This is a genomic window from Micavibrio sp. TMED2 (genome assembly GCA_002168225.1).
GTDB lineage: Bacteria > Pseudomonadota > Alphaproteobacteria > TMED2 > TMED2 > TMED2.
The window spans coordinates 341980-398036 of sequence record NHBH01000001.1 but is presented as its reverse complement, the minus strand read 5'-3'; the positions used below and the strand labels follow the sequence as shown (position 1 = coordinate 398036).

Here is a 56057-nt window from a genome sequence, read left to right as displayed (position 1 = left end):
CGCCCTGCGCCTTGAGCGCAAACTCGGCGGGGCTGTGCTCAATCCCTTCGGCGCCTGGCTGCTCGGTCGCGGTCTGCGCACACTGGCCGTCCGGGTCGAGCGCAGCTGCCAATCGGCGCAAGCGGTTGCCGAGGCGCTGGAACAGCATCCCAAGGTGCACCGGGTAAACTATCCGGGCCTGACCAGCCATCCCGATCATGACCTTGCCCAACGCCAGATGCCCGGCGGCTTTGGCGCGCTCATGTCATTTCATGTCACCGGCAGTTCTGAAGCTGCCCTGAGCGTGATTGAGAAGCTGAAGGTGATTATCGCCGCCACCTCGCTCGGCGGACCGGAGACGCTGATCGAGCATCGTCATACGATCGAGGGGCCGGATTATGGCGCAGCGGATGACCTGCTGCGGCTGTCAATCGGGCTGGAACATGCGGATCACCTGATCGGCGATCTGGTGCAGGCACTGGACAGCCTCTAAACCAGAAGCCTGCGTTAAGGGTCAGATCTTCTCTTCGGTCAAGGCCTTGCTGGCCCGGGCCTTGGAGCGCTTCTCCAGCACATGCTCGCGATGGGCGATATAGACACCCGACCCGGCAATGATCGCACCGCCAATATAGGTATAGATGCTCGGCCATTCACCGAAGATCACCAGACCGATCACCGCCGCCATGATCAGCTCGGCATAGCGATAGGGCGCCAGTTGCGACGCCTCACCGAAACGATAGCTCTGGGTCTGGCTGTAATGACCGAGCGTACCGAACAATACGGCAATGGCCAGCATACCGGCGATTTCAAGGGTCATGCCCTGCCAATGGGGCTGGGCAGCGATGAAGCCGAATGGTGTCACGACCAGCGACATCCAGCAGATGATGCGCCCGGGGCTGTCGGTCTGGCTTGCCTTACGCAGGATCAGGCTCGACACCGCGATCAGCACCGCGGCGATCATGGCGGCGGCGGCGTAATAGGTCACCTCACCCGCACCGGGGCGCACGATCACCAGCATGCCGCAGAACCCGATCAGGGTGGCAATCCAGCGACGCATGCGAATGTCTTCACCAAGAAACAGCCCGGCACCGACCGTGATCCAGATCGGCATGGTGAACATGATCGCAGTCGCCTCGGCCAGCGGCATGCCGCTGAAAGCGGTAAAGACGCAAGCCATGGTGATGAACTCAACAACACCGCGCAGGATGATCGGTTTCGGGCGCTGCAGGGTCAGGGCATGGCGGCCATGGCGGGCGATCAGGAAGGGCAGGATCAGGCAAACCGCAAACAGGTTGCGCCAGAACACCACCTCGAACGGGTGCATATACTGGGTGACTTCCTTGATCATCGCATTGATGCCCTGGAAGCCGATCATGGCAAGACCGAGCCACAGCAGCGCCTTGGCCAGCGATGGTTCAACCACCGGCATGCCGCTTCTGTTCAGAACCGGCTTTACCGCTTCGTCGGCACCGCCATTTGTACCGCCGGGCGCACCGCCAGTCGCACTGGCGTCACTGTCAGTCATGGGATCAGTCCGCGAGGTAACGGATCAAGGGACCGGATGCATGCGGGCATCCGGCGGGAAAGCACCGACCTAGTTGGCGGCCTGCTGATTGACGCGCAGCTGACGGGCGCGGGTCAGGATCGTGTCCTCAAGCTGTGCTGCCGTACCGTCGGAAACCTCAGCGCTGGCCCAGCCGTCACCGGCACGCACTTCCCGGAACACCGCAACCCGGAGGCCATCGGCGCGGAGTTGGCGATCAAGGATGTAGATATTCAGCTTGAATCGCTCATCGGGGCTTTCGCTCGGGGAATACCAGTCGGTGATGATCACCCCGCCAAACGGGTCGGCAGAGGTGACCGGCATGAAGGAAACCGTATCCAGCGAGGCGCGCCACAGGAAGGCGTTGACGCCAATTCCGGCACCGCCACCGACACCACCGCCCTCGCCGCCATTATTGCCACCGAAAAGCGACAGGCCATCGGAGCCAAGCAGGCTGCCCTCGGGACCCTGGAAGCTCGGGCTGTTATAGGGTGACTGTCCCGGATACTCGGTTGAACCGTCACCGGCGAGATTTGATGAACAGGCCGCCAGCACCGGCAGCAACAGAAGCACGGCAAAGGTGCGGGCAATTGCCTTCAGATCAGGTGCATGCGAATGTCTGTGGGCGGTGTTCAACGTCAGGGCCATGGGTCAATTCCGGTGCCGGTTGGTTATTGCTGTGGCTTATATAATAGGTTCCGGCGATAAAGCCAAAGTCGCATTGCATATAATATGCTGTTTCCTGATAAAGATGTGTCCGCACCCCTGCTGACGACGCCGATTTGAAAGTTTTTAAAGTGTCCCTCCCGACACGGGCTGTAACCGGGTGTGATCCATTTGCATCGTTTTGAGCACACAAACTGACACTTGGTTAATTTCGCCTTATTCTATTGATAAATATGTGTTTTTAGAGTTTGTTGCATAACCGCTACAACGGAACCTGTGACACTGTTGCCACACGGCATGGCCGTCCACGACAAACTGGTTTCGGGTGTGTTGACCCTAACATGGCAAAAGCTTAGTTGATGCTTGGCATTGCAACGATGGGTCGACACGTTCTCGCCCAGATCAAGTATCTGCCAGCGGGTATCTCCGGAAACGGGGGTAACCCATCGTCCAAGACTAATACGGTGTAACAGCCGTGAATTTTTTAAACGTCCTTTATGAGGGGTAAGTCCATGAAAAAGGCACTTCTGCTCGGCACCTCCGCGATCGTCGCGGCTGGCATGTTCGCAGCTCCTGCCCACGCTGCTGATCCAATCGAAATCAGCGTTGGCGGTTTTATGAACCAGTGGTTCGGTTACCAAGACAATGACGACGCATCAGGCGTTGACACTCAGACCTTTGAGCAATGGTCAAACTCTGAGATCATCTTCAATGGTAAAACCACCCTCGACAACGGTCTGCAAGTTGGCGTTCAGGTTCAGCTCGAAGCTAACACTTTTGGCGACCAGATCGATGAGAGCTTTGCTTTCGTTGAAGGTTCTTTCGGCCGTTTCGTTATCGGTTCTGAAAACGACGCTGCTTACCTGATGCACTATGCTGCTCCAAACGTTGGTCTGCCGATCAACTCTGGTTCACAATACCATCACATTTCCAACCCAACCGGCGGCGGCATGTTCCGCACCGTTTTCGGTTCTACCTTCATCACCCCAGCTGGTGACGACGACGGTCAGAAAATCACCTACTTTACGCCACGCTTCTCTGGCTTCCAGTTCGGTGTTTCTTACCTGCCCGACATCGACACAACCGGTGGTGACCGTAACTCTCTGACCACCGAGCAAGCCGATTATACTGATGGCTTCTCTGTTGGCCTGAACTACGTCAACAGCTTCAGCGGCTTCGATCTTGCTGCTGCTGGTGGTTACTACTATGCATCTGCTCCAGACGCAGCTGCTCCAACCGGCGGTTCCATTGACGACTTCCAAGCCTTCAGCCTCGGCCTGAATGTTGGCTTCGGCGGCTTCACCCTCGGCGGTTCTTATGCTGATATCACCGAAGGTGCTATCGCTGGTACCCGCACCACCGAAGGTATGGGCTATGATGTTGGTCTGTCTTACGAGACCGGCGCTCTTGGCTTCTCTGTGACCTACTACCACGGCGAAACCGACGGCGATGTCTTTATCGCTGGTGATGACGAGCACGATAGCTATGCTGGTTCTGTCAGCTACGCAATTGGACCAGGCGTCAGCGTTCTCGGTACCCTTGGCTACACCGAATTTGACGGTGAAGCTGGTAACGACAACGACGGTTTCTACCTGACCACCGGTCTGGCTCTGTCCTTCTAATCCTGGAAGACAGCGACAAATCGTCGATCTTATAAGTGAGGGTGGCTCGGTCTCGAGCCACCCTTTCTTTATGTCCGCATTCCGGTATCTGGCTGGGTAAGTGCCGGCAGCAGCTTATCTCCAGATAATCGCCGATGAGCGCTTTCCCATCGCCTGCCGGATCGCTATACCTAGCCGCAGATTACACCCAACACTGATCGGTTTTACCCCATGGGCATTCTCTGGCTCGCCTCCTACCCGAAATCCGGCAATACCTGGACCAGAGCGTTTCTCGCCAATCTGTTCCTGAACCCGCCTGAGCCGGTAGACATCAACAAGCTGAGCAATTTAGCCTTTGCCGAATACCGGCTCGAGTTCTACGAGCAGATCGCCCGCAAGCCACGCACCGAGATCAGTGATGAAGAACTGAATCAGCTGCGTCCGAAAGTGCAGCAGCTGATCGCCGCCTCATCGCCCAATACCGTATTTGTCAAAACCCATTCCGCCATGGGCTTTACCAATGAGGTGCCGACCATTGAGCCACGGGTAACCGAGGGCGGCATCTATATTGTCCGCAACCCGCTCGATGTCTGTGTTTCCTACGCTCACCATGTTGGCATCGACTATGATCAGGCGATCGAAGCGATGCGCGCACCGATGAACCAGTTGAGCACGACCGAAACCCTCGCCTTCAACGTTCTGGGCAGCTGGTCCGATCATGTCACCTCATGGGCCGATGCCGAGGGCCTGAACCGTCTCGTCCTGCGCTATGAAGACATGCACCGGCAGCCGGAAAAAGCCTTCGGCAAGCTGGTGAAATTCCTCGGCCTGCCGAAGAATGAGGAACGTCTGCGCCGAGCGATCAGCTTCTCCTCCTTCAAGGAGCTGTCGAAGCAGGAAACCAAGACCGGCTTCATTGAAAAGTCGAAAAAGGCCGATAAGTTCTTCCGTAAAGGCAAGACCGGCGGCTGGCGCGATGAATTAAGTGACGCACAGGCGGAACAGATCATCAATGATCACCGCGCGGTCATGGAACGGTATGACTACCTGACTGCCGATGGTGCGCCACGCTTCTGATACTACCAAGCAAGCCCTCTCAACCGGAGCCTCGTGAGACACCTTATGGATGCGACCATGACAGCCGACGCCGATATTGAGCAACAGGTCAGCGAGAATTTCAGTGCTGCCCGCACAGCGATTTTTGACGCCGCCAGAGATGCCAAACGCAGCCCGGATGATGTGACACTGGTTGCGGTCTCGAAGGTTCAGCCGGATGCCCGTATCGATGCGGCACTCAAGACCGGGCAACGGGTTTTCGGTGAAAACCGGGTTCAGGAGGCAATGGAACGCTGGAGCGAACGGCGTGGCCAGCACAAGGACCTGACCCTGCATCTGATCGGCCCGCTGCAAACCAACAAGGTCAAGGAAGCGGTTGCCCTGTTCGATGTGATCGAAAGCGTGGACCGGGAGAAACTGGCCCGCAAGCTGGCCGATGAAATGGCCGCACAGGACCGGCACCTGCCCTGCTATATTCAGGTCAATACCGGCGCCGAGGAACAGAAGGCAGGTGTTCTGCCGGGCGCGGATCTGGAAGCGCTCTACAAAACCTGTACCGAGACCCTCGGCCTGAATATCGTCGGCTTGATGTGCATTCCGCCGGTTGATGAGCCACCAGCACTGCATTTTGCCCTGCTCGCCGATTGGGCGAAAAAGCTGGGTCTGTCGGGCCTCAGCATGGGCATGAGCGCGGATTACGAACTCGCCATCCGCATGGGGGCCACCAATATTCGGGTCGGCAGCGCCCTGTTTGGCGAACGCCGAAAATAATCAGCGGTCCGGATCAGGTTTGCGGCTGTTCCGCCAATTTGACCGTAATGGCGGTGGTTTCATCGCATTCCGCCAGAACCTGATACAACACCTCAAGGGTGGTACCAATGCAGCCTGCAGTTGGAGACCAGCTCTCCGGTGCGCCCTCGCCACGTTTCAGATGCCAGAATATGGCACTGCCCATCCCGGCGACCGGCGGGTCATCATTATGGCCGAGCACCACCACCAGATCATAAACATGATCCTGTCGCGCCATTTCCTCATGGCTGGCGGCAAAGGGCAGGCGCACCAGACGGTTGTAATCCGGGTGATCCGCCTCATCGCACCAGCCCATATCCGCCTCGATAGCACTCAGCGGTACATGGGTTTTCGGCTTAACGATCCGGTCGGCACGATAGAACACATGGCGCAGGGGCCAGCGACCAAGCGGTGTTGCGCCATCGCCCTCACGCTTGTCCGCGGCAGGCAGAACACCGCCTCGCCCGATAGAGCAGGGCACGGAGATCGGACCCGCGGCCAGTCTGGCCTCGAACCGCCCATGGGTGGCATCGGACTGCGAAACGGTAACGGTAATCTCGATCACAATGAAAAGGCGATCCTGTCAGAGAGCCGGTATTCAGATGCCCGGACGATACAGGCTGTTGCTGGCCTGATATTTCTCAAGCGCCTGACGCATTTTATCGGCCAGATTATTCGCTGATATATTACGGCCAAACGGGTCGGTAATATTGACGCTGGCCGGGGCGGCGGGTTTTGGCGTGTTGACCGTCGTGGCAACGGCAGGTGCGGCGTTAGCGGCAACATCACCCTCACCGGCGCTGGCCTGCTGCAACTTCGCCTCTTCTGCCTTAGCTGCAGCCAGTCGGGCGGCGGCTTGCGCTACCTCGGCAGCCTTGATTTCAGCCTTGTGGCTACTGGCACCGGCATGGAGCGGCATGGTGCGGTTGTAGCGACGGACGTCATCCATATCGAGCGGGATCGCATTGGCATCGGCGGCGGCGATGGTCCGTGGCTGGCGGCGGCTTGGCCGGTCCTCGCTGTCGAGGCTCGCCAACTGCAGTGCCGGGCTGTCACCCTCAGCCTCTTCACTTTCCTCTGCCACATCTTCAGCAATCGGCGTATCCGCCATCTGGATCGTGCCCGCCGGTGCGCGTGGCGCGGTCATGGGTGCTACCCCAGGGACAGCTGGCGTAGCAGCGGCACCGGATGCCAACATCAGGAAGGAATCCATGGATTTTTCACTGGCATAGGCATCGGCCGCGGCGACCAGCACCTGCTGCGCCATGGCATCACCACTGTCACCGAGGGTATTGTCCAAGGCATGATGCACATGGCCATCGGCGGTCTCAGCAGTTCTATCGGCACTGGCCAGCATGACCGAACCGGCAGTTTCCTGCGGCGATCCTTCCTGTGGGAGCCCTTCCTGCGGGGGCAACGTCTCGACCTCAACAGCCGTATCGCCATCCAGCGCCGCCAGCATGGTGCTGGCCATATCACTGCCGCCGGTTTGCTCGAACATCGCATTAAAGGCACCGCCAACCATGGCAAATGGCCCGCCGAACAGCATGCCGCCAGCCATCTGTGTACTCGGCTTGATGGTATCGCCGGTCAGCTCGCGATAGACGGTATTGACGAACGGGATATGCTGGAGCGGATTGACCACATCCAGAAAATCCCAGAATGACATGTCGTCATCGGACGCTTGCTGCTCTGCCGGTTGCATATTCCCGGCGGCCTGCCTGACATCTGGATTGCGTCGGGCAGCCCATACCTCGCCATATCCGGTCTCGAAATTCATCCCCAGCCCTCAAAAGCTCGCAACGCGCGTCATGGCCGCTTGCCGGAACGCGCAGTTTTCCTCTGCGAATCGAGAAGCATATTTCATGCCAGAAATCGGGGGTTTTCCGACTCTTTACGTCGAATCAGTCGGTTAGGTGCCCGCCTCTTTGCTGCTTGGCGGTGATATAGGCGTGGTTGAGCGGGTTACTGTCGAAATGATGGCCAATCCGCTCCACCACATCGATCCCGGCGCTGCGCAGCTGGGCAATCTTGTCCGGGTTGTTGGTGAGCAGGCGGATCTTGCCGTGCCCCATATCGCGAAGGATGGTCGCCACGAGGTCATAGGCGCGCTCATCGGCGGCAAAGCCGAGCGCCAGATTGGCATCGATCGTATCCAGCCCGGTATCCTGCAGGCGATAGGCGCGCATCTTGTTGGCAAGACCGATATCCCGGCCTTCCTGTGCAGTATAGATCAACAGCCCACCGGCATTTTCCGCCATATGGGCAATGGCGCCACGCAGCTGATCACCACAGTCACAGCGCAGTGAACCGAGCAGGTCACCGGTAAAGCACTCGGCATGAACCCGCACCAGCGGTATCTCCGTCGCCGGTTGCTTGCCGGTCACTTCAATCGCCACATGGTCGCGACCATCACCAATGGTGCGATAAACGCTGATCCGGCAGTTTTCCGCCAGCTTCAGGGGCACATCGGCACTCGCCGTCTGGCGCACCACCACCGGCTGGTTCGCCAGTGCGTCGCCGCTGATGGCCTCCGTGGTCAGGACCGCCATGGCCTCAAGCTCGGCAATCCGCTCGACCGGCACCTGCCAGACCAGTGCTGCCGGGATCAGGAACCCCCGTTTGAGCAGGGTAATGACCGTATCGAGCACGGCCGGGGCCGACAGGCCGATATGGTGCCCGAAGGGACGCGGCTTCTGGGTCAGACCGGCCAGCGTCTGCAGTGCCTCGATAATCGCCTGTATGCCAGTACCGTTCTCGGCAATCGGCAGCAGGATCGATCCCGACTGCCGGATTTCCGGTGATGGCATGGCACCGGTTGCCAGCAATGCCGCCCGTTCACCGCTGATCAGCAAGGCACGGGGCACGGCAGCACCGAGCAGCGCTGACCATTCGGCAAGCGAAGCCTCGCTGGCGGTTTCCAAGGGCAATGCCAACCAGGCATCATCCGCCGCCGGATCGCCCTTGATGAGGATTGGATCACCCCGGCGCAAATCACCGATCAACCGCGCCTGTATCCGCGCACGCACCATTGGTGAGGCTGGGTTTTCAACGGTTCTTCCGTCAGTACGGGTATTCGGGTTTTCCATTGATAACGTGCTTATAACGAAAAAATGAGCGCAGTTGACGTGATCTTGAACCGCACTATTGGCTACCAATTAGCAGAAGCATTTTGCAGTCAGTATCTTGATACTTATAAAAGATGTGGTGCGGAATTCGAAAAAGAACCCCTGCAATCCGAATTGTCCTATCCTAGGCACCGGGATCGCAGAAGCAACAAGGTATTAGGGACCCATGGCCGGTAATCTGAAAATCCTGATGGTCGACGATGATGACGAGCTGCGCGAATCCCTGAGCGAACAGCTCGAGCTGCATGAGGAATTCGACATCGTGCAGGCTGCCACCGCCAAAGCGGGCCTCGAAGCGGCCAAGGCCCAGCGCTTTGACCTGCTGCTGCTCGATGTTGGGCTGCCGGATATGGATGGCCGGGATCTCTGCCGCCTGATGCGCCGGGAGGATGTACGAGCACCGATCATCATGCTGACCGCACAGGACAGCGATGCCGATACCATTCTGGGTCTTGAGGCCGGGGCCAATGACTATGTCACCAAGCCGTTCCGCCTCAATGTCCTGCTCGCCCGCATGCGCGCCCAGCTGCGTCAGTTCGCCAATACCGAGGATGCGGTTTTCTCCATCGGGCCATATTCGTTCCAGCCAGCGAACAAGATCATGCTGCATGGTGAGAATGACCAGAAAATCCGCCTGACCGAAAAAGAAACCGCGATCCTGAAATACCTGCTCCGGGCACAGGACAAGGTGGTGGGTCGCGATACCCTGCTGGGCGAGGTCTGGGGCTATAACGCCAATGTGACGACCCATACGCTGGAAACCCATGTCTATCGCCTGCGTCAGAAGATCGAGGCCGATCCATCCAATGCCGCGCTGCTGGTCACCGAACCCGGTGGCTATCGCCTGGTACCCGATTGATTTCCCCGTAAAGCATCCGCAGGACCGCAAGGCGTTGCATCAGGGTCGCATCTGAAAGCCCCTGTTATTGATAGCTGGTACCCAAACGCTCGACTTTACAACCGAGGCACGGCACAGTACGGGGTAAATACCAACAGGTGGAAATGACCCGAAAGGGCCAGTATGGCTGATCTGACAGTACGGTTTTGGGGCGTGCGTGGCACGATACCGTGTCCGGGACCGGAAACACTACGTTATGGCGGTAACACCACCTGTATCGAAGTCACTTGCGGCGAGCATAATATCATCTTCGACGCCGGTTCGGGCATTCGCCGCCTCGGTCGGTTGAACGATGGTAATGGCCGTCACGACTACGATATTTACCTGACCCATACCCATCTGGATCACATCATCGGCCTGCCGTTTTTCGGCCCGGCCTATAATCCCGAAAACCGCATGCGGGTCAGCGCCGGGCATCTGGCCAGCGATAATGATCTGCGCAAGGTCATCTCCAACATGATGACCGACCCGCTGCTGCCGATCAGCGTTGATACCTTTCAGGCGGATACCGAATTCAACCGGTTCACCCAGGGCGATGTCCTGACTCCATATCAGGGGATCAAGCTGCATACGGCACCGCTCAACCACCCCAATGGCTGCACCGGCTATCGTCTGGAATACAAGGACAAGTCCGTCGCCATCATCACCGATACCGAGCACTTCCCCGACCGTCTGGACGAAAATGTCCTGAAGCTGTCGCAGGATGCCGATATCATGATCTATGACGCCACCTATACCGATGAGGAATACCCGGCCAAGAAGGGCTGGGGCCATTCCACATGGCAGGAGGCATGCAAGGTCGGTGAGGCCGCCAATGTGGGCAAGGTGGTGATCTTCCACCATGATCCCGAGCGCACCGACGAACAGATGGACGAGATTGCCTCGGCTGCCGAAGCCACCCGCCCCGGCACTATCGCCGCGCGCGAAGGCATGGTCCTGTATCTCTGATATTATTCAGGCGTTCTGATCAATCAGCGCTTGCCGGGCACCGTCACCCGGTGACCAATCCGTCGCGCCAGCCAGCGCCCCAGCATATCTGCCCCCAGCAACACCACCAGCGCCAGTGCTACCGACAGCCCGGCAAGCTGTGCCGCCAGCGCCTCCCCGCCCGGTGACTGCAGGGCGGTGAAGATAGCGAGCGGCAGGGTCCGTGTCTCCCCCGGTATGTTGGAGACAAAGGTGATAATCGCCCCGAACTCGCCGAGTGCTGCGGCAAAGGCGGTCATCGCCCCGGCGACGATGCCGGGCAGCGACAGGGGCAGGATGATCCGAAGCAGCCGGTGCCATGATCCGGCGCCCAAACTGGCGGCGGCGGCCAGCAAGCGCGGGTCAATCGCCTCGATACTCAACCGGATTGCACGCACCTGAAACGGCAGACTGACCACACCGGCGGCCAGCGCCGCCCCGGTCCATGAGAAGACAAAGCGGATGCCGAACACCGCCTCGAGCCAATGGCCGAGCGGTGCCTGATGCCCAAGCGTGACCAGCAGGAGATAGCCGATCACCACCGGCGGCAGGATCAGTGGCAGGTGCACCAGAATATCAAGCAGGGCACGACCGGTCAGCGGCAGTCGCGGATGGGTCAGTGCGAGCGCCAGCATGAAGGCCAGCGGCAGGCTCCAGACCACTGCGACACCGGCGATACGAAAACTGAGCCAGAGCGCTTCACCGGCGGCGGCATCGAGCATCATGGCGGTGCATCCGTTCTGAACCCGTGATCGGCGAAGATACGCATGGCCGATGGCGTCTGCAGGAAGTCAAAGAACGCCTGCGCCAATTCATTCTGCTGCCCATCCTGCCGGTCGATCAGTCCAAGACTGTAGCGGATCGGTGGATGGCTGCTGTCGGGGAAATAGGCCACAACCCTGACCCGGTCGCTGAGCAGCGCATCAGAGCCATAGGCAATGCCAAGCGGCGCAACACCGGTGCCGACCAGGGCAATGGTCGCCAGCGTATCGGCGGTCGGTGCCAGCCTTGGCCGCAACGCATCCCATTGGCCGAGGCTTTCCAGCGCCGCACGGGCATAGCGCCCGACCGGCACATGCTCGGGATCGCCAACCGCCAGTCGCTCACCTTCAGGCAGCTTATCTATAAGGCGCTCATCGGCGCGCAACTCATGGGGCATGACGGTAATGACAACATCACCGCCGGTGGCAATCAGCACCAGACGGTTGCCGAGCCAGTCCGAGCGCCAGCCGGGCACCAGCATCCCCTGTCCGGCCAGATACTCGGCCCAGAGCAAATTGGCGCTGGCGTATATGTCAGCCGGTGCCCCGGCCTCGATCTGGCGCGCCAGTGTCGAGGAAGCGGCGACCGACAGCCGGATATCACTGTCCGGCTGCTGCGTCTCAAATTCACTGATCGCCGCCATCATCGCGCCCTTGAGGCTGGCAGCGGCAAAGACCGTGATCTGCTGCCGGCCTGCCGCCGCTACTGGCATCGATAAAGCCAGACACAGCAGCACAGCCACGGGCATACCGTTCAGGATGCAATACCGCCAGCGCTGGAGGAGGGTGTGCAACATAATATGATAGTGTCAGCCATTATGCGGTCTGGTACATACACTTACCGCGCGCGATAAGATCATATCCCGCCATTCATGACAAACAGGCGACCAGCATGCTCACAATCTTTTCACCGGACCACCGCTTTCAGGATGGCCGCTCGGAATTGAATGACGGCATGATCATGAAACCGTTCGAGAAGCCGGAACGCGCCGAGATGATTATAAGCCGGGTACGTGACGTCAACCTCGGCGAGGTTCGGACGCCTGATGATGCCGGAATCGACCCGATCGCCCGGATACATGACAAACGCCTGATCAAATTTCTCGAGGAAGCCTGGGAGCTCTGGGCCGCCGAGGGCCGCGACAATGACGCGCTGCCGCTCTGCTGGCCGGTGCGGGGCATGGGCAACCGCGAACCGGAAACCATCGATGGCCGCCTGTCCTATTTCTCCTTCGATGCCGGGACACCGATTACGCCGGGCACATGGCGCGCGATTACCTCCAGTGCCAATACCGCGGTCAGCGGGGCCGGTGCCCTCGTGACCGGCGAGCAGGCGGTGTTCTCGCTCTGCCGACCGCCGGGCCATCATGCCCATGCCGATTTCTATGGCGGCTATTGCTTCTTCAACAACGCAGCGATTGCCGCGCAATACCTGCTCGACAAGGGCTGTGCGCGGATTTCGATCATTGACGTTGACTACCACCACGGCAATGGCACCCAGTCGATCTTCTATGGCCGCTCGGACGTGCAGTTCCTGTCGATCCATGCCGACCCGCGCTTCGAGTTTCCGTTCTTCCTCGGCCATGCCGATGAGATTGGCGAGGGTGCCGGTTATGGCCACAACCACAACTATCCGCTGCCATGGGGCAGTGACTGGGATCGCTGGTCCGAGGCATTCGAGAATGCCTGCCGCCGGATCGAGGATTTCGCCCCGGATGCGATCATCGTCTCGCTCGGTGTTGATACCTACAAGGAAGACCCGATTTCGCAATTCACGCTGGATACCGATGCGTTTCCACGGATCGGCGAGCGACTGGCCGCACTCAACCGTCCGACCCAGTTCGTGATGGAAGGCGGCTATGCCATTGAAGCAATCGCGGTCAATGCGGTCGGTGTGCTGACCGGTTTCGAGAGCGCATCACGGCTCTAGTCGACACCGTTATAGAGCTTCTCGGGCGTGCTCTGCATCACCTCATCGCGCCAGACCTGCTGGGCGGTATTGTTCAGCCCGTGGGTGCCCACCGGCAGATGATGCACGATCAGTTCCGACCCATGGGCGTTATAGGCCAGCCGGGCGCGTGCCAAGAGCGGCGCATTGTCGATGAGCGGGCTTTCCGCCGGTGTCGAAGGGCGGTCACTGATCTGGATAATTTCGGATATGCCAGCCCATTGACTATCGGTCAGCATGAGCGGCCCCACATGATCGGCGGTGGTATAGAGCATCGCCGGACCTTCGGCCCCCAGATGCCATGGCTTGTCGATCCCGGCGGCCATGCGTGCCGCCGATGCCTTATGCAGTGCGGCCACTTCCATGCTCAACCCGCGAACCGGCACCACAACCGGCTCAAACCATGTGCTACCGGCTTGTGACGGATCGGGCATCAGGCACCCGGCAAAGGCCCCGACATGGCCAGCGGTTTGCCGCACCAGTTCCGGCAGATCGGCAAAAACCATCGAGCGCTGGACGATCATCGGTGGCCGTAGCTGACCGAGCAGATCATCCTGATACGGCTTGTCATTGAACCCGGCGACCCGGAACGTATCCTCATAGGTAGCAGCAAACACAACCTCGATCCGCGCATCCTGTGGCCAGCCCTCTGCCTTCAACCGGTGCAGAAACGCGATCTGCTTGGAACGGCAGGCAGGGCAGCTCTCGGCTGAGGAAACCTGCAGCAACTGCAGGTCGTCATCGGGATTGTCCTTCAGGATAGTGAGAGCTTTTTCGAGCGTTGCCTCGGTCAGCGTCTCGGCCTCGGCATGGGCACTGGCGATCCCCTTGGACAGGACCGCATTGCCCATTGGGCCGGACAGGCTGATCAGATCGCCGGTGCTACGATTGTGAATGAACAGCTCTGCGGCAAAGGGGCCGCCGGTGCCCGCACGGACATTCGCGGTGGCGAAACCATCCAGCCGCGCCAGATGGGCGGCTGCAGTATCATCATCAATACTGAGCGTTGCCGTTGCCGTGGCCAGACGTTCCGGCAGGTCGGCAGACCCGTCGGATACCATCAATAATCGCCGTTCATACCGGGTTTGGATTCAGGTGCATCAGCCGGACGCTTGGCGGCTGGCAGGTCCATATTGGCCACCAGATCGGTGCGCAGGCTGGAAGCACCGAAACGGAAATTGTCACGATCGGCAGACCAGCCCTCACCCATGATGCTGTCGGCCAGCGCCATGAACTGCGCGGCCTGCTCATTGGTTTTGACGCCCTTGGAGATTTTCAGGCCGATATTCATGCCGGTATCCTTGATCGCTGCCAGCATGGCCGCTGCGTGCTCAAGGGTCACATCGCCGTCATTCTTGCCGGTTGAGGTCTTGAGCATATCGGCACCGGCGGTAATCGCGGCGATGGATGCCTCATAGATTTTGGTCGTGTCCTGCAGCTGGTTGGTCTCGAGAATCACTTTCATCTTCTGCAGCGGGGCGGCCTTGCGGGTGGCACTCAGCACCTCGCCGGTCTGCTCGTCATAGCGATCGGTGAAGGTTTTGAACGGGATCACCACATCGATCTCGGTGGCACCTGCCTTCTTCGCCATACGGGTATCAGCAGCAACCTTCTGGGCCGGCTCATCGCCATCATAGAAATTGACCACGGTGGCAACGCCGATACCGGTGCCGCGGGTGGCATCGGCTGCCTGGCGCACATGATTCGGATAGACGCAAACGGCAGCGATTTTCGAGCCGTCGACTGATTCCGTAGCAGTTTCGAGAAATGCGGCGATTTCCGCCTTGGTCTCGGTTCCCTTGCGCGTGGCATTGTCCTGCAGCGTTGTCAGATCAAGAGCCTGCAAGGCCTTGCGCGCCGTCTCAGGTGTCCCTTTAACCTGTTTGGCCGCTGCAATTTCTGCGGCATATCTGTCGGTATTGAACGGGGGCGTTTGGATAACCATGTTAAACTGCCTTGTTATTTTGCGCCGAACGGGACAGCCTTATCGCGCGTTTTGTATCTGTTAAGCCTTTGGGCGTTCCACATACCTAAACTTCCATTGAGAAAACACCAAACGCCAACCGTATTGGCAGCCGTCTGCGGCTGCCGGAGCACCATTCATGACCACGGCTGATGAAGCAAAAATGAGCTATAGCGAAGAGCGCGAAACCCAGCGCCGATCCAAATTACGAGCCCCTGTCGTCTATTCGATGATCCAGCGCGAGGGCGAGGAAGAGCTGGAACGGCGCAGCACCTCGCTGTTCTGGTCGGCGATTGCCGCCGGGATCGTCATGTCTACCTCGGTTCTCGCCGAAGGCATCCTCCACCACTACATCCCGGAAGCACAGTGGAAGGATGCCGTGGTTCATGCCGGATACTGCGTCGGCTTCCTGATCGTGGTTCTGGGCCGGATGCAGCTGTTCACTGAGAACACGATCACCGTGGTTCTGCCCGTGGTGAACGAGTTCACAAAGAACAAGATACGCGAGATGGTGCGGGTTTGGGGCATTGTGTTCTTTGCCAATATGATCGGCATCGGAGCGGCGATGGCCCTGCTGTCCAGCGGCTGGATCGCCAATGACGATGTCATTCAGGGCATGATTGCCGTCTCTCGACCGCTGCTCGACCGCAGTTTTCTGGAAATCCTCGGTTATGGTGTACCGGCCGGGTTCCTTGTTGCAGCACTGGTCTGGATCCTGCCCAATGCCAAGGAAAGCCAGTTCGCAGTCATTGTGCTGGTGACCTACATGATCGCCATGGGTGGCTTTTCCCACGTGGTTGCCGGTTCCGGCGAAGCCTTCCTGCTGGTGTTCATCGGCGAGGCAACCTGGGGCTTCGCCCTGTTCCAGTTCATGATTCCGGCCCTGATCGGCAATATAATCGGCGGTACCGGCCTGTTTGCCATGCTCGCCTATGGTCAGGTACGCGGGCATCTGCGTGAGCCCGCCCCACCGCCACCGACAGAACCCAAAGATCAATAGTCATCCCGCCCAGCATCCGGGCACAAAAAAACCGGTGTCAGATATCTGACACCGGTTATCTTTTGGCAGGCAGTAGAAACTGCCCTTAACCTTAGGCGGCTTTGATGTTGCCGGCTGAGGTCTTGCCACGTTTTTCGTCGGTCACGAGTTCAAATTCGATACGCTGACCTTCGGTTGGGTTGTTCATCCCGGCGCGCTCAACTGCGGTGATGTGCAGGAACACGTCCTTGCCGCCATCATCGGGCTCGATGAAGCCATAACCTTTAGTCGCATTAAACCATTTCACGGTGCCTGTAGGCATAACCGTATCCTTTCCGTTAGTTAAATGACTGGCAACGCCAGCCGTTAGTCATGTCCGACGCACAAAAGCGTCCGCCGAACGGGTCGTGGAATATCTCAAAAGCGTCAGAACGGAAGAGGATCAGGCTCTCCGGTGTTATTCGAGGCCGGTTAAGGCCGGGTTCACCGGTATGACTGGGCAGGGTTGCCCCTGCGTCGCAGTAGTTTAATCGTCGTCTTTCGATCGGCATCGGTCTTGGTCGATATCCAATAGCCGACAAGGTAATGCGACTCGTAACTTTACGCAAGCGTAACCGGCATCGACCTGCCCGCATTCAGCACATGGGCAGCATGCCTAAACCACTCACCCGGCTAATTTATTTTGGTCGGGAGATGCTGAAAACGTCGCGAACAGCGGTGTAATCCATATAACCGAGCCGTGCGAGCGGGGTCCAGTTGCGCACCAGACCATCGACCAGAATGGCGTCATTGATGTGCACACCGACCACTTCGCCGATCGCCATTTTGTTGTCATCACCGGGCAGATCGACAATCTGCAGCAACTTGCATTCGAAGGATGCCGGAGCGATCGCCACCCGCGGCGCGGCCACCACATGGCACGCGGCCTTCTCCAGTCCGGCGCGCTCGAACTCGTCGACATCATCCTTGGTCGCGGTCGCATTCATGACGTCGGCCAGTTCCTCCGACACCATGTTGACCACGAACTCACCGGTATCGCGGGCATTGCGGATCGAATGCGGCGAGCCGTTGGATGAGAACATCACCACCGGTGGCTTCGAGGCCAGCGCATTGAAGTAGCTGTAGGGTGCCAGATTGTCCCGGCCATCGGTCGAGCGTGTCGAGACCCAGGCAATCGGTCGTGGCTGGACCAGTGCCTTGAACGGATCATGAGCAAGACCGAGATCCCATTTGGGATCGGTCTTGCCGGGTTTATAAAACATCGGAAAGTGCCTTGTAATTAAGAGAAGATCAGTCGTGGATACCGGGATCGAGGATCGCCTCGATCTCGTTCAGACTCTCTTCCATTTTCTTGAAGGTCTTTTTGCCAATCTGGCTGCGCAATTCATCCTGAACCGACTGTTTGACCTTGTGCATGGTCTTGAGCAGGGTATCGCCGCTCTCGGTCAGCTTGACCAGCTTGCCGCGACCATCGGTCGGGTCCGGCACGGTCTCGACATATTTCGAGGTTTCCAGCGGCTTCAGACTCTGCTGTACAGCCTGCTTGGAAATCTTCAGCTTGTTGGCGAGGGTCACCGGGCGCACGCCCTTGCCCTCGAGCAATGGCAACAGGCTAACCGCCGCTGCCGGCACATCATCATAACCGAGGGTGCTGAGATGTGACTGGATACGGTCCCCGAACAAACGCTCAAGTCGGCGACACATGCGAATAACCGTATCAATGCGTAACTTTTTCAAATGCTTAATCCTTCCCCGTCGAGGAACCGCGAACTTCTTCCGGCGCGTCGGATCATCGGCTTCATAATAAATGCGGAGTATCAGTCATACAAATTGACCAATTGGTCAAGGGGGACAATTAACCAATTGGTTAAGATTGATACAATTTACCGCAGGATTCCAGTTACAGAGGCCTATCAGGCAGTATTCTGAACCGCAAACAGATCATATTCACTGGCTTCGACAATCGTCACCGGCACCATATCGCCGGGCTTCAGATTCTGACCGTCGGTAACAAAAACATTGCCGTCGATTTCCGGCGCATCGGCATAGGAGCGGGCGATTGCGCCGTCCTCATCAACCTCATCGACCAGCACATCCATCTGCCGCCCGACCTTCGCCGCCAGCCGCTTTTCGCTGATCGCCTGCTGATGGGCCATGAGGCGTTCCCAACGTTCCTGCTTCACAGCCTCCGGCACGTGACCCGGCAAATCATTGGCCGCCGCCCCATCTACCGGCTCAAACTTGAAACAGCCGAGACGATCAATCTGTGCCTCACTCAGCCAATCGAGCAGGAACTGGAAATGCTCTTCTGTTTCGCCCGGATAACCGACGATGAAGGTGGAGCGGATGGCAATATCCGGCACCTGCTCACGCCATGACCGGATACGCTCAAGCACCTTCACCTGATTGCCAGGACGGCGCATGGATTTCAGAATTTCCGGATGAGCGTGCTGAAACGGAATGTCGAGATAGGGCAGGATTTTGCCTTCAGCCATCAGTGGCATGACCTCATCCACATGGGGATAGGGATAGACGTAATGCAGCCGGGTCCAGATACCGAGCTCACCCAGTGCCTCACACAGATCATAGAACTTCGCGCGCACCGACCGGTTCTCACGATTGCCGTCGGGGCGGGTGATCGTCCATGGACTTGTCTTGTAGCCGATGTCGAGGCCATAGGCCGAGGTATCCTGACTGATCACCAGCAGTTCCCTGACCCCGGCAGCGGCCAGCTTCTCGGCCTCACGCAACACGGCACCGGCCGGGCGGCTCGCCAGCTTGCCGCGCATGGAGGGAATGATGCAGAAGCTGCATGAATGGTTGCAGCCCTCTGAAATCTTCAGATAGGCATAATGGCGCGGGGTCAGTTTTAGCCCCTGCGGCGGCACCAGATCGATATAGGGATCATGGGTCTGGGGGGCAGCTGCATGGACGGCGGAGACCACCGCCTCATATTGCTGCGGACCGGTCACAGCGAGCACACCCGGATGGGTCTCGCGGATACGCTCGGCCTCAACCCCCATACACCCGGTGACGATCACCTTGCCATTCTCGGCCATTGCCTCGCCGATGGTGTTCAGGCTCTCTTCCTTGGCGCTGTCGAGAAACCCGCAGGTATTGACGATCACGACAGAGGCATCGTTGTAATCGCCGGAAATCCGGTAACCGTCCGAGCGCAGCTTGGTCAGAATCCGCTCGCTGTCGACCAGCGCCTTCGGGCAGCCGAGGCTGACAATACCGACGGCAGGAGCCTCGGTCGGTATATGCGGTTTGTCCAGTGTGTCGCTCATCGTCACATCATCTCGTTTACGGCTGGGAGCGGCTTATAGTGGCAAAGCCGGTTTCGCACCAGCGCAATTCCGCCGACATGCGGCCCGCCTGCCTACTCCCAGCCAAGTCCCAGCCAGCTTGCGGTTATCCCCCGTCACATACAGCCGATCGCGGATAAGACGGTGCATTTATCAGCCCGTTTTGCAAGTATCACGCAATACCAACCTTACCCTGCTCCCTGATTGCAGATTAGCTGCCATCGCACAATTGGGCGTCCCCAACGGATAACACATCAAGCAATTCAGACGATGACTGACATTTCTTTAACTCAATCACATCTTTCCATAGGGGATTTTAAGTTCAAGTTTGACTCAGGCAAAGACGTCAAAACAAACAAATCATCACCTCACAACTTCATTTTAATGAAGAACAAGAAACTGGTTGATTTGTATATCGATACATTCAAAGACAACAAAATCGATAATATCTTCGAACTGGGCATTCGGCGCGGCGGATCTGTCGCCTTCTATAATCTGGCATTTCGCCCTTCACGGCACACGGCGATTGACCTGAGTATCGACATTGTATCTGCGCTTAAGGACGTGATTGAACTTGCCAAGGCCGAAAAACGCTCGCTCAGCACCCATTATGGTGTGGATCAAGCCAATAGAAGCCGGGTGCTGTCAATCTGTGAGAAGGTTTTTGATTATGGTGATGGGAACATGCAGCCACTTGATTTTGTGGTTGATGATGCTTCCCACCGACAGAAACCAACCGAGGTGGCCTTTGAAACCCTGTTCCCACTTTTGCGTGAAGACGGGCTTTATGCAATCGAGGACTGGGGCTGGGCACATTGGGCAAACTATCAGGGACCCAATGCCTATTTCGCCGATGAGCCGGCATTGACCAATACCATCTTCAAGCTGCTGATATTGCATACCTGCAGACCGGACATCATCAGCGAAATTCGTATTACGCCCGTGGTGGCCTTTATCCGGCGCGGTCCGGCTGCGCTTCAATCCGGTAGCTTTTCCATCGATAAGCTATTGGTTATGCGGGATAAGGAACTACCTGCTATCTAGAGCTGACAAACAGATCGGCTGCGCCACCAGCGTACTGACCAACGCATGACATGAGGCAAAAATGGCCACCGCACTTCCCGGCACCATGCAGGTAATCGAGCTCCGCGAACCCGGCGGCCCGGAAAACCTCTACCCGGCCACTCGGTCCGTGCCGAAAGTCAAGCCCGGACAGATCGTGATCAGGGTTGCCGCCGCCGGGATCAACCGCCCGGATGTGCTGCAGCGACAGGGGCTGTACAAGGTGCCGGAAGATGCCAGCGACCTGCTCGGCCTTGAGGTCGCCGGTACGGTGGCGGCAGTTGGTGACGGCGTTACCCGCTGGTCGATCGGCGACCGGGTCTGCGCGCTCTGCCATGGCGGCGGTTATGCCGAATATGCCGCTGTCGATGCCCGCCACGCCCTGCCGGTACCCGAAAGCGTGAAACTCGCGGACGCCGCCGCCCTGCCGGAAGCGCTGTTTACCGTCTGGGCCAATCTGTTCGAGGACGGGGAATTGCAACCGGAACAGATCGCCCTGATCCATGGCGGCTCCAGCGGCATCGGCACCACCGCGATCCAGATGGCGAAAGCCATCGGTGCCCGCGCGATTGTCACGGTCGGGTCCGACGACAAGGCACAGCTCTGCACCGATCTCGGCGCGGTCCATGCAATCAATTACAAGACCCATGACTTTGTCGATGAGGTGCTGGCAATGACCGATGGCCATGGGGTTCATGCAGTGCTCGACATGGTTGGTGGCGACTATGTGAACCGCAACCTCAAATGCCTCGCCCCGCAAGGCCATCATGTCTCGATCGCCGTGCTGCGCGGCCATCAGGCCAGCATCGACATACGCCGGGTCATGGGCCGACGCCTGCACCTGTCCGGCTCGCTGCTCCGCCCGCGCAGCCCGGCGGAAAAGGCCCGCCTCTGTACCGAGCTGTCACAAACCATCTGGCCCTATGTGGTCGAGGGCAAGATCAGGCCAGTGATATACGAGACCTTCCCCCTCGCCGACGCCGCCGAAGCCCATCGCCTGATGGACAGCGGCGAAATGCATGGCAAGCTGGTGCTGACGGTCGATCACTGAAATCCGGGATCAGGCAACCGGCAGTTCGGTGGTTTCCTTGATTTCCTCCATGACGAAGCTGGCGGTCACGTCCTTCAGCTCCAGCCGCGCAATCAGGCGCTGGTAGAGACTGTCATAGGCTTTGACGTCACCAACCCGGGCACGCAGCAGGTAGTCCTGATCGCCCGCGGTCCGATAGGCACCGAGGATTTCCGGAAAGTCGCGTATCACGGCGGCGAACTTTCCGGCCCAGTCGGCATCATGACGGTCGGTCTTGACCGAGATAAAGACGATCAGGCCGAGACCGAGCGCATCCGGGTCGACTAGCGCCACCCGACCCCGCAACACGCCCTGTTCCTCCAGCCGCTTGATCCGCCGCCAGGTGGCATTGCGCGACAGGCCGATCACCTCGGCCAGTTCCTCAACCGGACGTCCGGCATCACGTTGCAGTTCTTTCAGGATGCGCCGATCCTGCTGGTCAAAATCACTCATACAAAGAACTATAACGGGAATATTTCTCGTCGTTAAGCCCATTTACCGTGAAGTTTGGGAAATAAAATCGCGCAGGACATGGCAGAATACCCGTAATTTCGAGCCGCAAACCGAACCTCAAACGAGGCCCAATCAGGAGCAAGCGTCATGGAAGCCGTTACCCGACTGTTCACCACCCACCCCCATTCGGTTGATGAGAGCTATTTCCAGCACATGGCCTTTGCCGCCAAATTCAGCGGTCTGCTGTTCCTCGCCGCATTTTCCGCCCTGATCCACGCCATTCTCCCCTTCCTCTGCGAGCGCACCGCGAGCCGCATTGTCGCCCGTCTCTATGACCGCACCCATAACCGTGGCGCCCATCACCACGGTCATGGGGAAGCATAGACCTCTCTCCCCAACATAAACCCTGCGGTTTGTGACCTTACGGCGCAGCGATTGGCTTTCTGCTTGGCAGGAACTGATCGCTGCGCCATAAGCGCTGCCATGACAGGCGGGCAGAAATACCGACATCACCGACCGGCAACCGGTCGCGGGCACCTGATCGGCACATGGATACTCATGGCCGCGATGCTGGTGGTCGGCCTGATCCCGGCTGGATATATGCCGCGCTTAGGTCCGGGTGACACCGCATCGGACAGCCCGTATCTGACCATGGTGATCTGTACCGCTGGGGGTGCGGAAACCATCACCATCAATGCCGATGGGATACAAATTGACGATACCGGCGATCCGCAGGAACAGCCGGATCACGAACATCACGTAACACCCTGCGCCTTCGCCCTCACCAGCCTCGCCCTGACCCCAACCAGCAGCCCTGCGCTGCCGGTCATGGATCATGACCACGGCGATCCCATCGCCTTTAGCGAACAGGCGATCCCCACAAGACCTGAACTGCAGACCCATCCACGGGCACCGCCTCTCGCCTGATGCCTGACGCGCCATTCACGAGCGCAATTCGATCACATCAGCATCACGAGAGAACCACTATGAAAACCATCCTTAAATCCGTACTGGCTGCTGCCCTTGTGGCCACCACTACACTCACTGTTGGCAGCCTTGCCGAGGCCCATGAATACAAGCTCGGCAATCTGCATATCGACCATCCCTTCGCCCGTGCGACCGCGGGGCCGGCCCGTGCCGGTGCCGCCTATCTGCGTATCGAGAATGCCGGTGACAATGACCGCCTGATCGCCGCGTCATCCGACCGGGCCGGCAAGGTCGAGTTGCACTCCATGGAAATGACCGATGGCGTCATGAGAATGCGTGAGGTCGAGGGCGGCGTTCCGGTCCCGGCCAATGGCAATGTGGCACTGGAGCCGGGCGGTCTGCACATCATGCTGATGGGCCTGACCCAGCCGCTGGTCGAGGGCGAGCGCTTCCCCATGACCCTGACCTTTGAGAAGGCAGGCACGATCGAGGTGGAAATCGCCGTCGAGGGCGTCGCCGCCGGTGCCGACAAGCATGATGGCCATCATGGCCATATGGAGCATGATCACGACATGGATCACGATGATGATCATGGCGACGATCATGATGGCGGGCATCACAAACACTGATCCCGACACCCGTTGAATCACAAAAAGGCCCGGCGCATCAGTTGCCGGGCCTTTTCATTTTCCTTTGCGACCTGAACGTCGATTTATTCAGCCGCGACGCTTTTCGGATCGGTCCATTCAAATGGCTTGAAGGCATCGTTCAGCGGGGTATGGGCAAAGTGATTGCTGTAATTTGACAGCACCTTCAGCCCGACCAGCGTGATTACTTCAAAAACATGCGCCTTCTCATATCCGGCATCGAGAAATGCCTGAGTATCCGCATCGCTGACCCAACCGCGCTGGTCGATGACCTTATAGGCAAACTGGCGCAGGGCTTCGAGCTTGGCATCGGCAAGCGGTTGCTCGTTACGCAGCGCCTCAATCACATCATCCGGCACCTTCTGCCCTTTCGCGATCGCGGTATGGGCAGCAACACAGAATGTGCAGCCATGATAGGTATTGCCGGTAAAGAACACGACCTGTTGCTCGGTCGCTGAGAACGTCGAATTTTCCGCTATTGTCTGGCTGAGTTGCAGATACGCCTTGAGCGCGAGAGGCGCTTCCGCCTGTGCTGCGTAAAGGTTTGGCACGAAGCCCACCTTCTTGGCGGCAGCGGCAAGCGCTTCCCTGGAGGCTTCGGGTGCGGATTCAACTGTGTGGAATGTAAAATCGACCATGTGATTACCTTTGAAAAATCATGTTCCGGAATGCTCAGAACAAGAAAGAGACAGGGCATTCCGCTCGTTGTTAAATTGATACTTGGGAAAAGCCCGGTATCGGAACAAGCAAACGGTAATCGCGCGCCGGTAAACTAAGCGTGAGACAGTAAACCGGCGGTCAGAACATCCCGTAATGCATCAGGTATCGGCGTTGGTCGATGGCTTGCCGCATCCACATAGACATGGACGAAAAACCCGGCGGCAACGGCGCTGTCCTCGCCCTGCTTGAACACGCCCAATTCATAGCGCACCGAGGAAGTGCCGATCCGGGGCACGGTGATGCCGATATCGAGCTGTTCCGGAAAGCTCGCCGGGGCAAAGAACCGGCAGCCGGTTTCCACCACCAGCCCGACAACCGCGCTCGACATGGGATCGAGAACACCGGCCTCGATCAGATAGCGGTTCACCGCCGTATCGAAAAACCGATAATAGGCGGCATTATTGACATGGCCATACATGTCATTGTCCGACCAGGCGGTATTCACCGTCTCGAACTGACGAAAATCCGCCCGGACCGGCGGCTGCGGACGCTCGTTAGCCATGATTGAAATCCATTATCAGAGCGCCGCCTGATAGATGGCCAGCGCGTCGTCCTGTGTGACCTCGCGCGGGTTGTTGATCAGCAGCCGGGTCTGCAGCATCGCATCCTCGGCCATACGCGGCAGGTCGTTGTGATTGATGCCCACATCGCTCAAACGCTTGTCGATGGCGACCGCATCGGCGAGTTCGTCCAGCGCCTCGATCAGGGTCACCGTCAGTGCCTCGTCGCTGCCCTCGGCACCGGGTTTGAAGATCGGTGCCAGTTCGGCATAGAGCGGCGCGGCAGCCGTGGCGTTGAAGCGCAGCACATGCGGCAGGACCAGCGCATTGGACAGGCCATGGGGCACATGGAAGATGCCGCCGATGGGATAGGCAAGGGCATGGACCGCCGCCACCGGTGCATTGGCAAAGGCCTGTCCGGCCAGCATGGCACCGAGCAGCATGTTCTGTCGCGCGACCAGATCATCGCCATGGGTACAGGCCTTGACCAGATTGCCGGCGAGCAGCCGCAGCGCCTCCCGCGCCAGAGCGTCGGAAACCGGGTTCTTCTTCAGCTTCGAGGTATAGGCCTCGATCGCATGGACCATGGCATCAATACCGGTCGCTGCCGTATGCCTGGCGGGTAGGCCGGTGGTCAGCTGTGCATCGAGAATGGCGATATCGGCATAGAGCTGCGGCGAGACAATGCCCAGCTTGGTGGTCTCGCCGGTGGTGACAATCGAGATCGGCGTCACCTCGGAACCGGTACCCGCCGTGGTCGGAATCTGGATCAGCGGCAAGCGACCGCCGGTAACGTTACCAACCCCGTACATTTCCGACAGCTTCTGGGTGCCGATGGCCAGCACCGATACCAGCTTGGCCACATCCATCGAGGAGCCGCCACCGAGGCCGAGCACGACACCAACCTCGTTGTTCTGTGCCTGCACCACGGCGGCTTCGACCAATGCTTCCGGCGGATCGGCGACCACGGCATCGAAAACCGTGACGGTAAATTCTGCGGCCTTCAGGCTGTCCAGCACCGGCGCAATAACACCGGCATCGACCAGCCCCTTGTCGGTGACCACCATGATCCGGCGGGAGGATACATGATCGGCGAGAATGTTGCCGAGATTGGCGGTACAGCCGGTCTCGCTGATGATATGCGGGACGGTACGAAATTCGAATGACATGGCGTTTCCCGTAAAGTTTTTGGTCAGGCTTGTTGTTACCTGTGTTAAATCCGGTAGCTGCTTCGCAAGCAAGCATAAGCCGCAAACATAAGCGTCCATCAATATAAGCCGCCATCCGGGAGAAACCAGCGCCAATGAGCACCGCCATCACATCCGCCAATCTCGAGCTTGAGACCCTGCTGTTCGAACGGGACAGCGAAAGCGACGGGGCCGTGGCGATTGTCACGATCAACCGCCCGGAAGCAGCCAATGCCCTCAATGACGTTATGTGCCGCGACCTGCTCAAGGTGGCAATCGCCTGCGACGAGGATCCGTCGATCCGCACGGTGCTGCTGACCGCGAAGGGCGACAAGCTGTTCTGTGCCGGTGGTGACCTCACGGTTTTCGCCAAGGCCGGACCGGCAGCCGGTGCGATGATCAAGGAGATGGTCACCTTTCTGCATGGTGCCATCAGCCGCTTTGCCCGGATGCGCCCGATCCTGATTACTGCGGTCAATGGCAATGCCGGTGGTGCCGGGGTCAGCCTGACCGCCATGGCCGATCTCGCCATCGCCTCGGACAATGCCAGTTTTACCATGGCCTATACCAAGGTCGGCCTGACCCCGGACGGCAGCTCGACCTATTTCCTCGCCCGTGCGGTCGGCCTCCGCCGTGCCTATGATCTGGCCCTGACCAACCGCACGCTGAGCGCTGCCGAGGCCGAGGATTGGGGACTGGTCAACCGGGTTGTCCCGGCAGATCAGTTGCACGCCGCCGCACTCAAAATGGCCCGCGACATAGCCGCCGGACCGGCACAGGCCTTCTCGGTCACCAAACAGCTCCTACTCGACAGCAGCGTAACCTCGCTGGAAACCCAGATGGAGCATGAGGCACGGGGCATCGCCGCCGCCATCGGCGGGGCCGAGGCACAGGAAGGTATTCGCGCCTTTCTGGAAAAACGGGCACCCGACTATCGCAAGGCTTGAGCAGAATCTGCGCTCCTACGGGTTGTATCGCGCCATTTGATTGACATATAGGGGTTATTCAATCGCGCTGATATGTGCAGCCACAACGGCTGATAGAGGCCGCAACAATAATCGCCGGGAAGTTCGTTATTCATGCGTGGAACCCTGTCCAGTCTGGCCCTTGCCAGCGCCCTGTTTGTGACCGTCCTGTCCGTAACCGGCTGTGCCGTCTATCCGTCCGAGCGGGCACCAACCGCCTATGATATCCGTGGCGGTCAGCCGGTGCCTGATGGTGCCGTTGCCACCCTGCCGCCCGGTTCCGCACCGCAATCGACCTACCAGCCGACCTATCAGCCCTATCCGGGACCACAGGCGGCACCCCCTGCGGCCAACCCCGCCTATCCGCCGGTCTATCAGCACGAGCCGGCTCCGGCCCCCGGCTACAGCTCGAATTATCCGCCACCGAACTATGCCAATGAGCCGGTACCCGGTGCCTATCCGAGTTCCGCCATCGCCTGCGGTATCACTGGCGGCGACTTCCTGTTCTTCGGTAACAAGAACCGCAAATACCAGCCGGTCAGCTTTGCCGTCATGCCGGGCGAAACCCAGATGGTGCAGGTGGTGCAGGATGACAGCGCGCGGCGCGACCGCATCTATGTTCAGGGTGACCTGAGCGGCGTCGGTGTCCGCATTACCCGCAACCAGCCATCGGCACCGGGCAGTGGTCTTTCGACCTATGGTGCCTCCGGTGCCTTTGTCAGCAGCGAGCCGCAACTGGTGCGCGGCGTCAGCCAGCCGCTCAACATCAATGACATGTTCCGGGGTGCCACGATCAACTGCGGCTTCCGCTCACCACCCGGCGTCCTCCCCGGCCGCCGCTATCGCGGGTACTGATCGGCACATTGCGTGAGATTCCCTGACGCGCAAGCATCCCGGACTAGCGGCAAGGCCCGCAATTCGCTATAGACGCTGGCTCACCTGTTTCTCTTTGCCAACCGTTCTGTTGCCACCATGTCCGACGCCGCCACTACCGACCGCTATAACGCCGCCGAAACCGAAGCCAAGTGGCAGAGCCGCTGGGATCAGGAGAAGTCCTTCGAGGCCTCGATCGAGCCGGGCAAAAAGAAAGCGTATGTGCTGGAAATGCTGCCCTATCCGTCGGGCAAGCTGCATATGGGCCATGTGCGCAACTACACCCTCGGCGACGTACTGGCGCGCTATCGCAAGGCGCAGGGTTTCAACGTGCTGCACCCGATGGGCTGGGACGCCTTCGGCCTGCCAGCGGAGAATGCGGCGATCCAGAACAATGCCGATCCGGCGGAGTGGACCTACCGCAATATCGACACCATGCGCGCCCAGTTGAAAACCATGGGCCTGTCGATCGACTGGACCAAGGAGGTCGCGACCTGCCATCCCGGCTATTACCGGCATGAACAGAAGATGTTCCTCGATTTCGTGCGTGAAGGCCTTGCCTACCGCAAGGAAAGCTGGGTCAACTGGGACCCGGTCGACCATACGGTTCTGGCCAATGAGCAGGTCATCGACGGCAAGGGCTGGCGTACCGGCGCAGCGGTCGAGCGCAAGAAACTGACCCAGTGGTTCCTCAAGATCACAGAGTACAATCAGGAACTGCTCGACGCCATCGAGCAGCTGGACCGCTGGCCCGAGCGTGTGCGCCTGATGCAGACCAACTGGATTGGCCGCTCCGAAGGCATGGAACTCGATTTCGAGATCGAGGGCCGCGACGACACCTTGCGCATCTATACCACCCGCCACGACACCCTGTTCGGTGCCAGCTTCATGGGCATTTCCGCTTATCACCCGCTGGCCACCGAGCTTGCCGCCAACAGCCCCGAGCTGCAGGCCTTCATCAAGGAATGTGAGGGTCTCGGCACCTCGGAAGAGGCGATCGAGAAGGCGGAGAAGAAGGGCTTCGATACCGGGCTGAAGGCCAGGCACCCGCTGACCGGCGCTCTGCTGCCGATCTATGTCGCCAACTTCATCCTGATGGATTACGGCACCGGCGCCATCTTCGGCTGTCCGGCCCATGACCAGCGCGACCTCGATTTTGCCCGCAAATACGACCTGCCGGTTACCCCGGTGGTCTGCCCGAGCGATGTGCTGGCTGAAGACTTCACCATCGGCGACGAGGCCTATACCGGTCCCGGCCGCCTGATCAATTCCGGCTTCCTCGACGGCATGAGCATCGAGGACGGCAAGCGCCATATGGCCGAACGCCTCGAGGGCGCGAAGACCGGCGAGCGCAAGGTACAGTTCCGCCTGCGCGACTGGGGCGTCAGCCGCCAGCGCTACTGGGGTTGCCCGATCCCGATCATCCATTGCGAGAAATGCGGCGCGGTGCCGGTGCCGGAAGACCAGCTGCCGGTCACCCTGCCCGACGACCCGGATTTCAGCCAGCCCGGCAACCCGCTCGAGCGGCACCCGACCTGGAAGAACACCACCTGCCCGACCTGTGGCGGTGCGGCGCAGAAGGAAACCGACACCCTCGATACCTTCTTCGAGAGCTCATGGTACTTCCTGCGCTATTGCGATCCGCGCAACGAGGCCGAGCCGATCTCGAAAGAAGCAGCCGAATACTGGATGCCGGTCGATCAGTATATCGGCGGTGTCGAGCACGCGGTCCTGCACCTGCTCTATTCCCGTTTCTTCACCCGCGCCCTGCGCCAGTGCGGCTATCCGCTGCCCGAGGCGGCGAACGAGCCGTTTGCCGGTCTGTTCACCCAAGGCATGATCGGTCACGAGACCTTCAAGGACGGCGACGGCAACTGGCTGTACCCGGAAGAGGTGATGAAGAACGATGCCGGCCAGTGGGTCACCATCGATGGCGGCAAGCCGGTCACCCATGGCCGGGTCGAGAAGATGTCGAAGTCAAAGCGCAACACGGTCGATCCCGAACGGATCATCAAGACCTATGGTGCCGACGCCGCCCGCCTGTTCATCCTCTCCGACAGCCCGCCGGACCGTGACATGGAATGGACCGACAGCGGCATCGAGGGGGCATGGAAATATGTCAACCGCCTCTGGCGTCTGGTCACCGCCCCGGCCATGGCCGCCCATAGCGGCACTGCCTGGCCAGCGATGGGTGTTGACGGTGAATCCGCCAATCCGCGCAATTTCAGCACCGAGGCCATGAAGCTGCGCCAGATGGTGCACAAGACCATCGCGCAGGTGAGCGAGGATATCGACGCCTTTGCCTTCAACCGCTCGGTTGCCCGTATCCGCGAACTGTCCAACGCCATCGCCGCCTTCGATCAGGAAGCCGCGGCCAAGCATCTGGACGAGAGCGTCGACGGTACCGAGGGCGTCAGCAATATGCTGGTGCTGCGGGAAGCGCTGGAAATCCTGATCCGCCTCGTCAACCCGATGATGCCGCATATCACCGAGGAACTCTGGCAACAGCTCGGTCACCCGACCATGCTCGCCGATATGGACTGGCCGGTCGCCGATCCCGAACTGCTGGTCGAGGACACGGTCACCCTGCCGGTTCAGGTCAACGGCAAACTCCGCGCCACCCTCGACGTGCCAAAAGACGCAACCAAAGAAGCCCTCGAAGCCGCCGCCCTCGCCAACGAAAACATCCAACGCGCCATTGACGGCAAGACCATTCGCAAGGTTATCGTCGTGCCGGGTCGTGTGGTGAATTTGGTGGTTGGTTAGATTCAAGATTCTCCATGAGCGATCTAAGACTATTGATCGCAACATCTTCGGCCAGCCTATGAGTTACTTCTAATGCACGCTCAATTAATGGTGCTGGAACAGATTTTTGCCACTCCTTTACAGTTCCATCAGAATTTTTTCTTTTTTTCTTTTCAAAAATATCTCTGTATATATTTGGTGCTATTCCGTAAAATTCTTCAAAATTTACTTTTTCATCTTCTTTTTCTTTATCCAATGTGATTGAATCTGAATGCAAAGATATTGCAAAACTTTTTGGATATGGCTCTATATAAACAACACGCCTTATTCCTGATGCAACAATATGTTTTGCACAAATATGACAAGGAAATGTAGTGCAATATAAAGAAGATTCACTAATTGAAACGCCCTTGCTAGCAGCTTCAGTTATTGCATTCATTTCAGCGTGGACAACACGACCAAATTCAATTGTATCCATTATTTGAGATTTAGATATACCATTTTCACTTTCATCAGATAAAATATCATCAATCAATTTCTTGATATCTTTTAATTGATATTTTCGAGCCAACATACTTGAATTTCTTAATCTTAATACTAAATCAGCAACCATTTCTCGTTGCCTTATAACATTTGGATCATCACCCTTAAACATGTCTCTTGCATCATTTTGATCACCTTCCCAATAATTTCCACCACCAGCTTTTGGCACTTCATTGCAACCAAGCGAAAGTATTCTATGACTTGAATCAAATATTGCAGCTCCGACCTGTCTTGATACATCAATTGATTTTAAAGCTGAAGACTTAGCCATATACATTCCATATTCATCTTTTGTAGGAGAAATGTAGTTATTGCCAAAAAATGCCTTGAAAAATCTTTCAATTTGCATTTCAGTGATGGCCTTATCTTTAACATTTATAAAGAAATCACTTAATGGAAAAGCATCTTCTAATCTTTGTCCAAATTTTACATCACGCTCAATACTATCTCTCAACATTAATTGTATTATTCTAGTCTCGAGTTCAGAAATATTTATTTGCCCTTCTTGACTTGACTTTTCTAATTTTGAAAGTTTTTCATGACATATTTTTTCGGGTGCATTACATGCAAAAAGCAAAAAGTTTTTACCATAAACCCGTCTAAAATAAGAAACCTCATCTGGATGCTTGATTTGTCGTATAATATATGCATTTCTAGGAATTTCTGGGATATATTTATCTTTCCTTGAGTTTATTAAACTTAAATTAATTTGATCTTCTTTGGCTTTTTTAGCAAATATTTTACTTCTTATATTAGATATCCTTGCTATAGCCAACCTTGCAAGTATATCATTCCCGTAATCACGCCTCAATTCATTTGCATAACTCATTTTTGATTCATAAGAGTCGATGAATGGATGACTTATTACTTTTTGTTTATTTATAGATTCCATTAGATTGGTTATTTTAATATAATTAGTATTATAACTCATTATTAATAAAGTTTTTTCTATGGCATCTTTAACGATATCCAAATCCACACCAATCGGTGCGATCAAGCCTATTATTAGCTCATGCTGTTCCACGGAATTATTGACCCCCGAATCTATATGCGACACACTGTTTCCCCATTGTTTAAAAACAATGGTCATAAGCAAGAATTGCTCTCTATGATCATGTTTAAAAACAGAAATGTCAAAGGGACACGGAGGCTCTTATGAGCGAATCGACATCACAGAGTTGGCTTCAGAAAGAAATCATAAGAGCGTCAAAATCAATTGATCTTATGTCACCGTATTACAAAGCTGCAGGCGTTGACCTAGGCGCTAGAAGCGATACGCTAACTAGGCATACTAATACGAAAACAGAACAAAGAAAATAGTCATACACCAGACTTCTGCAGGCCCGATGCAGCATCTGATCCTGCGGCATGAGGACGGCTATGGCGCCGTGTTTGAAGGCGGTGATGTCGAGAGCAAGCCACGCCTGTACAAGGACATGACCGTTGCCCTCGAGCGCACATTGGCGCGTCCCGAGCTGAACCATCTGGCGGCCATGACCGACCAGATCAATGCCAATCTGGCGAGTGAGAAATTCGACCGCCGCGTTCCCGCCCATGCCTATCCCGCACCACGGATGATGCAGTGACCGGATAGGCCGGGCAACTTGTCAGCCCGTCATGCCGAAGCGGCGGGGTGGTGGTTCGGCTTTTGGGGCCGGTGGGGTCCAGCTTTCGGTGGCGGCCTCGAACTGGCGCTTTTGCATGGCATAGAAGACCGGCTCCTTGCCCGGCAGCTGGTCGCGGACGATACGGTCCTCGGGCAGCAGCATCCAGCCGCTATGGCCCTGCCATTCCTTTGGCGCGGGCAGGAAACCGCTCTCACCCGCCTTGACTGCCATCACCGGTGGCCCGGCATAGGTCGCCACATGGCCGGAGACGAGCTTGCCGCGCTCCATATAGGTCTGGGGCTTTTCGCCATCGAGCTTCCAGCGCTTCTTCTCGATCTCGTCACTGACGCGGAAGGTGCGGCCACCGGCATTGGTGATGACCAGATCGCCGGCATCGGCGGTCTCACCGTTGATTTTCTCCCCCGCATCGGCCTCACGGGCAAAACCGGGCTTGAATGTGACGGCCTCGCCCTGATTGCGGAAGTCGTACCAGGCGGGATCGAGGTTGTTATAGATCGGATTAGTCGGCATGACGGACATGCTCCCTTTCTCTGCTGTCTTCTCTGTTGTCGTGCGAATTTCACGGGTTTCGCATCTGTCGATGCCCTACCCCACGCCCGTTCGATGAAAGCGGCAAGGGGGAGCAGCGCCGATGATCCACAGACAGCACCGGCCATTTTTATGTTTTATCGCCCAAGGATCGGCGACACTGGCGCGTCATATCACCATCTGAACGCATTGAAGGACCGCATATCCATGACAACCGCACGACGTATTGCCACAACCGTCATGATGCTCGCCCTTGCCTGTCTGGACCTTAGCTATCTGGCCCTGCCGATACAGCAGGCCGAGGCACGCACCGACATGTGTTCGGACATCCATGGCCCTGATCCGGCAACCCGACCAGTGCCGGGCTGGACAAGCTGTCGGCAGGACAGCGACTGCGTCATGGCCGATGACGGCATCTGCGGCGTCCCCACCGCCGTCAATACCGCCTCGGCACGAACCCATGCCCGCTATGTCCAGTGCATGAACCCGGTGATTGACTGCGAGGTACTGGATCGGCCCCCCGGTCCCTACACCGCACGCTGTGTCGCGGGTCAGTGTCAGGCCATTGCCATCCCCGGTGAGGGGTCAGATGAGGAGCAGGTGCGATGAACAATGGCCGACAGCCCACCTGCCTTGATATCCGCCTGTTCCTCATTCTGTTTTTACTGTCACTGGCGTCACTACCCTCGGCGGCACGGGCACAAGTGATTGATTACAAGGTCTGTGAGAAACCTGAGAACCGGCTTACCGATCATGATCTGGATCACTGGCACAGCTGCCGCGTTGACAGTGATTGCGCCCAAACCTATGGCATCTGCGGCTTTCCCAAGGCGATCAACCATGCGCATCTGGAAGATCAGGGGGTTCGCAATAGCTGTCTCGGCCCGCTTATCAGTTGTGTAATACCGCCTGCCGAATTTGAGCCAACTGTTGCGAAATGCGTAGAGCGTCGCTGCGTTTTGCAGCTATTGGAGCTGCCGGCTTCTACTCAACCGCCTACTCAACCGGGCGGCCAAAAATCACGATGACCGCGCCGAGGATGGCGAGCAGAAGGAACCCCGCCGCCAGCAGTTTGTGGCCACGCTTGTCGGCATGCCAGGCGGTTGCCGCCGCGATCAGTGACTGCACGGCATAATAGGCGGCAAAGGCGCGCGAGGCGTAGCTGATGATCTCGAACAGGTCGACCGTCCATGTGAGCAGCAGGCCGATACCACAGAGCAGGGCATAGGCGGGCTGCGGCTTGATCCGGTTGCGAGTCAGCTCAGCCACCAGCCCGCCGGAACCGCTGGTATCGGCGACGGCGGCGCTGAACTGGGCGCTGAGGGCGGCCGCGACGAGCAGGCCGGGCAGGATCGGTGCCACCACCGCCATCATGTCGATGATGGCGGTTTCGGTCATCTCGATCTCCGACGGCTCGAACACATAGGCCATGAAGACGATATAGGCCATGTAGATGCCGGTTGAGAGCCACTGCGCCAGATGCATCGAACGGATGCGGGTGCGGGCGTCATACTCTTCTTTCAGATAGCGCGAAGTCTCGAACCCCTGCACCGTCACGATCAGGCCGAAGCCGAGCGTGATCGCACCCCACCAGCCATCGACCGTCGGCGTGGCGTGCACCAGCTCACCGGCCTGCACATGGTCATAGAAATAGACACCGAGGCCAACCAGCAGCCCGGCAATAATCGCCAGCTTGATCCCGACGGAAATCTGCTCCATCCGCTCCAGCGCCTTGAAGCCCTTGGTCAGGCCAACCCCGAGGATCACGACAAATACCGCCGAGGTGACGCATTCGGCGTAAAACTTCTGATCAAACGGGGTGAGACTGACGGCAAACTCGCCAAACAGGTTCAGGTAATAGGCAACGGAAATCACATAGGCGAAGGAGAGGGTCCATGAGGCGGCAGTCTCCAGATGCACCTCGAGCCCCGGTCGCCTGTCCTCACCCGAGGCTGCCTTGATCGCGGCGATATTGTATCGGATCGCCCCGCCGAACAGATAGGCACAGAGGCACAGCGCGGCCATGACCAGCGGCGCATAACCGCCGTAATGCTCGCTCAGGATCGGTCCCAGAATCAGAAAACCGCTGCCGATGATTGAGGCCAGCGGCGTGGTCGTCGCCCGCCACAGGGTGGCATTGGCAATACGCGGCAGCAGCAGGATGACGGCCACCACAATGGTCGCGACAAGAATAGAAATGCTCAGCATGGGGGAATATCGGCAATCGCAATAATCAGAAGACCGGACATACGCCTATTCGGCCCTCAGTAAAATTGCCAGTTTTGCCGCAAGGGATCAGTGTTGCTGTTCGCGGTCGCGCAAACGCAGATCCATACGGGTTTTCGCCCACCACAGGCTCGGTGCAACATAGACCAGTACATGGGTTGGGTATTCGCCATTATCGGACAATGGCAGCATCAACCTGTTGTAACTGAATGGCACAAAGCGATTGAATATCAACCGTCGTTGCTCAAGCACCGGTTTGGCGCTGCTGATAGTCTGGCTGTAACTGAACAGGGCATCCTGCGCTTGCTCATCAGGCAAAACATCTGCCACGAGCTGGCCGGTGGGATTGGCATCAAACATACGTTCAACCCATTCACCGATAAACAGATAGCGAAAGTCTATCAGCTCAGGCTCTGCCTTGGCGACAATCGCGTAGTCGCTAAATTCTCCCAAGCCTTCAGGGTAGAAGCTCGAGAAGGGTACGCAACGTTGTTGCGATTGCTCGGCAGCAAATCGCTCCAATGCCGGGGTAATAATTCTATCGTAGGTCGGCCGCATAACGGAGACGAATATTATCAGGTGTACAGACCGGTCAGAATGGCCATAACCAGAACGGCCACAATAAGGCCAATAAATGTGCCAAATAGGATACGCCGCTGGGTTGTATTGCGGACATTCTCCGCTGCCCGGGCATCATCTGTCTTTTTTACTTCTGGCCGATTTGTCAGGTCGATATTGTTTACACTTTGAGCCATTGGAGCATCCCCTTTCTGTCTTTGCTCTCAAGCAAAACGCGTGGACCCCCATATCAGTTCCATTTTTTGGCCATATTTTTGGCGACATCAGCCAAATGGCCATAAAACGGCAAGACTTTCCAAGACAGCGCTGGTGTTTGACGTCCAATCTGCAGACACTGTTTCACACGTCACCATTAACAGGGCCATATCAACAGGGGGCCACAAATGTCACGTCTTCTCCGCACCGGTTTTCTGAGCCTCGCCATTTTACTCGGCGCCACTATCACCGGTCTGCCGGTCAGCGCTCATGCCCAGCAGGTACAAAGCCACGCGACCATTATCGCCACGCAGCAGCCCGGCCTCGATCAGGATGCGACCCGTGCGGCGATTGACTGGTGGGGTGCCATGCTGGCCCGTGACGTGCTGGCGCTGGCCCGGGTGTCCGGTGACCCGATATATATGCGCGGCAAATCCCTGAATCTCGAGGAAGTGCTGGAGCGGTTCGAAGCGCCCTGCTGCTCGACCACCGAGGCCGAGTGGCCGATTGCCATTGTCAGCGCCAATGTCATGCCGGCTATCGATCCGGTGTCGGGTGCGGTCGCCACCATCGATAACATGCCGCCGGGACTGCTGCCCCTGCCCGAGGACCGGATTGTGCAACTGACCATGGCCGAGAAAAAACCCGATGGCACGGTCAAAAGCCGCCAGCAGAGCATCCGCCATTACGCCCAGCATATACAGGCAGGCGATTACCGGATCATTGCTCTGACCCAGTAGAAAACATAAGTCAGATTATCAGCGCAGGGTTATCGACCCGGTTTGCGTATATGCTGTTGTTAAGCATGCAACTGTATTTCAAGGGGGCTACCTTGCCGATACGCAAATCCTTTTATCTGGCGGCGTTTCTGACCGCGACTGTTTCCATACTCACCTTTGCCGAACCTGCCGGGGCGCAGGTCTTCACCCGCGACCCACAAGCCGGTGGCTTTGGTGGCGGTCAGGCGGGGGGCCAAGCGGGAGGCCAGCGCGGCATGCCCGATCCGTCCAAGATCATGCGACTGGATCGTGATGGCGATGGCGCCCTGTCACTCGAAGAAGTGCCCGAACGCATGCGTGAACGTTTCGACATGATTGATGGCGATGGTGACGGCCTGATCAAAGAGGCCGAACTTCAGAGCTTTTTCGACCGTATTAAGCAGCTGCGTGAGCAGGGCGGAGGACAGGGCGGGTTCGGTCAGGGGGGCGGGTTTGGCAAACGTCCAGGCAACGTGACACCGCAATCAGCGCCGGCACCAAATGGTTCAGAGTCAGATGCCGGTGCAACCGCGAAACCCTATGTCCCGTCCTTCTTCAGCCGTTTCAGCACCGAGCAATATGAAGGATCGGTCAAGGATATAGACTATACTGATGGCGTGGCCCCGGATGATGAACGCCGCAAGCTGGATATCTACCCCACCACCCATGCAAACGGTGCGGCACCGGTGATGGTAATGATCCATGGCGGCGGCTGGCAGATCGGGCGCAAGGACACCAATGATCTGCTGAAGAACAAGGTGCCGTATTTCGACCGTGAGGGCTGGGTGTTCACCAGCATCAATTACCGGCTGGTGCCCAACGCCACCCCGGCGGAACAGGCCCATGATGTGGCAACCGCGCTGGTCTGGCTGCGTGATCACATTGCCGAACATGGCGGCGACCCGGCGCAGATCCATATCATGGGGCATTCAGCAGGTGCGCATCTGGCCGCCCTCACCGCCATCGACCCGCAATATCTGCATGCGGTCGGGGCCGATACCGGCCTGATCCGCAGCGTCACCCTGCTCGATGGGGCCGGGTACAACCTGCTTGAGCACCAGCCGACCAATTTCATCATTCGCAAGATGTATAACGACGCCTTTGGCGAGGAGCTGGAGGCCCGCATCCCGGTCTCACCGATCCACCAGATCAAAGCCGGGGCCAGCATCCCGCCATTTCTGATTACCTATGTGGAGCGCACCCGCTCCCCCGAGGCCTCGGAAGAGCTGGCAACCGCCCTGCGCGAGGCCGGGTTCAGCGCCGAGACCTATCAGGCACCCGAGGGCTATGATCATGGCTCGATCAACGGCGATTTCGGTGCCACTGATGATCCGGTCAGCAAGCGGGTCATGGAATTCCTCAATCAGGCGAAAAGCTCCTGATCTCTATCCCGCAAGCCCGCTTGCCGGATCATGTACCGGTTGCTGAATTTACTGGTGAATTGGCGGCTGGCCGTTGGAGGCCGAAACGCCACCATCGACCGGCAGGTTCACGCCATTGACGAAACCGGCCTCATCACTCGCCAGAAAGTTGATCACCCGGGCAATATCAATCGGCTGTGCCGGTTTACCGAGCGGCATCCGTTCGGCGAATTTCGCCAGCACTTCCTTGTCATCGGCAAGACCGGCAGTCATTTCGGTAATGGTCAGGCTCGGATTGACCGCATTGACCCGGATACCGTCGCGGCCAAGCTCCAGCGCCAGTGCGCGGGTAAAGTTGGTGACAGCGCCTTTCGAGGCGTTATAGGCCGCCAGACCCCAATCACCGCCAATGCCTGAAACCGACGAGACATTGACGATATTGCCCTTCACCTTGCGCAGATACGGCAGGGCGGCCTGTATCATATGGAAAACGCCGGTGACATTGATGTCGATGGTCTTGTTCCAGTCCTCGATGCTGAAATCATCAAATTTTCCCATCTCGGCAACACCGGCATTATTAACCAGTACATTGATACCGCCGAAGCGATGCACCGCGGCATCGACCAGCTTCTCAACCGCAGCCCGATCACTGACATCGGTTGCATGCACCAGCACGTGACTGGCGTCGAGATCGGCGGCGACCTCATCCAGCTTTTCCTTTCTGCGGCCGACGAGGACGACATTGCCACCACGCTCGGCGAAGAGTTTTGCGGTGGCGGCACCGATACCGCTGCCGGCACCGGTTACGATGATGGTCTGATTGGTAAAATCATATGCCATGATTAAGCACCCTGTTTTCTGTCTGATATGAAGAGATCGGGAGAACACCCGTATGCCTCACAGATTGGATCGACAGCGCCGCTTGCCAATCAATGATTTGTGACAACACCTGTGCAGCGGTGGAAACAATTCCGGTGCCGATGGCTGATTGCTTGCCTAATCCCAACGGGCGGATTATGAGTGCGGGTATGGTTAAGCATCTGCACATACTGGCCGTTATGGCCATGATCACCCTGACAACCGCCTGCGGTTTTCAGCCGGTCTACGGGAATATCGGCGGCGACCGCGCCGTTACCACACGCGCACAATTCGCCAAGGTCCGTATTCCACCGATTGCCGAGCGTGAAGGACAGATGCTGCGCAACCGTCTGATCGACCAGATCTATGTGGATGGCGCGCCGCGCGACCCGGCATATGATTTGCGGGTCGGCCTGCGGTTTCGTGAGGGTGCCATCGATATCGACCGCGATGACAGTGTCACGCGCACCCAGCTCAATGTGACGGCTCAGGCCATCCTCGCCGACCGCACCACCAACAAGACGCTGTGGACCGCCGACAGCCGCGCCATCGTCACCTATAACGTGCTCGACAGCCCGTTCGCGACCGTTCAGTCGGAACGCGCGGCACGGGAACAGGCAATGCAACAGCTTGCCGATGATCTGGTTGTGCGCCTCGGCGCGTTCTTTGCCACCGAAGGCCAGAAACTCAGCGCTTCCGCTGACTGACGGGAAGGCGGCACCGGTGAAGGTCAAACCACAGGAAGCCGACAGATTTGCCAAGGCACCGCCGGACGGCATGCTGGCGATCCTGATCTATGGTCCCGATCCCGGTCTGGTGCATGAGCGGATGCTCAATGTTACCCGCGCCTGGCTCGGTGACGGCATGGCAGATGACCCGTTTTCCCTCGTCGACCTCGCGGTTGAGGATGTGTCGAAAGACCATGCCCGGCTCGCCGATGACGCCAATGCCATGACCCTGATGGGTGGCCGCCGGGTGATCCGCCTGCGCGATGCCGACGAGAAGACGCTGAAGGCGGTTACCCAGCTGCTTGATGATGCCGACCCCGGCAAGACCGATAACCGCGTGGTTATCACCGCCGGTGACCTGACCCCGCGCTCGGGCCTGCGCAAGCTATTTGAGGCTGCCAAGACCGGTGCCGCCCTCGCCTGTTACGTCGAGGATGAACGGCAGCTCGGCCAGATCATCAATGCCCGCTTCACCGAGGCCGGCAAGCGTGCGAGCCGCGATCTGATCGATACCCTCGCTGCCCGGCTGGTCGGTGACCGCGCCCTGATGAGCCGCGAGATCGACAAGCTGCTGATCTATATGGGCGATGATGAGAGCCTGACCCCAACCCATATTGCCGAAACCATCGGTGATGAGGCCGATCTGTCCCTCGATGATGCAGTGATGGCAGCAATGCGCGGTGACATTCCGGCCACCGATAGGGCGCTGCAACGGCTCTGGGCACAGGATATGTCACCGGTGGCGGTCTTGCGGGCGTTGCAGCGGCACCTGCTCAAGCTGCACACCATGGCCTGCGAGGTCGAGGGTGGCAAAAACCCGAAATCGGTACTCGACAGCGCCAGACCACCGATCTTTTTCAAGCTGAAAAACGCCTATGTGGCGCAACTGCGCAGCTGGTCGGTGAGCCGGATCAATCAGGCCATGGAACGGGCGCTGGAAGCAGAGGGCCAGTGCAAGGAAACCGGTATGCCGGACAAGGCCCTGACCGACCGCAGCTTCTGGTTCACAGCACAGCTCGCCAAACGCCGCGGTCGGTAGGAATTATTGCTATCAGGCGGTCGGGTCGGTTACTTGCCGCGCGCTGTCGGCACCCATGGCCAGCGGGTCCTTGGCCGTAGCGGCGGTTTCTGCCACCACAGCATCCGGCGGCGCAACCAGTTCAACCCGGAGCACGGCTTCGTCAGTATAGCTGACCACCCGCACCAGCGAACCCTTCTCCATCGCCTCATCGGCGCTGACATGCCAGAGCGTATCGCCGACAAAGGTCTTGCCGGAACCGTGACGGATCGGATCGGTGAGGGTCAGGGTCTTGCCGACCATATCCCGTGCCCGGCTGTTGAACTCGCTCTCGGTTTCGGTCTTCGGCTGTTTGCGCTGATGCAGCCACCAGAAGCCCATGAACACCGTGGTCAGCACGGCAAAAGCGGCAATCTGCAATGGCCAGCCGAGCGCCGGCAGCGCCAGCGTCACCAGACCGACCACAAAGGCCGCCATACCGAACCAGAACAGGATAAAGCCCGGTACGATCATTTCCGCGGCGGCCAGCAGCAAACCTGCTGCCAGCCAGTAGATATAGGAAATGGTCACCATTTCGTTCTCACCCATGGATATGTCCCTCCTGCTGTCGGATCACCAAAGCCTGTGTGCGACGGATCATCAGAACCGGGCCCACGGGCCTTCCGCCTCACCGACGCTGCTCGGTTTTTGCTGGCGTTCGGCAATCCGATTGGCAATCGAATTCATGAGATCATTGCCGGTCGCCAATGGCAACCCGGCGGTGCCGACCGTTGACGGCGCTGATGGCTGTGATTTCGTGCCACCGCTCGAGCCACGCGGTGATGGCTTAGGCTTTTTTGGCGTCCCGCCACCACCTCCACTTGGCCCGGAACCATTGCCATCACGGTTGAAGCTCTGACCGACCAGCTCGGCAATACCGGCCAGTGCACCGATCGGTGCCGTCGCCTCAATCGGCAGGATGAGGGTTTTCTGGTTCGGGGAGGTCGCCATGGCTTGCAGCGCCTCGGTATATTTCTGCGCCACGAAGTAGTTGAGCGCCTGAATATCGCCCTGTGCCACGGCCTCGGAGACCACCTGGGTCGCCTTCGCCTCGGCCAGTGCCAGACGCTCGCGCGCCTCGGCCTGCAGCTTGGCGGCTTCCAGCTCACCCTGCGCCCGCAAGACGGTTGACTGGCGATCACCCTCGGCCTCAAGGATCACGGCACGGCGATCCCGCTCGGCCTTCAGCTGACGGGCCATTGAGTTCACCAGATCCGTCGGCGGCTCGATGTCGAGCACCTCGATCCGGGTGACCTTGACGCCCCATGGCGTCGTGGCTTCGTCAACTGCCTTGAGCAGCATGTTATTGATGTCCTCGCGGCGGGACAGCAGATCATCGAGGTCCATGGAGCCCATCACGGTACGCAGGTTGGTCATGGACAGGTTGAGCAAGGCGCGCTGCAGATTGGCCACCTCATAGGTGGATTTCGGCGCATTGAAAATCTGATAGAAAACAACGCCATCGGAGGTGATCCGCGCGTTGTCCTTGGTAATCACTTCCTGCGATGGCACGTCGAGGACAGTCTCCATCATGGAGACGCGCGCACGCACCCGATCGACAAAGGGAATGATGAACGCCAGACCCGGCTTCAGGCTCTGGTGATATTTACCGAGACGCTCGACGACAAAATTGTAGCCCTCGGGCACGGTCTTGACCCCGAGAATGGCAAAGATAATGACCAGTACGAATAACGAGAGCGCGACAATACCGATTTCCATGCGCTTCAAACTCCCCCAATAGTTACGTTGTTAACAAGATATATATGGTGACAGCCGATAATCCCTGCACGGGAAATCGGTATACAGGATGGTCGATTTTTCTATTCAGCAGCGGTAACCGCTTGATTTAATGGAGAATACAGCCGCTGCGGCGGGACGTGCAGGCGACAGCCATCGCCCAGTGAAATGCGGCCCTCACGCTCGACCCAGGCGGTGATGCCCCGGCGACCGAGAGCGGCTTTCGGGAACAGCTTGCCCTTGCCCGGATAGGTCTGATCGATCACCTCACCGGGAAACCGGCAGGGACCGTTTTCCATATCAACCACCAGCGAGGTGCCGTCATCGAAAATCAGCCGCGATGAGGGCGGCAACTGGCTCAGCAGCGGAATGCCGGACAGCACCAGATTGGCCCCGATCCATGACGGATCGACCGGCCCGTCCAGTTCCATCGCCGTACCGATCTCGACGAGCTCCTGATCCGAGATGATGGTGATCTGGCGGGTATTGCGGATTTCGGTGCCACGCGGATACTGCGCCTTGACCCGGCTGCAGGACGGACGGGTAAGGCCGCCATGGGCTTCACCCTCAAACCCGCCATAGGTGACCGTGACACTGTCCTGACCGGTCGAGGTCAGATCGGTGTCCCGGTCGGCATTGACCAGAATGGCCGCCACCGCGCCATAGATATCTGTAGGAGAAAGAATGGGCATGGTGTCTGCGGCTCCCTGTTCTTGTTGTTCCGGGCCTGTTGTCTTGTAAGCGCCTAGACCGTGAACACCGTGGTACCCGTGGTCTTGCGGGCTTCCAGATCGCTGTGCGCCTGGGCTGCCTCGGACAATGGATAGGTCTGGCGCACGTCGATCTTGACGGCACCGGACTGTACCACCTCGAACAGAGCATTGGCACTGGCAACCAGATCCGCCCGTTTCGCGGTATAGGCCATGAGTGACGGCCTGGTCACAAAGAACGACCCCTTGGCCAGCCATGACATTGGAATTTCCGCAACCGAACCGGAAGCATTGCCGAAGCTGACCATCATGCCGAGCGGGCTGAGGCAGTCAAAACCGCGCTCCACCGTATCGGCACCGATACCGTCATAGATAACCGGCACCCCGGCACCATTGGTGATTTCCATGACCTTCTCGGCGAAATTCTCCTGCCGGTACATGATCGTGTGATTGCACCCATTGGCCTTGGCGAGTGCGGCTTTCTCCTCCGATCCCACGGTGCCGATGATGGTGACGCCCAGATGTTTCGCCCATTGGCACATCATCAGACCGACACCACCGGCAGCGGCGTGGACGAGGATGGTCTGGCCCGCCTCAACCTTGAAGGTCCGGCGCAGCAGATATTCCACCGTCATGCCCTGAAGCATCATCCCGGCTGCGGTCTTGTCATCGATGCTGTCGGGCAGCTTGACCACGCGCTCGGCTGGAATATTGCGCATCTCGGCATAGGCACCGAGCGGCGGTGAGGCATAGGCAACGCGATCACCGACCGCAAGGTCACTGACCCCGTCACCAAGCGCGGTCACCACACCACAGGCCTCAAGCCCGATGGCAGTGGGCAGGGCAGGCAGCGGATAGAGGCCCGTGCGGTGATAGACATCAATGTAATTCAGCCCCACCGCCTTATGCTCGAGCTGGACCTCGCCCTTGCCCGGTGCCGGTACGTCGACCGCTTCCCAGACGAGCTTTTCCGGGCCACCCGGCTCATGAATGCGAATTGCGTGAGTCATGATCTTCTGTTCCTGTTTCCTGTAATTATCAGCTTAAAAAAGGTGTTCTTTCAGGAAGTCTTCCGTCCGCTTGTTGGCCAGATCGGCAGCTTCCTTGTTGTAATGCTCGCCACCAACGCGGGCGAAGGCATGATCCTGCCCCTCATAGACATGGGGTTGAACGAGCTTGATCGGGCTGACCCCGTCCAGAATGGTCGCGCGCACTTCCGGTGAGACAAACTTATCCTTCTCGCCGATATGCATCAGCATCGGCTGGGTAATCGCGGTGGCCTCGTCAATCGCATCCTGAATGGCGACACCGTAATAGGAGACATTGCAATCGGCATCCGAGCGTGTGCCCATGAGGTAGGCGAGCTTGCCGCCAAGGCAGAAACCGATGGTGCCAACACGATCGGTGATTTCCGGACGCTCGCGCATGGCATTCAGCGTATCGACGAGATCATCAACGCCCTTTGCCTCATTGAAGCCCTGATAGAGCTCGAATGCCTTATCCCATTCTTCCTGGGTCTTGTCGGTGATCTGGATGCCCGGTTCCTGACGCCAGAACAGGTCGGGGCATACGGCCACATAACCCTTGGCGGCATAGGCATCGCAGATGTTCCGCATCACCTCATTGACGCCGAAAATCTCCTGAATCACCAGAAGACCCGGTGCCGGGTTGTCAGCCGAGACATTTTCCGGGTGGGCAATATAGGCTTCAAATTTGCCGTCGGGGCAGGTGATCTCGATCATGGGCATGGGATGTTTCCTTGGTTTTTCCGTTGGTTGGGGCAGATCGGCAGAAATACCGGTCGGGAAAATTATCAGAGCAGTGTGGCCATCTCCGGCTGCCAGCCCTCATGGCGCAACAGCCAGCGTTTTGTGTCCAACCCGCCGAGACCGGAGAAGCCACCGAGGTTGCTGCCTCTGGCTGGTCCACCCGATGCAACGACGCGGTGGCAGGGGATGATGATCGGAATGGGATTGGTGGCACAGGCCGAACCGACCGCCCGTACGGCACCCGGCGAGGCACCAGCCGCCTGACCGAGTTCCCCATAGGTGTAAACGTTACCCGCCGGGATGCGTTGCATGGCAGCGAGGACTTTTTGCCGGAAGGGCGTCACATCCGGCGCTGTCGGCAGGTCGGCAAGCGCATCGCGGGCACCTGCAAAATACTGCTCAATCGCAGCAGTCGCCTGATCGGTAATGCGGTTACCGGTTCTGTCGCCGCGCAGATCACCCCAGTCCAGCGCCGTAATTGCCGTCTCCGTCGCCACAACGGTGAGCGGACCAAGCGGACTGTCTGTCACGGCAGCAAACATCGGCATCTGGCACCTGCTGTTTTCAGTCATCTGCACTCGGCGGTGACGGCATTTTCAGGCCCTGCGCCAGAATACCGGCCAGATCGCCCGGTGTATTCACCGGCGGCTGACAGGCCATGCCCTCACAGACATAGGCCGTTGCCTGATCGTCGATCAGCGACTTGCCACCGACTACACCGTTCTGCGCCGGGTTGCCGCCGCCGAGGGCATGGCGGTCCTCGACCACATTGAGCAGGATATTCGGTGACGGATGCCGCCGCATGGCATCAATCAGGCCAGCCGACTCTGCTGCTTCCCGGCCACCCATGATCACCACCTGTCGGGCAGCCTGAATATAGTCAACTGAATTGATAAATGTCGCCAGCGGGAAGAAGTTGCGCTGAATTTCACCGGAGAAGGTACGGGTCAGCGCCTCCATCTTCTCCATATAGGCCTGATCGCCGGTGATATAGAACAGCATGGCCAGAACCCGGACCATGACGCCATTGCCCGATGGCGTTGCCTGATCCACCGCATGACGGGCGCGGACAAACACATCCCCGGCCTTGTCGGAAACCATGAAATAGCCGCTGTTTTCGCTATCCCAGAAATGCTGGTTGAGAATGTCCACCCAGCGCTGGGCCTGGGTCAGCAGGGACGCATCACCCTGATACTGGTAGAGGATCAGCGCCGCTCGGGCCATTTGGGCGAAGTCGTCGAGCGTGGCATGGCCGCGGGTAATGCCTTCACCCGCCGCATTGGCGCACCAGCTGTGACGCATCTCGCCATCGCGGGCAACATTGGCCACCACAAAGTCAAAGGCACTGCGCGCCGCATCGAGCCAGTCCTTGCGCTCGAAGACAAAACCGGCACGGGCCAGCGCCGCAATCATCATGCCGTTCCAATCGGCCAGCACCTTGCCGTCACGTGCTGGCGGCACCCGATCAGCGCGGGCACGGAACAGGATATCCCGGCATTCGGCGAGGATTTTCTCGCCCTTGGCATCGGCGGGCGGCACACCACGGCGGCGGTTGAGGATATTGACACCGTCCCAGTTGCCAAGCCCGGTAACATCATAAGCCGCCTTGAAGACCGGTGCCTTGTCATCGAGCAGGCTGTCGATCTCCGCTTCCGACCAGATATAGAATTTGCCTTCCTCGCCCTCGGTATCGGCATCGAGGGTCGCGGCAAAAGCGGTCAGACCGCCATGCTCAACGGTCATTTCCCGCAAGACCCAGTCAACCGTCTCATGCAGGCGCTGCTGGTACAGCACATTGGCACTGCCGAGGAAGACCTGCGTCAGCAGCTCGATCGCCTGTGCGTTGTCGTAGAGCATCTTCTCGAAATGCGGGACCAGCCATTCCTCATCGGTGGCATAGCGGGCAAAACCGCCGCCCAGATGGTCATAGATACCTCCCTCGCACATCCCGTCGAGGGTAAAGGTGACGGCATGGTAGTAGGTCTCGTCACCGGTGCGCAGCCAACTGCGCCAGAGCAGTTCCAGAATGCTGAAATGCGGAAACTTCGGTGCCGAGCCGATACCGCCATGCACAGGGTCAATGTCGCGGGCGATCCGCTCGGCCATCCGGTCCATGACTGCCGGCTCAATGCCGGTATCGCCGCGCACGCTGAAGGTCTGTTGTTCCAGCGCCTCGATCAGGGCGGTGACGTTGTTCTCAACCTTCTCCGGCTGGCGATGGTAAATGTCACTGACCTGTGTCAGCACCTGGGTAAAGCCGGGACGACCGAAGCGCTCTTCCGGCGGGAAATAGGTACCGCCCCAGAACGGCTCACGATCCGGGGTCAGGAACATGGTCAGCGGCCAGCCGCCCTGTTGACCCATCGCCGCCAGCGCTGCCTGATACAGATGGTCAAGGTCCGGGCGTTCCTCACGGTCGACCTTGATGCTGACGAACTTCTCGTTCATCAGATCGGCAATCGCCTGATCCTCAAAGCTCTCATGGGCCATGACATGGCACCAGTGACAGGCGGCATAGCCGATTGACAGCAGAACGGGCTTGTTCTGCTCCTTGGCGACATTAAATGCTTCATCACTCCATCGCCACCAATGCACCGGGTTATCGGCATGTTGCAGCAGATACGGGCTGGTCTCTTGATCGAGCTGGTTTCTGGCGGTCATGTCTGGCGGTGATCCGGAAGCGTAGGGCGGGTAAGGAGCAACATATGCGACCCTAGCGACGTTCGGCCCAAGATGCTAGTTCACTCATCAACAACATATTCACACAGACAGAAAACTCTTATGAACACTGAGAATTCAAAGGTTTCAGACGATGACCAATATTACCGTCTGCATATTTTCGCCTGCACCAATGAACGACCTGCCGGGCATAAGCGCGGCTCCTGCCACGAACGCGGTGCGACCCCGCTGCGGAATTACATGAAGGCCAAGGCCAAGGCGCTGGGCATCAGCAAAGTGCGGGTCAATATCGCCGGTTGCCTCGACCGCTGCGAGCTTGGCCCGGTGCTGGTGATCTATCCGGATGGCGTCTGGTATCATTACAAAAACGAGGCGGATATTGACCGCATCCTCGAAAAGCACGTAATCGGTGGCGAGATCGTCGAGGATCTGCGCCTCAGCCCGGAACAGACCGAGCTGGCCGAACACCAGACGGCCTGAACATTACCCAAAACAGGCCCCCATGTTTCACGTGAAACATGGGATCAAGAGACAGCCCTTAATATGAGTACAGACACCATCTATGCCCTCGCCTCCGGCCATGGCCGCGCCGGGATCGCTGTGATCCGGCTGTCCGGGCCACGGGCGCATGTGGCGCTGTCTGCGCTCTCCGGTGACAAGCCGGTGCCCGCACCACGTCAGGCAGCGCTGCGCCGCCTGACCGATCCGGCAAGCGGCCACCCGATTGATGATGCGCTGGTGCTGACTTTCACCGCCCCGGCGAGCTTTACCGGCGAAGACGTGGTCGAGCTGCACCTGCATGGCGGGCGGGCGATCATTGACGCCACAGTGGCCGCGCTCAACGCAATGGACGGGTTGCGCCTTGCTGCACCGGGCGAGTTTACCCGCCGGGCATTCGAGAACAACCGTCTCGACCTGACCGAGGCCGAGGCGGTGGCCGATCTGATCGATGCCGAAACCGAGGCCCAGCGGCTGCAGGCACTGGACCAGTTGAGCGGTTCGCTGAAAACCCTGTATCACGGCTGGGCCGACCGGCTGACCCGGGCACTGGCCTATATCGAGGCCGACATCGACTTCCCCGACGAAGACCTGCCCGATGGCGTAGTTGCCGCGGTTACGCCCGATATCAACGGGCTGATTGAGGAAATCACCCGGCATCTGAGCGATAATCGCCGGGGCGAGCGTCTGCGCGATGGCGTCATGATCGCTATTCTCGGCGCGCCCAATACCGGTAAATCTTCTCTGCTCAACGCCATTGCCGACCGCGATGCCGCCATCGTCTCGGACATTGCCGGAACCACCCGTGATGTGATCGAGGTGCATCTGGACCTTGGCGGCTATCCGGTCACCCTGCTCGACACCGCCGGTTTGCGCGAAACCGCCGATGTGATCGAAACCGAGGGCATCCGCCGGGCACTGGCCCGCGCCGAGGAAGCCGACCTCAAGCTGCTGGTGGTCGATGCGGTGGATATTGACCCGGCACAGCCCGCCCTGCCCGCTGCCCTCGTCCCCCATGCCCATCACGGCGCGATCATCGTGATCAACAAGGCCGATCTGGCTGGCGATCTGCCGGTCACCCTCGACGGCTATCCGGTGGTTACGGTATCGGCCAAACACGGCACCGGGCTGAACAACCTGCTCCACGCCCTCGAACACGAGGTCAAGGCGAGCCTTGAGGCAGCAGGCAGCGGCCCGAGCCTGACCCGCGCCCGCCACCGGGAAGCACTGGAAGAGGCACGCATCAGCCTCAGCCGCGCGATCAGCGCCGAAGAGCCCGAGCTGGCCGCCGAGGATACCCGCCTCGCCCTGCGCGCGCTGGGTCGCATCACCGGGCGGGTAGATGTGGAAGATCTGCTCGACGTGATCTTTCGCGACTTCTGTATCGGGAAATAGCGCGATCAGCCGGGCGGCACGTCGAAATCGCCGACCGACAGACCCTGACAGTGGCGCGCCCAGACCATCTCCAGCGCCCGTTCGAGATCACGGGTCCGTGCTGCGGTATCAAACAAGGGCAATGACGATGCTGCCTGCAGGCTCTGGCGATGCGCCTCCAGCCGGTCCCGTTCCTCGCCCGCCAGGGCAATGGCCTGAGCCTCATAAGCCGCGAGGCTGTCGCAGATCATATCCGGCTGATTGACCGCATGGAGCAGGCTGGCACTGACCCGCGCTGCCATGGCATTGCCACTCAACCCCAGCACCGGCACCCCGGCCCAGAGCGCGTCTGACGTGGTGGTATGACCACCGCAAATGCGGGTATCAAGGGCGAGATCGGCAGCACCGAGCCGCGCCAGATGCGCGCTCTTATCCGCCAGATGCGGGGCAAAAAGGATGCGCGCCGGATCAATCCCGCGCTTCGCCGCCTCGGCCCGGATATTCGCCTCATAGGCCGGATAGGCGGTCATCAGCCACAGCACGGTATCGGGCAACTGGCTCAAAATCCGCATCCACGCACCGAAAATCCCCGGCTCCAGCTTGTGCGAGATGTTGAAGCTGGTGAAGACGAACCGGTCATCGGGCAGTCCCGATGTTTCACGTGAAACACGCGGGCCGATCGGCTGGGCATTATCGCGTGCCTGATAGGTGACCGGCAGGCGGATAACCGCCTCGCGATACTCGTCCCGCGCACCGTCGGGCAATACGTGGCGATCAAGCAGCGCATAATCGATCCAGTCACCACCCACCGTACCAGGATAAGCGAGCCACGAGACCTGCACCCGCGCCGGGTGCCGGGCCAACGCCGCCTGTCGATGACCACCGGACCAGCCCTTGAGGTCCAGCAGGATATCGATGTCATCCGCTGCGACCCGATCGGCGGACTGCACAACATTCATCGCTTCCAGATCAACCGCCACCGCAACCATATCGGCATGATCGACCGGCAAGGGCCTGCCGCCCCAGTAATACAGGATTGGCGTGAACTTTTGCCGATCCAGTTTCTTCAGCACGCCGCGCAGCAACTGCACGGTCGGCGCGAAATCGTGAAAATTCGGCGTGAACAGGCCGAGACGGATCGGCCCACCATCCTGTCGCACAGGTCGGGCAGGCAGCTTTTCTGCTTTTGCGGCAATACCGGCGGCATGGGCCTCGGCAATCCGGCGCTGGGTTTTGCCGTCATCGGTGCGGAACAGTGCCACCATCGGTGTCTCAAGCGGTACTTGCTCCTGCGCCAGCCGTTTTGCCGTCTCTGCCGCCACCAGCGCAGTCAGCCGGTCATGGCGCGACCAGTCGGCGATATAGCGGCTCGCCATCAGCAGGGCCTCGGCCACCACCGGATCGCCCGGCTCCTCCTCATGCAACCGCGCCAGTATCCCATGGGCATCATCATGGCGATGGCAGTAGCCCAGATGCCGGGCGTATTCGAGCGACATGGCCCGATCCAGCGGGTGCTCGGTCGCGTGATCGGCAGCAAGCCGGGCCCAGACCGCGACGGCCTCCGCCGAGCGCGCCTGTGAGCCGAGCAGTTTCGCCAGATTGATCCCGGCTCCGCGATGGCTTGGCCGTGCGGTCAGCGCCGCCCGGAACCGGGTCTCGGCCAGCGCCATGTCACCCTGCTGCCCGGCGACAATGCCGAGCAGGTTGAGCGCATCGGGATCGTTCTCACCGGCAAAGCGCTCATAAACCGGTAATGCGGCGGCGAGATCGCCGGCCATATGCGCCGTGCGCGCGGCGGCCAGTTCCGGTGCTATCTGGTCGTTATCATTGGTCATGGGATGGCTATAACCCATGCTTTACCGCCAAGGCCAGCGCCGGGATCACCCACGGATGCGAAGCGCCAGCCGCCGTGTTTCACGTGAAACATGCGCGCCATGCGCCGGGTGGATGTGGACAAGTTTTGACGCTGTCGTGGAATCAGCATAAATTGCGCCTCTCCAGAACATTCGAGCGGATTACAGGCCCGTGAGTACAGTAACTGACACCCTCCTGACCGATGCCGGTCAGGGCAAAAGCTATGACGTGATTGTCGTCGGCGGTGGCCATGCGGGCACCGAGGCCGCAGCGGCTGCCGCGCGCATGGGTGCTGCCACCCTGCTGCTGACCCACAAGCTCGAAACCGTTGGCGTCATGTCCTGTAACCCGGCGATCGGTGGCCTCGGCAAGGGCCATCTGGTGCGTGAGATCGATGCCCTCGACGGCATCATGGGCAAGGCGATCGACAAGGGCGGCATCCAGTTCCGCACCCTCAACGGCTCAAAAGGCCCGGCGGTGCGCGGCCCCCGCGCCCAGGCTGACCGCAAGCTCTACCGTCTCGCGGTGCAGGAACTGCTCGCCGCAACCGAAAACCTCGATATTCGCGGGGCCGGGGCGGAAGATATCGCCTTTGATGCCGATGGCGCGATCTCTGGCGTCATCACCAGCGACGGCGATACCGTGCCCTGCCGCGCCGTGGTCATTACCACCGGCACCTTCCTGCGCGGGCTGATCCATATCGGTGAGAAGAAAATTCCCGCCGGTCGCGATGGCGAGGCGCCTGCCCTCGGCCTGTCCGATACGCTTGAGCGTGCGGGCTTTACCCTCGGGCGGCTCAAAACCGGCACCCCGGCCCGCCTCGATGGCCGGACCATCGACTTCACGCAGCTTGAGGAACAGCCCGGCGATACCCCGCCGCTGCCCTTCTCCTACCTGACCGACCGGATCACCACACCACAGGTGCCGTGCCACATCACCTATACCAATGAGGCAACCCACCGGATCATTCAGGACAATCTGCACCGGGCACCGATGTATTCCGGCCAGATCGAAGGCACCGGCCCACGCTATTGCCCGTCGATCGAGGACAAGGTCGTGCGCTTCGCCGACAAGTCGCGGCACCAGATTTTCCTCGAGCCGGAAGGCCTCGACGATCACACGATCTATCCGAACGGTATTTCCACCTCCCTGCCCGAGGATGTGCAGCACGCCCTGCTGAAAACCATTCCGGGGCTGGAAAATGCGGTGATACTGAAACCCGGCTATGCCATCGAATATGACTATATCGACCCGCGTGAGCTGAAACCGACGCTGGAAACCAAACGTCTCGCCGGGCTGTTTCTGGCTGGCCAGATCAACGGCACCACGGGTTACGAGGAAGCGGGCGCACAGGGGCTGATGGCCGGCACCAATGCTGCGCTGAAAGCCGCCGGCGGCACCGACAGCTTCACCCTCGACCGGTCACAGGCCTATATCGGCGTGCTGATCGACGATCTGATTACCCGCGGCGCACCGGAACCATACCGCATGTTCACCAGCCGGGCGGAATACCGCCTGACCCTGCGTGCCGATAATGCCGACCAGCGCCTGACCCCCGCCGGTCTCGCGGTCGGTGTGGTGGGCCGCGACCGGGCTGCCGCCTGGGGTGACAAGGCTGCGAAACTCACCGCCGCCCGTGACTTCGCCGACAGCAACAAGGCAACGCCGCAGGAACTGGCGCGCCACGGCATCACCATCAATCATGACGGCAAGCACCGCTCGGTCGCCGATCTGCTCCGCCACCCGGACATCACGCTGGCACAGCTCGCGACCGTCTGGCCGGAACTGGCCGACCTCGACGCCGCCACGGCGGAACAGCTGACCATTGATGCACAATATTCCGGCTATCTCGACCGGCAGGAAGCGGATATCCGGGCGTTCAAGAAGGATGAGGCGCTCGAGATTCCCGGCGATCTCGATTATGACGCCATCGGCAGCCTGTCGAATGAGGTCCGCACCCGGCTGAAAACCGCGCGCCCGGCGACACTCGGCGCCGCAGCCCGCCTCCCCGGCGTCACCCCCGCCGCCGTCGTCGCCCTGCTCCGCCACGTAAAAAAACGGGATGCGGCCTGATTATTTGGCTTCCTCAATCACCAGCTGTACCGCGTCGTCTTGGCGGTCGCCGAGGGTGGTGATGATTTCGGCGACCATGGCGTCGAAGCTGGCGGCGGTGCCTTCCCAGATGCGTTCGTCCTCGAAAGCCTCGAGTTTCCATGTGACCGCGCCATCGAACAGCGCGGTATCGCCCGCCTGATAGGCATCGCGCAGGCGCTGACGCAGGGTCGGGGCCGGTTGGCGTTCAAACAGGATCGAGATGGTTGGCGGCAGGCTGTTCATGACTGTTCCGGCGATGATCATGGTATAATCGGGACATTAGACCCTAGAGCCTGATCCGGTCACCCAGTTTCGTGCCTTCCGGCAGTTTCCGACCGGTCTGCTTGGGCGGATCGGGCATCAGGGTGAGGTTGGAATAGAGATTGCCATCGGCATCGCGCTCCACCTGATAGTCGAGATCGTCGGTAAGCAGGGTTTGCGGCAGGGTAAAGGTGCCGGTCTTGCCCGCATTTACCGTTTCATCAATCACGGATTTGACGAATGCCGGGAAGCGGTCATCGGCCTTGCCATAGACCTTGTACGGCACGAGGATTTCCTCCCCCGCCTCATTGGCATAGGTCTTGAGGTTCATCCGGGCCATTGGTTCATGGGCCTCGGGATCATTGGGGCGAACCAGATAGGCAACCAGCGTACCGCGCTGCAGATCTTCCGGCATATGCTTTTCAAACCGGTGACTGCCCGCCACGACACAACTCGACCAGTCACGGGCGGTGGACATGCGCGCCACATCCTCGGTCTTGCGGGAAATCATCACCATGGCCGGGTCGGCGCGGGCCGGGTCGCGCATGAAATCCTCGCACAGATCGGTCAGCTTGTACTTCTTCAGCGCCTTGCCGATCCGGGCCATGTCGCCATGGGGATTGCGGATAAAGCCACCCTTATAGTCGAGCTCGCCATAGCCATGGGGGGCAAGTGCCTCGGCAATCCGGGGCGCAATCTCGCTCTCCGGCTGTGGCAACTCCAGATAAACCCGGTCCTCGCCCCGGAACAACCGCTCATCATAAAATGCCGGGCGGTCCTGATTATCCGCTACCATGCTGTTTACCGCGCGGTCCTCAGCATCCTCCAGTGTGACCTGGGCAATCTCCACCGCATCGCGCAGATTATCGACGAAACCGACCAGATCCACGGGCTTGCCACCATTGCGGCGACGCGCCAGCTTTTCCGCCTGTCCGGCAAGGCGGGAGAAATCCTCCGGCTCGACCGACAAACGCTTTTTCGAGCGGGTAATGCCGTAATCGACCAGCAGCGGGATCGCCTGTTCCTGCCAGTCATCGGGCAGATCACCGATACCGGCCCGCACATGCTTGGCAATCCGCTGGTGAAAGCTGTCCTGCAGGCATTGCGCAGTCTTGCGCGAGCGAAAACAGTTGATTTCGCTGACGTCGAGGACGGTGCTTTCTCGTGCTGTCTGTTCCGGCATGAAGAGAACCAGAGTTTCGGAAACGAATTTATAGCGTATAGAGTATCTGTAACGTTAGAAAATGACCAGCGGGATTGAATACCCCCATCCCCGACCGACCGCTCATAATTCCTTGGGAGAACAAAGCCTTGGCCCGGCCCGTTTCCGGCGCTATTACCTCACCCCATGGAACCAACAACCATCGGATTGCTGGCGCGGGTTGGCGCCCTTGCCATATTTGGCCTTGCGCTGCTGCCCTCGCTCATGGGTGCCGGTGGCTCGCCGCTGCTGTTTGGCGGGCTGTTTGTCACCGTCTGCATCTTCATGCTCCAGCATGGCATGTACAAACCGCTGGAAGCGGCAGAAACCGCGCTGATCAGCCTGTTGATTGCCGCCGTCCTGATCGCCTCTCTCCCGTGGCTGCTGTCGGATCGGGGCGCGTTGATGGCGCTCAGCGATGGTGAGACATGCCCGGCGGGCCTCAATACCTTCGGGCGGCTGTACCTGCCCTATCTGGCTGGTGTTGCTGTCGGCTGTGGCGCGACGGCTCTCGCTGCAATCCGCTGGGCGCAACGGACCACGCCGAAACAGGGCTTTCGGGTCAATCTCAAGCCTGCTGCTGGCCTGATCTTCCTATCCTTGCTGCTGCTGGTCGTGACCTATCTGCCGGTAAACCGTATCGATTGTGAGGCAACCATACGCAGCGTTACCATGATCCTGCCCTT

The 56057-nt window shown here is 58.9% G+C and carries 59 protein-coding genes (2 of these 59 only partly in view); 26 read left to right on the top strand and 33 right to left on the bottom strand.

Annotated elements, in window-relative coordinates; all coding sequences use genetic code 11:
• Positions 1-472, top strand: the 3' portion of a protein-coding gene (locus CBB62_02005) for a hypothetical protein (GenBank protein ID OUT41158.1). It extends 746 nt beyond the left edge of the window; 472 of the gene's 1218 nt are visible here — the last part of the coding sequence; the start codon falls outside the window, past its left edge; its stop codon occupies positions 470-472.
• 21 nt (positions 473-493) lie between these two features.
• On the opposite strand, the gene CBB62_02000 is transcribed toward CBB62_02005, so the two are convergent.
• Positions 494-1504 (bottom strand): hypothetical protein, encoded by a 1011-nt coding sequence (locus tag CBB62_02000; GenBank protein OUT41157.1) that lies wholly within the window; start codon positions 1502-1504, stop codon positions 494-496.
• 69 nt (positions 1505-1573) lie between these two features.
• Positions 1574-2170: a hypothetical protein gene (locus tag CBB62_01995; GenBank protein ID OUT41156.1), complete on the bottom strand. Its 597-nt coding sequence runs from the start codon at positions 2168-2170 to the stop codon at positions 1574-1576.
• A gap of 515 nt (positions 2171-2685) precedes the next feature.
• Here CBB62_01995 and CBB62_01990 point away from each other — a divergent pair.
• The 3 genes from CBB62_01990 (at position 2686) to CBB62_01980 (ending at position 5616) form a co-directional block, all read left to right on the top strand.
• The gene (locus CBB62_01990) at positions 2686-3810 is read left to right on the top strand and encodes a hypothetical protein (GenBank protein ID OUT41155.1); all 1125 of its coding nucleotides are present in this window, start codon (positions 2686-2688) and stop codon (positions 3808-3810) included.
• Between the two features lie 210 nt (positions 3811-4020).
• Positions 4021-4866 carry a hypothetical protein gene (locus CBB62_01985; GenBank protein ID OUT41154.1) on the top strand — a complete coding sequence of 282 codons (846 nt, stop codon included), beginning with the start codon at positions 4021-4023 and terminating at the stop codon, positions 4864-4866.
• Between the two features lie 57 nt (positions 4867-4923).
• Complete coding sequence (locus CBB62_01980) at positions 4924-5616, top strand: YggS family pyridoxal phosphate enzyme (GenBank protein OUT42590.1); 693 nt, start codon at positions 4924-4926, stop codon at positions 5614-5616.
• Positions 5617-5629: 13 nt separating this feature from the next.
• On the opposite strand, the gene CBB62_01975 is transcribed toward CBB62_01980, so the two are convergent.
• The 3 genes from CBB62_01975 to CBB62_01965 form a co-directional block, all read right to left on the bottom strand.
• On the bottom strand, positions 5630-6136 hold the full coding sequence (locus tag CBB62_01975; protein OUT42589.1) for a hypothetical protein: 507 nt from the start codon (positions 6134-6136) through the stop codon (positions 5630-5632).
• Between the two features lie 96 nt (positions 6137-6232).
• Positions 6233-7414, bottom strand: coding sequence for a hypothetical protein (locus CBB62_01970; GenBank protein OUT41153.1), 1182 nt, complete (start codon positions 7412-7414; stop codon positions 6233-6235).
• A 124-nt stretch (positions 7415-7538) separates the two neighbouring features.
• Positions 7539-8723, bottom strand: coding sequence for a hypothetical protein (locus CBB62_01965; GenBank protein OUT41152.1), 1185 nt, complete (start codon positions 8721-8723; stop codon positions 7539-7541).
• A gap of 205 nt (positions 8724-8928) precedes the next feature.
• Here CBB62_01965 and CBB62_01960 point away from each other — a divergent pair, with 205 nt between their 5' ends.
• Positions 8929-9621 (top strand): DNA-binding response regulator, encoded by a 693-nt coding sequence (locus CBB62_01960; GenBank protein ID OUT41151.1) that lies wholly within the window; start codon positions 8929-8931, stop codon positions 9619-9621.
• Positions 9622-9783: 162 nt separating this feature from the next.
• On the top strand, positions 9784-10608 hold the full coding sequence (locus CBB62_01955; protein ID OUT41150.1) for an MBL fold metallo-hydrolase: 825 nt from the start codon (positions 9784-9786) through the stop codon (positions 10606-10608).
• A 23-nt stretch (positions 10609-10631) separates the two neighbouring features.
• Here the strand turns inward: CBB62_01955 and CBB62_01950 are convergent, their stop codons facing one another.
• Both CBB62_01950 and CBB62_01945 read right to left on the bottom strand, forming a co-directional pair.
• A complete protein-coding gene (locus CBB62_01950) occupies positions 10632-11351 on the bottom strand; it encodes a molybdate ABC transporter permease (GenBank protein OUT41149.1) in 720 nt (239 codons plus the stop codon).
• On the bottom strand, positions 11348-12184 hold the full coding sequence (locus CBB62_01945; protein ID OUT41148.1) for a molybdate ABC transporter substrate-binding protein: 837 nt from the start codon (positions 12182-12184) through the stop codon (positions 11348-11350). Before CBB62_01945 ends, CBB62_01950 begins: the two co-directional genes overlap by 4 nt.
• Before the next feature lie 95 nt (positions 12185-12279).
• On the opposite strand from CBB62_01945, the gene CBB62_01940 reads away from it, so the two are divergent.
• Positions 12280-13317, top strand: coding sequence for an acetylpolyamine amidohydrolase (locus tag CBB62_01940; protein OUT41147.1), 1038 nt, complete (start codon positions 12280-12282; stop codon positions 13315-13317).
• Here CBB62_01940 and CBB62_01935 read toward each other — a convergent pair.
• Both CBB62_01935 and CBB62_01930 read right to left on the bottom strand, forming a co-directional pair.
• Positions 13314-14396 (bottom strand): hypothetical protein, encoded by a 1083-nt coding sequence (locus CBB62_01935; GenBank protein OUT41146.1) that lies wholly within the window; start codon positions 14394-14396, stop codon positions 13314-13316. The two genes, CBB62_01940 and CBB62_01935, sit on opposite strands and share 4 nt — an antisense overlap.
• A complete protein-coding gene (locus CBB62_01930) occupies positions 14396-15280 on the bottom strand; it encodes a deoxyribose-phosphate aldolase (protein ID OUT41145.1) in 885 nt (294 codons plus the stop codon). Before CBB62_01930 ends, CBB62_01935 begins: the two co-directional genes overlap by 1 nt.
• A gap of 181 nt (positions 15281-15461) precedes the next feature.
• Between CBB62_01930 and CBB62_01925 the strand changes: the two genes are divergently transcribed.
• Complete coding sequence (locus CBB62_01925) at positions 15462-16298, top strand: hypothetical protein (protein OUT42588.1); 837 nt, start codon at positions 15462-15464, stop codon at positions 16296-16298.
• A gap of 91 nt (positions 16299-16389) precedes the next feature.
• Here CBB62_01925 and CBB62_01920 read toward each other — a convergent pair whose 3' ends face one another.
• The 4 genes from CBB62_01920 to CBB62_01905 form a co-directional block, all read right to left on the bottom strand.
• Positions 16390-16599: a cold-shock protein gene (locus CBB62_01920; protein OUT41144.1), complete on the bottom strand. Its 210-nt coding sequence runs from the start codon at positions 16597-16599 to the stop codon at positions 16390-16392.
• 355 nt (positions 16600-16954) lie between these two features.
• On the bottom strand, positions 16955-17557 hold the full coding sequence (locus tag CBB62_01915) for a hypothetical protein (GenBank protein OUT41143.1): 603 nt from the start codon (positions 17555-17557) through the stop codon (positions 16955-16957).
• 10 nt (positions 17558-17567) lie between these two features.
• Positions 17568-17981, bottom strand: a complete 414-nt coding sequence (locus tag CBB62_01910) for a hypothetical protein (protein ID OUT41142.1) — start codon at positions 17979-17981, stop codon at positions 17568-17570.
• A 209-nt stretch (positions 17982-18190) separates the two neighbouring features.
• Entirely contained in the window at positions 18191-19567 is a 1377-nt protein-coding gene (locus CBB62_01905; GenBank protein OUT41141.1) for a 30S ribosomal protein S12 methylthiotransferase RimO, read from the bottom strand.
• A 402-nt stretch (positions 19568-19969) separates the two neighbouring features.
• On the opposite strand from CBB62_01905, the gene CBB62_01900 reads away from it, so the two are divergent.
• Positions 19970-20629 carry a hypothetical protein gene (locus CBB62_01900; GenBank protein ID OUT41140.1) on the top strand — a complete coding sequence of 220 codons (660 nt, stop codon included), beginning with the start codon at positions 19970-19972 and terminating at the stop codon, positions 20627-20629.
• 61 nt (positions 20630-20690) lie between these two features.
• Positions 20691-21698 carry an NAD(P)H-quinone oxidoreductase gene (locus CBB62_01895; protein ID OUT41139.1) on the top strand — a complete coding sequence of 336 codons (1008 nt, stop codon included), beginning with the start codon at positions 20691-20693 and terminating at the stop codon, positions 21696-21698.
• Positions 21699-21707: 9 nt separating this feature from the next.
• On the opposite strand, the gene CBB62_01890 is transcribed toward CBB62_01895, so the two are convergent.
• The gene (locus tag CBB62_01890) at positions 21708-22169 is read right to left on the bottom strand and encodes a transcriptional regulator (GenBank protein OUT41138.1); all 462 of its coding nucleotides are present in this window, start codon (positions 22167-22169) and stop codon (positions 21708-21710) included.
• 147 nt (positions 22170-22316) lie between these two features.
• Here CBB62_01890 and CBB62_01885 point away from each other — a divergent pair, with 147 nt between their 5' ends.
• From CBB62_01885 to CBB62_01875, 3 genes are all read left to right on the top strand, one after another.
• The gene (locus tag CBB62_01885) at positions 22317-22553 is read left to right on the top strand and encodes a hypothetical protein (protein OUT41137.1); all 237 of its coding nucleotides are present in this window, start codon (positions 22317-22319) and stop codon (positions 22551-22553) included.
• Between the two features lie 99 nt (positions 22554-22652).
• Positions 22653-23096 carry a hypothetical protein gene (locus CBB62_01880; protein ID OUT41136.1) on the top strand — a complete coding sequence of 148 codons (444 nt, stop codon included), beginning with the start codon at positions 22653-22655 and terminating at the stop codon, positions 23094-23096.
• Between the two features lie 59 nt (positions 23097-23155).
• On the top strand, positions 23156-23725 hold the full coding sequence (locus CBB62_01875; GenBank protein OUT41135.1) for a hypothetical protein: 570 nt from the start codon (positions 23156-23158) through the stop codon (positions 23723-23725).
• An 83-nt stretch (positions 23726-23808) separates the two neighbouring features.
• On the opposite strand, the gene CBB62_01870 is transcribed toward CBB62_01875, so the two are convergent.
• From CBB62_01870 to CBB62_01860, 3 genes are all read right to left on the bottom strand, one after another.
• A complete protein-coding gene (locus tag CBB62_01870; protein OUT41134.1) occupies positions 23809-24381 on the bottom strand; it encodes a hypothetical protein in 573 nt (190 codons plus the stop codon).
• Positions 24382-24515: 134 nt separating this feature from the next.
• Positions 24516-24965 carry a thioesterase gene (locus tag CBB62_01865; GenBank protein OUT41133.1) on the bottom strand — a complete coding sequence of 150 codons (450 nt, stop codon included), beginning with the start codon at positions 24963-24965 and terminating at the stop codon, positions 24516-24518.
• 15 nt (positions 24966-24980) lie between these two features.
• Complete coding sequence (locus CBB62_01860; GenBank protein OUT41132.1) at positions 24981-26132, bottom strand: alcohol dehydrogenase; 1152 nt, start codon at positions 26130-26132, stop codon at positions 24981-24983.
• 134 nt (positions 26133-26266) lie between these two features.
• Here CBB62_01860 and CBB62_01855 point away from each other — a divergent pair, with 134 nt between their 5' ends.
• The 3 genes from CBB62_01855 to CBB62_01845 all read left to right on the top strand — a co-directional run bounded on the left by CBB62_01855 (position 26267) and on the right by CBB62_01845 (position 30754).
• Positions 26267-27097: a hypothetical protein gene (locus CBB62_01855; GenBank protein ID OUT41131.1), complete on the top strand. Its 831-nt coding sequence runs from the start codon at positions 26267-26269 to the stop codon at positions 27095-27097.
• Between the two features lie 132 nt (positions 27098-27229).
• Complete coding sequence (locus CBB62_01850; GenBank protein OUT41130.1) at positions 27230-27970, top strand: hypothetical protein; 741 nt, start codon at positions 27230-27232, stop codon at positions 27968-27970.
• 117 nt (positions 27971-28087) lie between these two features.
• Positions 28088-30754, top strand: coding sequence for a leucine--tRNA ligase (locus CBB62_01845; GenBank protein OUT41129.1), 2667 nt, complete (start codon positions 28088-28090; stop codon positions 30752-30754).
• On the opposite strand, the gene CBB62_01840 is transcribed toward CBB62_01845, so the two are convergent.
• Positions 30711-32366 carry a hypothetical protein gene (locus tag CBB62_01840; GenBank protein OUT41128.1) on the bottom strand — a complete coding sequence of 552 codons (1656 nt, stop codon included), beginning with the start codon at positions 32364-32366 and terminating at the stop codon, positions 30711-30713. The two genes, CBB62_01845 and CBB62_01840, sit on opposite strands and share 44 nt — an antisense overlap.
• A 256-nt stretch (positions 32367-32622) precedes the next feature.
• On the opposite strand from CBB62_01840, the gene CBB62_01835 reads away from it, so the two are divergent.
• Positions 32623-32862: a hypothetical protein gene (locus tag CBB62_01835; protein ID OUT41127.1), complete on the top strand. Its 240-nt coding sequence runs from the start codon at positions 32623-32625 to the stop codon at positions 32860-32862.
• A 21-nt stretch (positions 32863-32883) separates the two neighbouring features.
• Here CBB62_01835 and CBB62_01830 read toward each other — a convergent pair whose 3' ends face one another.
• Positions 32884-33423, bottom strand: a complete 540-nt coding sequence (locus CBB62_01830) for a hypothetical protein (GenBank protein OUT41126.1) — start codon at positions 33421-33423, stop codon at positions 32884-32886.
• Positions 33424-33564: 141 nt separating this feature from the next.
• Between CBB62_01830 and CBB62_01825 the strand changes: the two genes are divergently transcribed.
• Complete coding sequence (locus tag CBB62_01825; protein ID OUT41125.1) at positions 33565-34041, top strand: hypothetical protein; 477 nt, start codon at positions 33565-33567, stop codon at positions 34039-34041.
• 387 nt (positions 34042-34428) lie between these two features.
• On the opposite strand, the gene CBB62_01820 is transcribed toward CBB62_01825, so the two are convergent.
• From CBB62_01820 to CBB62_01810, 3 genes are all read right to left on the bottom strand, one after another.
• A complete protein-coding gene (locus CBB62_01820) occupies positions 34429-35640 on the bottom strand; it encodes a hypothetical protein (GenBank protein OUT41124.1) in 1212 nt (403 codons plus the stop codon).
• An 87-nt stretch (positions 35641-35727) separates the two neighbouring features.
• Positions 35728-36111 carry a hypothetical protein gene (locus tag CBB62_01815; protein OUT41123.1) on the bottom strand — a complete coding sequence of 128 codons (384 nt, stop codon included), beginning with the start codon at positions 36109-36111 and terminating at the stop codon, positions 35728-35730.
• Between the two features lie 122 nt (positions 36112-36233).
• Positions 36234-36413 carry a hypothetical protein gene (locus CBB62_01810; protein ID OUT41122.1) on the bottom strand — a complete coding sequence of 60 codons (180 nt, stop codon included), beginning with the start codon at positions 36411-36413 and terminating at the stop codon, positions 36234-36236.
• 207 nt (positions 36414-36620) lie between these two features.
• Between CBB62_01810 and CBB62_01805 the strand changes: the two genes are divergently transcribed.
• Both CBB62_01805 and CBB62_01800 read left to right on the top strand, forming a co-directional pair.
• Complete coding sequence (locus CBB62_01805) at positions 36621-37172, top strand: hypothetical protein (GenBank protein ID OUT41121.1); 552 nt, start codon at positions 36621-36623, stop codon at positions 37170-37172.
• Between the two features lie 50 nt (positions 37173-37222).
• Entirely contained in the window at positions 37223-38572 is a 1350-nt protein-coding gene (locus CBB62_01800) for a hypothetical protein (GenBank protein ID OUT41120.1), read from the top strand.
• 48 nt (positions 38573-38620) lie between these two features.
• On the opposite strand, the gene CBB62_01795 is transcribed toward CBB62_01800, so the two are convergent.
• Complete coding sequence (locus tag CBB62_01795) at positions 38621-39391, bottom strand: 3-oxoacyl-ACP reductase (GenBank protein OUT41119.1); 771 nt, start codon at positions 39389-39391, stop codon at positions 38621-38623.
• A gap of 92 nt (positions 39392-39483) precedes the next feature.
• Here CBB62_01795 and CBB62_01790 point away from each other — a divergent pair, with 92 nt between their 5' ends.
• Together CBB62_01790 and CBB62_01785 are read left to right on the top strand one after the other, a co-directional pair.
• Positions 39484-40116, top strand: a complete 633-nt coding sequence (locus CBB62_01790; GenBank protein ID OUT41118.1) for a hypothetical protein — start codon at positions 39484-39486, stop codon at positions 40114-40116.
• Complete coding sequence (locus tag CBB62_01785; GenBank protein ID OUT41117.1) at positions 40046-41176, top strand: DNA polymerase III subunit delta; 1131 nt, start codon at positions 40046-40048, stop codon at positions 41174-41176. Before CBB62_01790 ends, CBB62_01785 begins: the two co-directional genes overlap by 71 nt.
• A gap of 12 nt (positions 41177-41188) precedes the next feature.
• On the opposite strand, the gene CBB62_01780 is transcribed toward CBB62_01785, so the two are convergent.
• The 7 genes from CBB62_01780 to CBB62_01750 all read right to left on the bottom strand — a co-directional run bounded on the left by CBB62_01780 (position 41189) and on the right by CBB62_01750 (position 48071).
• The gene (locus CBB62_01780; GenBank protein ID OUT41116.1) at positions 41189-41743 is read right to left on the bottom strand and encodes a hypothetical protein; all 555 of its coding nucleotides are present in this window, start codon (positions 41741-41743) and stop codon (positions 41189-41191) included.
• A 51-nt stretch (positions 41744-41794) separates the two neighbouring features.
• Positions 41795-42913, bottom strand: a complete 1119-nt coding sequence (locus CBB62_01775; GenBank protein ID OUT41115.1) for a hypothetical protein — start codon at positions 42911-42913, stop codon at positions 41795-41797.
• Positions 42914-43014: 101 nt separating this feature from the next.
• Positions 43015-43623: a sulfurase gene (locus CBB62_01770; GenBank protein ID OUT41114.1), complete on the bottom strand. Its 609-nt coding sequence runs from the start codon at positions 43621-43623 to the stop codon at positions 43015-43017.
• Between the two features lie 53 nt (positions 43624-43676).
• The gene (locus CBB62_01765) at positions 43677-44651 is read right to left on the bottom strand and encodes a quinone oxidoreductase (protein OUT41113.1); all 975 of its coding nucleotides are present in this window, start codon (positions 44649-44651) and stop codon (positions 43677-43679) included.
• 33 nt (positions 44652-44684) lie between these two features.
• Positions 44685-45389: a carboxymethylenebutenolidase gene (locus CBB62_01760; protein ID OUT41112.1), complete on the bottom strand. Its 705-nt coding sequence runs from the start codon at positions 45387-45389 to the stop codon at positions 44685-44687.
• A gap of 65 nt (positions 45390-45454) precedes the next feature.
• The gene (locus tag CBB62_01755; GenBank protein ID OUT41111.1) at positions 45455-45958 is read right to left on the bottom strand and encodes a hypothetical protein; all 504 of its coding nucleotides are present in this window, start codon (positions 45956-45958) and stop codon (positions 45455-45457) included.
• Between the two features lie 16 nt (positions 45959-45974).
• Complete coding sequence (locus CBB62_01750; protein OUT41110.1) at positions 45975-48071, bottom strand: thioredoxin domain-containing protein; 2097 nt, start codon at positions 48069-48071, stop codon at positions 45975-45977.
• Positions 48072-48191: 120 nt separating this feature from the next.
• On the opposite strand from CBB62_01750, the gene CBB62_01745 reads away from it, so the two are divergent.
• Together CBB62_01745 and CBB62_01740 are read left to right on the top strand one after the other, a co-directional pair.
• Entirely contained in the window at positions 48192-48569 is a 378-nt protein-coding gene (locus tag CBB62_01745; protein ID OUT41109.1) for a ferredoxin, read from the top strand.
• A 63-nt stretch (positions 48570-48632) separates the two neighbouring features.
• Positions 48633-49982: a tRNA uridine-5-carboxymethylaminomethyl(34) synthesis GTPase MnmE gene (locus CBB62_01740; GenBank protein OUT41108.1), complete on the top strand. Its 1350-nt coding sequence runs from the start codon at positions 48633-48635 to the stop codon at positions 49980-49982.
• 5 nt (positions 49983-49987) lie between these two features.
• Here CBB62_01740 and CBB62_01735 read toward each other — a convergent pair whose 3' ends face one another.
• On the bottom strand, positions 49988-51814 hold the full coding sequence (locus CBB62_01735; GenBank protein ID OUT41107.1) for a hypothetical protein: 1827 nt from the start codon (positions 51812-51814) through the stop codon (positions 49988-49990).
• Between the two features lie 196 nt (positions 51815-52010).
• Here CBB62_01735 and CBB62_01730 point away from each other — a divergent pair, with 196 nt between their 5' ends.
• Entirely contained in the window at positions 52011-53888 is a 1878-nt protein-coding gene (locus CBB62_01730; GenBank protein ID OUT42587.1) for a tRNA uridine-5-carboxymethylaminomethyl(34) synthesis enzyme MnmG, read from the top strand.
• On the opposite strand, the gene CBB62_01725 is transcribed toward CBB62_01730, so the two are convergent.
• Together CBB62_01725 and CBB62_01720 are read right to left on the bottom strand one after the other, a co-directional pair.
• Positions 53889-54173 carry a hypothetical protein gene (locus CBB62_01725; protein ID OUT41106.1) on the bottom strand — a complete coding sequence of 95 codons (285 nt, stop codon included), beginning with the start codon at positions 54171-54173 and terminating at the stop codon, positions 53889-53891.
• A 22-nt stretch (positions 54174-54195) separates the two neighbouring features.
• The gene (locus CBB62_01720) at positions 54196-55353 is read right to left on the bottom strand and encodes a hypothetical protein (protein ID OUT41105.1); all 1158 of its coding nucleotides are present in this window, start codon (positions 55351-55353) and stop codon (positions 54196-54198) included.
• Positions 55354-55518: 165 nt separating this feature from the next.
• On the opposite strand from CBB62_01720, the gene CBB62_01715 reads away from it, so the two are divergent.
• Positions 55519-56057 carry the 5' portion of a hypothetical protein gene (locus tag CBB62_01715; protein ID OUT41104.1) on the top strand. The gene runs 100 nt beyond the window's last position, so the window shows 539 of its 639 coding nt (coding positions 1-539); its start codon is at positions 55519-55521; its stop codon lies off the right edge, out of view.

What these genes read in the sequence shown, in the direction of transcription:
- CBB62_02000 (OUT41157.1), bottom strand. Translation starts at nt 1,504, where the DNA reads ATGACTGACAGTGACGCCAGTGCGACTGGCGGTGCGCCCGGCGGTACA.
- CBB62_01995 (OUT41156.1), bottom strand. Translation starts at nt 2,170, where the DNA reads ATGGCCCTGACGTTGAACACCGCCCACAGACATTCGCATGCACCTGAT.
- CBB62_01990 (OUT41155.1), top strand. Translation starts at nt 2,686, where the DNA reads ATGAGGGGTAAGTCCATGAAAAAGGCACTTCTGCTCGGCACCTCCGCG.
- CBB62_01985 (OUT41154.1), top strand. Translation starts at nt 4,021, where the DNA reads ATGGGCATTCTCTGGCTCGCCTCCTACCCGAAATCCGGCAATACCTGG.
- CBB62_01980 (OUT42590.1), top strand. Translation starts at nt 4,924, where the DNA reads ATGACAGCCGACGCCGATATTGAGCAACAGGTCAGCGAGAATTTCAGT.
- CBB62_01970 (OUT41153.1), bottom strand. Translation starts at nt 7,414, where the DNA reads ATGAATTTCGAGACCGGATATGGCGAGGTATGGGCTGCCCGACGCAAT.
- CBB62_01965 (OUT41152.1), bottom strand. Translation starts at nt 8,723, where the DNA reads ATGGAAAACCCGAATACCCGTACTGACGGAAGAACCGTTGAAAACCCA.
- CBB62_01960 (OUT41151.1), top strand. Translation starts at nt 8,929, where the DNA reads ATGGCCGGTAATCTGAAAATCCTGATGGTCGACGATGATGACGAGCTG.
- CBB62_01955 (OUT41150.1), top strand. Translation starts at nt 9,784, where the DNA reads ATGGCTGATCTGACAGTACGGTTTTGGGGCGTGCGTGGCACGATACCG.
- CBB62_01950 (OUT41149.1), bottom strand. Translation starts at nt 11,351, where the DNA reads ATGATGCTCGATGCCGCCGCCGGTGAAGCGCTCTGGCTCAGTTTTCGT.
- CBB62_01945 (OUT41148.1), bottom strand. Translation starts at nt 12,184, where the DNA reads ATGTTGCACACCCTCCTCCAGCGCTGGCGGTATTGCATCCTGAACGGT.
- CBB62_01940 (OUT41147.1), top strand. Translation starts at nt 12,280, where the DNA reads ATGCTCACAATCTTTTCACCGGACCACCGCTTTCAGGATGGCCGCTCG.
- CBB62_01935 (OUT41146.1), bottom strand. Translation starts at nt 14,396, where the DNA reads ATGGTATCCGACGGGTCTGCCGACCTGCCGGAACGTCTGGCCACGGCA.
- CBB62_01930 (OUT41145.1), bottom strand. Translation starts at nt 15,280, where the DNA reads ATGGTTATCCAAACGCCCCCGTTCAATACCGACAGATATGCCGCAGAA.
- CBB62_01925 (OUT42588.1), top strand. Translation starts at nt 15,462, where the DNA reads ATGAGCTATAGCGAAGAGCGCGAAACCCAGCGCCGATCCAAATTACGA.
- CBB62_01920 (OUT41144.1), bottom strand. Translation starts at nt 16,599, where the DNA reads ATGCCTACAGGCACCGTGAAATGGTTTAATGCGACTAAAGGTTATGGC.
- CBB62_01910 (OUT41142.1), bottom strand. Translation starts at nt 17,981, where the DNA reads ATGTGTCGCCGACTTGAGCGTTTGTTCGGGGACCGTATCCAGTCACAT.
- CBB62_01905 (OUT41141.1), bottom strand. Translation starts at nt 19,567, where the DNA reads ATGAGCGACACACTGGACAAACCGCATATACCGACCGAGGCTCCTGCC.
- CBB62_01900 (OUT41140.1), top strand. Translation starts at nt 19,970, where the DNA reads ATGAAGAACAAGAAACTGGTTGATTTGTATATCGATACATTCAAAGAC.
- CBB62_01895 (OUT41139.1), top strand. Translation starts at nt 20,691, where the DNA reads ATGGCCACCGCACTTCCCGGCACCATGCAGGTAATCGAGCTCCGCGAA.
- CBB62_01890 (OUT41138.1), bottom strand. Translation starts at nt 22,169, where the DNA reads ATGAGTGATTTTGACCAGCAGGATCGGCGCATCCTGAAAGAACTGCAA.
- CBB62_01885 (OUT41137.1), top strand. Translation starts at nt 22,317, where the DNA reads ATGGAAGCCGTTACCCGACTGTTCACCACCCACCCCCATTCGGTTGAT.
- CBB62_01880 (OUT41136.1), top strand. Translation starts at nt 22,653, where the DNA reads ATGACAGGCGGGCAGAAATACCGACATCACCGACCGGCAACCGGTCGC.
- CBB62_01875 (OUT41135.1), top strand. Translation starts at nt 23,156, where the DNA reads ATGAAAACCATCCTTAAATCCGTACTGGCTGCTGCCCTTGTGGCCACC.
- CBB62_01870 (OUT41134.1), bottom strand. Translation starts at nt 24,381, where the DNA reads ATGGTCGATTTTACATTCCACACAGTTGAATCCGCACCCGAAGCCTCC.
- CBB62_01865 (OUT41133.1), bottom strand. Translation starts at nt 24,965, where the DNA reads ATGGCTAACGAGCGTCCGCAGCCGCCGGTCCGGGCGGATTTTCGTCAG.
- CBB62_01860 (OUT41132.1), bottom strand. Translation starts at nt 26,132, where the DNA reads ATGTCATTCGAATTTCGTACCGTCCCGCATATCATCAGCGAGACCGGC.
- CBB62_01855 (OUT41131.1), top strand. Translation starts at nt 26,267, where the DNA reads ATGAGCACCGCCATCACATCCGCCAATCTCGAGCTTGAGACCCTGCTG.
- CBB62_01850 (OUT41130.1), top strand. Translation starts at nt 27,230, where the DNA reads ATGCGTGGAACCCTGTCCAGTCTGGCCCTTGCCAGCGCCCTGTTTGTG.
- CBB62_01845 (OUT41129.1), top strand. Translation starts at nt 28,088, where the DNA reads ATGTCCGACGCCGCCACTACCGACCGCTATAACGCCGCCGAAACCGAA.
- CBB62_01840 (OUT41128.1), bottom strand. Translation starts at nt 32,366, where the DNA reads ATGACCATTGTTTTTAAACAATGGGGAAACAGTGTGTCGCATATAGAT.
- CBB62_01835 (OUT41127.1), top strand. Translation starts at nt 32,623, where the DNA reads ATGCAGCATCTGATCCTGCGGCATGAGGACGGCTATGGCGCCGTGTTT.
- CBB62_01830 (OUT41126.1), bottom strand. Translation starts at nt 33,423, where the DNA reads ATGTCCGTCATGCCGACTAATCCGATCTATAACAACCTCGATCCCGCC.
- CBB62_01825 (OUT41125.1), top strand. Translation starts at nt 33,565, where the DNA reads ATGTTTTATCGCCCAAGGATCGGCGACACTGGCGCGTCATATCACCAT.
- CBB62_01820 (OUT41124.1), bottom strand. Translation starts at nt 35,640, where the DNA reads ATGCTGAGCATTTCTATTCTTGTCGCGACCATTGTGGTGGCCGTCATC.
- CBB62_01810 (OUT41122.1), bottom strand. Translation starts at nt 36,413, where the DNA reads ATGGCTCAAAGTGTAAACAATATCGACCTGACAAATCGGCCAGAAGTA.
- CBB62_01805 (OUT41121.1), top strand. Translation starts at nt 36,621, where the DNA reads ATGTCACGTCTTCTCCGCACCGGTTTTCTGAGCCTCGCCATTTTACTC.
- CBB62_01800 (OUT41120.1), top strand. Translation starts at nt 37,223, where the DNA reads ATGCTGTTGTTAAGCATGCAACTGTATTTCAAGGGGGCTACCTTGCCG.
- CBB62_01795 (OUT41119.1), bottom strand. Translation starts at nt 39,391, where the DNA reads ATGGCATATGATTTTACCAATCAGACCATCATCGTAACCGGTGCCGGC.
- CBB62_01790 (OUT41118.1), top strand. Translation starts at nt 39,484, where the DNA reads ATGATTTGTGACAACACCTGTGCAGCGGTGGAAACAATTCCGGTGCCG.
- CBB62_01785 (OUT41117.1), top strand. Translation starts at nt 40,046, where the DNA reads ATGATCTGGTTGTGCGCCTCGGCGCGTTCTTTGCCACCGAAGGCCAGA.
- CBB62_01780 (OUT41116.1), bottom strand. Translation starts at nt 41,743, where the DNA reads ATGGGTGAGAACGAAATGGTGACCATTTCCTATATCTACTGGCTGGCA.
- CBB62_01775 (OUT41115.1), bottom strand. Translation starts at nt 42,913, where the DNA reads ATGGAAATCGGTATTGTCGCGCTCTCGTTATTCGTACTGGTCATTATC.
- CBB62_01770 (OUT41114.1), bottom strand. Translation starts at nt 43,623, where the DNA reads ATGCCCATTCTTTCTCCTACAGATATCTATGGCGCGGTGGCGGCCATT.
- CBB62_01765 (OUT41113.1), bottom strand. Translation starts at nt 44,651, where the DNA reads ATGACTCACGCAATTCGCATTCATGAGCCGGGTGGCCCGGAAAAGCTC.
- CBB62_01760 (OUT41112.1), bottom strand. Translation starts at nt 45,389, where the DNA reads ATGCCCATGATCGAGATCACCTGCCCCGACGGCAAATTTGAAGCCTAT.
- CBB62_01755 (OUT41111.1), bottom strand. Translation starts at nt 45,958, where the DNA reads ATGCCGATGTTTGCTGCCGTGACAGACAGTCCGCTTGGTCCGCTCACC.
- CBB62_01750 (OUT41110.1), bottom strand. Translation starts at nt 48,071, where the DNA reads ATGACCGCCAGAAACCAGCTCGATCAAGAGACCAGCCCGTATCTGCTG.
- CBB62_01745 (OUT41109.1), top strand. Translation starts at nt 48,192, where the DNA reads ATGAACACTGAGAATTCAAAGGTTTCAGACGATGACCAATATTACCGT.
- CBB62_01740 (OUT41108.1), top strand. Translation starts at nt 48,633, where the DNA reads ATGAGTACAGACACCATCTATGCCCTCGCCTCCGGCCATGGCCGCGCC.
- CBB62_01735 (OUT41107.1), bottom strand. Translation starts at nt 51,814, where the DNA reads ATGGGTTATAGCCATCCCATGACCAATGATAACGACCAGATAGCACCG.
- CBB62_01725 (OUT41106.1), bottom strand. Translation starts at nt 54,173, where the DNA reads ATGATCATCGCCGGAACAGTCATGAACAGCCTGCCGCCAACCATCTCG.
- CBB62_01720 (OUT41105.1), bottom strand. Translation starts at nt 55,353, where the DNA reads ATGCCGGAACAGACAGCACGAGAAAGCACCGTCCTCGACGTCAGCGAA.